The organism is Botryobacter ruber (assembly GCF_003347595.2).
Classification (GTDB): Bacteria; Bacteroidota; Bacteroidia; order Cytophagales; family Hymenobacteraceae; genus Pontibacter; species Pontibacter ruber_A.
On record NZ_QCZK02000058.1, the window covers coordinates 57,672 to 102,945 of the forward strand.

The following is a 45,274-nucleotide window of genomic DNA, read 5'->3' on the forward strand; positions in this document are numbered from 1 at the left end:
TACAGGTTAACCAACAACGGGACACCTACCGGTGCTTCGGTAATCGGAACAGGCGGAGCTATCACGCTTACTTCGGATCTGCTTACAGCTTCTACTACCACGCTTTCGGTAAGAGCTACGGATGTAGGTAGCGACTGTGTGACTACAGGTATTGGCGGAAATAAAACCATAACAGTTGCCGCTGCCCCTGCACAACCCACTTCGCTTGTTGCCAGTTTTACCTCGGGCTGCTCTTCGGTTACGACGACTATTACACTGAACGGACCTGCGGCCAACACCACCTACCAACTGATCAACTACAGCACCAGGGCGACTATCGGTTCACCGCAGGTAATAGGAGCGTCGGCACCGGCTTCTGTTACTATGGCAACTAACCTGACACGCTACACCAGCACCACCTTCGGTGTGCTGATTACCCCCACCAGCGGCTGTACCTCCGTAAGCGACAGAACAGCTACTGTGACGGTAACAGAGGGTCCATCGCTCACGCAGGCTGTTACCATCGACAAGCCTGCGCCTTGCGCCGGTGAGCAGGTTACCATCAGTGTGGCTACCCAGTACAACAGCGGCTACACCTATGTGATCAAAGATGACCTGAACAATATCATCGGCGCCTCCTTCACCGGAACAGGTGCGGTGGTTTCGAGAACAACTGCGTATGCGGGTGGCGTGACAGCAATGCGTACTTTCCGGGTAGAAGTAACAGGCGGCTGTGCTACCAATGCAGTACTGGCAACTACTGTAACAGCTACTCCGGGTACAGCGGCCCCTGCTGCCAATGCCGGCACTGCGCAGGAAGTTTGCTGCACCGTTACGCTGAATGCCAACTATGCTTCCCCGGGCGTAGGCACCTGGTCTATGACGGGCGGAATACCAATGGGTGTGACGTTCTCCAATATCAACGATCCGAAAGCTACTGTCAGCGGCCTTGGCTCCGGAACCTACACCCTTACCTGGACCATCAACAATACCTGCGGCGGCAGTAACACCACCTCTTTCAGCAGTGTGCAGATAACCATTAACTGCCCGGCTGCTTATGTAGTCACAGCGCCAAAATATGCTTCGCAGTACAAAAGCGGCGATGTGCTGGCCTCAGCTTCTGACGCAGACGGTGGGGTGACAGGTGCAGTACTACTTTCCGGTTCGCTGCCGGCCTGGGCAGAATTGCTGTCCAACGGAAATGTGGTCGTGAAGTCAGGCGCGACAGTGGTAGCAGGTACTTACAGCTTCACAGTCAGAACAACGGATGCTTATAGCAAGACAACAGATTCTCCTGTGACCCTGACCATTTATGGTGACATGCCTTTGCTGGCCCCGCTGCCGGTGGAACTGGCTTACTTTACGGCCGTGGTTGCAGATGGCGCTGTAGCACTGCAGTGGCTGACTGCAACAGAAAAAGACAACGATAAATTTATAATAGAACGCAGCAGCAACGGGCGCGACTTCAAAGCCATAGGCGAGGTAAAAGGTCAGGGCAACAGTAGTACCGCCATCCGCTACAGCTTCACCGACAAAATGCCGCTTGCAGGTAGCGCATACTACCGCCTGAAGCAGCTCGATTATGACGGCAAGCACAGCTACAGCAACGTGATAGCAGTGGAAGCAAAAGGTGTTGCGGCCAATCTGCAACTGCAGGCTTACCCGAACCCGTTCAGCGACAAGGTAACGATAGCGGTAACTTCTCCTGTAGCAGAAAAAGCGCAGCTGCATCTGCTGGACGTGCAGGGCCGGGTGCTGCTGACAAAAACGGTTGAGCTGCGCAGCGGCCTGACAGAGGTGGAACTGGGTATGCAGGCAGTGGCAGGTGGGGTGTACATCCTGAAGCTAACCGGTAATGGCATCGACGCTAAAACCAGGATCATGAAGTCGAATTAATTTTAAACTATAGAAGCCAACAAAAAAGCCGGTAGCAGTACCGGCTTTTTTGTTGTGGTCATTTTTTTGCATCAGCAACGCTGGTTGTACAGGATCAGGCAGGAGCAGAGGCTGTGGTGGCAGCTGCAGCAAAGTTTTTAGCCCCAAAACTGCCACCCGGTAGTATGAACAGGCTGCTTATTCCGGCTGCTCCTTGTATACAGGCTGCTCTTTCACACGTTCGGCCTTCCGGACTATTTCCCGGATAATCTCATCCAGTTCATGGGCAGAGGATGAAATCATGGGCAGGAAGTCTTTGTTTCGTACTTTTTCCGGTGGATAATTATCCAGTAGATCAACTATACCCATAATCCGGGCTAAGGGTGCTCGTACGATGTGCGACTGCATCCAGGCTATTTCCCGTAATTTTTTGTTCTGCTCCTCAACAGCTTTTATGTGCTTTAACTGGTCGGTAATATCTGTAGCGAGTACCAATCGGGCTATTCGATCGCCTAAATTTACCGTGTCACTTTTAATGTCTACATCAATCACTTCTCCGTTTTTCTTTACATGTATGAATACATCATGAAAGAATCTATTGCTCCTGCTATTAGTAAGTACTGCTTCTAATTTTTCGAGCTCTTCCACCGGTCTGATGTCTTTTATGGTCATGCCAAGAAATTCATCTTTGCTGTAGCCGTAGAGCCTGACCGCCGCCTCATTTACATCGATAAACTGTAAGTTGTTAACATCAAATACCCACATCGGGCTTGGGTTTAAATCAAACAGGTTGCGGTACTTCTCTTCACTCTTTTCGAGTTCTATTTCTGCTAATTTTCGTTCTGTTATGTCCCTGAAATTTAAAACAATGGCGCCTACGGCAGGTTCGAGCTGCTGGTTGTGCAGGGTTACATCCAGCCATTTGTAAGAGTTGTCTGGCATCCGGAACCGCCCTTCTGCCTGACGAATGCTGTTCGGGTTTTGCATTACATGAGCAAGGGTATCATTAAAGACTTCCAGATCATCCGGATGAATAAGATCTAATCTTGATCTACTGTTGATTTTACTTTCATCCAGTTCCAGTATCCTGATGGCAGAGGCGCTTCTTTCTTTTACTGTTCCGTCGGCAGCTATCAGAATAAATCCATCCGTGCTGTTCTGTAGAAGTGTTCTGAACCGTTTCTCATTGGTTTTTATTTTTTCTTCTGCCTTTTTTATATCCGTAATATCGCGGGCCGTGAAGTAGCCAATCTGATCGGCCGGGTGCCACCGTCCGGACCAAAGCATGGTGACCGGCTCCCCATTTTTACGAATAATCCGGTTCTCGAAATTGTGCATATCAATTCCATCCTTTAAACCAGCCAGGGCAACAAAAGACTTCTCCTTATCTTCTTCGTAAATATATTCGAAGGGGGTTGTGCCTATCATTTCTTCCGGTGAATAGCCCCAGACCACTTCCGATGCAGCACTTACCGTTTCTATCTTTCCTTCGTTGTTTATGGTTCCGATAACATCGAGCGAGAGGTCCATAATTTTCTGGAGCTGCTCCTCCCTTTGTTTCAGCTGTAACTCTGCCGTTTCTTTTTGTTTCCGGTCTGCCGCCTCTTTTAACGCCCGTTCTATTTTTGGACCGACCTGGTACAGTTTCTCTTTCAGGACATAATCCGTTACACCTAATTTAATTAACTCTACTGCTTTTTCTTCGCCTATTGTACCGGATACAATTATAAAGGGGGTATGTGGCAGGGTGCGTTGTTTTAGATGAAATGCAGAAAGCCCGTCGAAGGAGGGGAGGGAGTAATCGGATAAAATGACATCAGGAGAGTCGTTGAGTAATGCGGTTTCATACGCTTCCCTGGTCTGAACAACTTTTGAACGATGCTTTAAACCTGCCTTTTTTATTTGATATTGCAGTAGTTCCAGGTCGTGCTGGTCATGCTCCAGCAATAAAATCTTAATTGTTGTTTCCATTTTGGTGTAGCGGAGAAAAGGAGAGTGGCACTATAATTTTGCAGGAGACTGATTCAGCTCCAGCCAGTACTTCGTTAAACTGGAAATAGCATCTATAAATCCTTCAAAATCGACGGGTTTTACAAAATAACTGTTTGCGCCAAGTTTATAGGTTTCCAGGATATCTTTCTCTTCTTTGGAAGAAGTTAGCACAACCGTAGGAATTACTTTTGTCCGTTCATCCCACTTTATGCGTCGCAGAATTTCAATGCCGTCGACCCGGGGCATTTTCAGGTCAAGTAAAATAAGTTTGGGTAGGTTCCGGCTGTTCCGGACTTCGTAGGCGCCCTGGCAAAAAAGAAAATCCAAAGCCTCTTCACCGCTGTTCAGGTGTACTAACGATTGCACGGATTTGTTTTTCTTCAGGGCCCTGATGGTAAGTTCTGCGTCATCTGCATTATCTTCCACCAGCAAAATATCAACTTTGTTATTCATAACTTAAATGGTTACAGGTTTGGGTAACGAAAAATAAAATGTTGCTCCTTTGTTAACTTCTCCCTCTGCCCACACCCTGCCGCCGTGTTTTACCACCACCCGTTGCACAATGGCCAGGCCCACGCCCGTACCCTCAAACTCTTCGTCGGAGTGCAACCGTTGAAAAACACCAAACAGCTTGTGGGCATAGTCCATGTTAAAGCCGGTGCCATTGTCGCGCACGAAATAGATAATTTCGTCATCTTTTTCAAAAGAACCGATTTCTACCTGCGGCTCGGGCTTTTTAGAAGAGTATTTTATAGCGTTGGAAATTAAGTTGATAAACACCTGGTAGAGCAGCGTCGGATCGCCTTCGATTGGCAGCAGGTTATTTACCTTTGTAGTTACCTGGTGTCCGTTGCCGTTCTCCAACTCCTGCAATGCCTTGTTAACCATTTCGGTTGTGTCTATACAACGCTTTACCACCTGTTTCCTGCCCAGTTTCGAAAAAGCCAGCAGGTCGTCGATCAGCGTGCCCATTTTTTTTGCATTGTTCTGGATGATCTGCAGCAGGCGAAGGAGTTCCTGGTCCATCTGTTCATGGTACTCCTCGTAAATGATGTTGGCATACCCGTTGATGGCCCGGAGCGGGGCGCGTAAATCGTGCGAGACGGAATAAGAAAAGGATTCCAGTTCCTTGTTGGTTACTTCCAGCTGCGACACATTCCGTCTCAGGTCGGTATTAAGCTGCTTTATTTCCTGTTCCGATTTTTTTTGCAGTGTGATGTTCCGTTCGGTAATGGCAATGGATTTCAGGTTGTTTTCAGAATCGGTAAGCACAGAAGCCGAAAACGCCACATCTATTATTTTACCGAACTTGGTTATCCGTTTCGTTTCGAGGGAATGAATCTGGTGCCCCTGCAGGATACGCTCGATCATGTCGTGCGATTCGTTGAGCAGAAAATCCGGTACGATGTTCCAGATTTTCATATTCAATGCTTCCGATTCGGAAAAGCCATAGATTTTTTCGGCGCCATTGTTCCAGGAGATAATCCTGCCATCGGGGCTGTGCAGGTAAATGGCGTCGTTGGACTGTTTAACTACCGTAGCCAGGTAGTTTTTTATTTCCTCAACTTCTTTTACCTCCGTTATATCCCGTGCATTGGCAAACCAGAGCCCGTTTTTGTTTACAATGTTCCACTCAAACCACTTAATGTTCCGGCTCTTGTTGTAGAGTTGGGTCTCGAACGACAGGTTTTCTGCGGTTTGCCTGCTCAGTTTCTGTACGCTGTGGCGGTATTCTTCGGTCAGGTAAAGCAGCAGCGACGAATTTTTTACTTCCTCAATGGTGTAGCCGAGCAGGTTGGTTACGGCCTGGTTTACTTCCTCAAACGTTAGCGTTTCCGGATTGATGATGCAGATAATGTCTGCTGAATTGTTTATCAGCAGTGCGAACTTCTCGAGGGCTAAGTTGTTTTCGATGAGTTTTTTCTTCTGCAAATGCAGTTTAAGCAGCACCGAAACCTTCGCTTCTGTAATTTCCTTGTTCAGGGGCTTGTACAGGTAGTCGATCGCTCCTTCTTCAAAACCCTTGATCATGAATTGGTGTTCTTTCTTTTCTGCGGAGGCAAAGATGATGGGGATATCCTTCGTCCTTTTGTTGGATTTCAGGATCTGGGCCACCTCAAAGCCATCCATTTCAGGCATCTGCACATCCAGGATAATCAGATCGATGTCCCGGTTTAAAACAGTTTTGAGGGCCTCTTTTCCATTGGTCGCACTTAAAAACCGCCTGCCTGATTTGTCAAGCATCTGTTCAAGGGCAAAGATGTTGTTTTCTTTGTCGTCTACTATTAAGATATTTACTTCCTCTCGCCTATACATTTTATTAAGACAGCTACTAATCGCTCACACGGTTTTCATAGTTTTAGTTGGAACGAGCTAACCTGTTGCGTTACAGGTTCAGCATAAAGAAGGCAATGGAGCGAACGACTTGTCTGACTATAATGATAGTTTTATAAATGTCTATCCAATTTACGGTAAATACGGATAAATCAAAACGCTCCGGCAAAGAAAAATATTCAATAAATTTTTATAGTTAACCAAGTTTGATCAAAAATGCCTTTATTTCTTCCAGTTTAAGTATTTTTTGGATACAACCGGTATCTATGGCCGCTTTTGGCATAACAGGATACTGCGCTTCTGCCGGGTTTTGTGCAATGGTGGTGCCTCCTGCTTTTCGTGCTCGCTTTATCCCTGCTGCTCCATCGTGATTGGCCCCTGTGAGAATAATGGCCAATAACCGGCTTTTGTACACATAAGCCGCCGTTTCAAATAATACGTCGATGGAGGGCCTGCTGTAATTTACCCGCTCATCGCTGGTTAAGGAGAAGGTGCGGTCCTGTTCAATTAGCAGGTGGTAATCGGGCGGAGCAAAATAAACGGTCCCGGGCGTGATCTTCTCCTTTTCGTCGGCCTGTTTGATCCTGATCTCACACTTCTGCGAGAGCACATCCTCCAGCAAGGTTCTTTCCTCTTTTGAGCGGTGCTGCACCACCACAATGGGTAAAGTGAATGTGGCCGGCAAGGCTTCTAAAATAGTTGAAAGAGCAAACAGGCCTCCTGCCGATGTGCCTATAACAACGGCTTCGTAATTCATGTTTTTGCCACCCGCTTTTTACTTTCTTTCCTGTAAATTCTTTCCCTTTTGTCTACATCGGCAAAATCATTTTGCTTATCAGAAAAAAGCAGCGATTCCTTGTTGCCCAACGCCAGAAAGCCAAAAGGGCTGAGGCTGTCATAAAACAAGTTGATGACCTTGTTCTGCAGGCTCTGGTTAAAATAGATCAGCACGTTGCGGCACAGGATCAGCTGAAACTCATTGAAAGATTTGTCGACAGCCAGGTTATGGATGGAAAAAACAATATTTTGTTTCAACGCCTTGTCTATCAGGGCCGAATCGTATTTTGCAGTATAATAATCAGAAAAAGTGCTTTTCCCGCCTGCCTTCTGGTAGTTGCTGGTGTAGGTTTTCATTAAGCTCATGCGGTAAACACCTTCCCGGGCAGTTTGCAGGGCCCGTTGGTTAATGTCGGTGGCGTAAATAACGGAACGGTCGAGCAAACCCTCTTCCTTCAGCAAAATAGCCATCGAATACACCTCTTCTCCGGTAGAACAACCGGCAATCCAGATTTTGATGACCGGGTAGGTCGCCAGCCGTTTTATTACATTTTCGCGAAGGCTTTTGTAAAACGGCGGGTCGCGGAACATCTCCGTGACGTTAACAGTAAATTCAAGGATAAAACGGGCAAAGGTTTCCTCGTCCCGCAACAGGATTTTTTCCAGCTCGGGTACGGTACCGATCCGGTTGGTTTTCATAAACTGAGCGATTCGCCGGGTAGCGGACGCTTCGGCGTAATCTGTAAAATCATACCCGTACTTAAAACGGATGGATTCCAGCAGGTTCTTTATATCGGCACTAGTTATCATCCCTGTTTTCGTTGCGCCCTCGGTGCCATTGATTGGTTAAGTTAATTTTTTATCGGTTTGATTGGACTAAGCACCTTTACGTGCAGGTGTTGTTTGGGTTACAGGTAAATCTTTTAATATTACTATTTTGTCGGCTGCTCAATTTTTGCAGCAGTTCCTGCAGATTGATGGATGTAGAAAACGCCGGAAATATTTTTTTTGCGCAACATCCATTATTTATACAGCCACACGCGCATCAGCGAAAGCAGCTGCTCCATGTTTACCGGTTTTGGAATGTAATCGGACATACCGGCTTCCAGGCATTTTTCCCGGTCGCCTTTCATGGCTTTGGCAGTCAGGGCAATGATGGGAAGCTTGCCGTTCTGTGGCATTTTCCGGATTTCCCGTGTGGCTTCGTAACCGTCCATTTCAGGCATCATCACATCCATCAGGATCATGTCTGTATCGGGTTGTTCTTTTAACATAGTAATGGCTTCTTTCCCGTTTTCGGCGGTAATGCAGCGGAGGCCTTCTTCTTCCAGGGCATTGGTGAGGGAGTAGATGTTGCGCATATCATCATCCACAATCAGCACCTTTTTGTTCTTCAGCACCTCATCAGTCCGGTGGAGCTTCCGGATGATCTGCTGTTTTTCCTTCGGTAGTTTTGCCTCCACGCTGTGCAGGAACAAGATCGTTTCGTCCAGCAGGCGCTCCGTGGAATCGGCGGTTTTCAGCACGACCGTATTGGCCAGTTTATTCAGGCGGCTTGCTTCTTCTTTGCTCAGTTCTTTCCCGGTATAAACGATAACCGGTATTTTGTTCAGGGTGCTGTTGGCTTTCACTTTTTCGAGCAAATCTATGCCGCCCATATCAGGTAAGCCAAGGTCAATGATGATACAGTCGAACTTTTCCTTCTGCATCAGGGCAATGGCTTCTTCTCCTGTATAAGCCGAAAAGGACTTCACATCGCCGTTGCTCACCAGTTCCCTGATGGCGAGGTTCTGCTGCTTGTTGTCCTCTACAATCAGGAGCTTTTTCAGTTTCCGGCTGATAAACTCTTCCACGCGGCCAAATGCTGCGTTTAACTCCTCCTGTGTGATTGGCTTTTTTATGTAATCAAAAGCTCCCAGGTCAAAACCTTCGTTTCGGCGGTCGAAACCGGAAATTACCTGCACCGGAATGTGACGCAGGTCCGGATCGCTTTTCAGGTGTTTCAGCACTTCCGCGCCGTCCATCACCGGCAGCTTCATGTCCAGGATGATGGCATCGGGGTGGTAATGCCTGGCCAGGCTCAGTCCCATATTGCCCTGGTGCGCCATAATGCCCCGGTACCCTTTTTCCCGGATAAAATTGAGCAGGATATGGGCAAAGGGCACATCGTCTTCCACGATCAGGATTACTTTATCATTTTCCTGGATGGCATACCTGTCATCCGAAACTTCTTCCTGTTGCGTAAAGTGTTCCGTTACCTCCGGTGGCGGAAGCAGTTTTTCCGGTTTTACTTTTACGGCTACTTCTTTTTCGAACGATACAGCGCTGGAAGGGTCAAATTTAAACGGCAGGTAAAGCGTGAAGGTACTTCCTTTCCCTTCTTCACTCTCCAGCACCAGTTCGCCTCCTAAGGCACTGGCCAGTTCGCGGCTGATAGAAAGCCCGAGCCCGGTGCCGCCGTATTTTCGTTTTGTGGAGCCGTCGGCTTGCTGGAATGCCTCAAATACGACGGCCTGCTTGCTTTCCGGAATGCCAATGCCTGTGTCGGATACCGAAAAAGCCAGGACCTTGTCTGATGTACGCAGGCTCCTGTTGCGCAACCTGTGCGGCGGCACCACGGTGGTAATGTCCAGCGTTACTTGTCCGCCTTTGTCGGTAAACTTGAAAGCGTTGGACAGCAGGTTTCTCAGGATTTGTTCCAGCCGCTGTTTGTCGGTGGTTAACGTTGCGGTTATTTCTTCCTTCCTGAAATTTATCTTAAAGTCAATCTCTTTGTTAACAGCTATTTCCCGGAACATGGCCTGCAGGTTGTCCTTGACCTCCGGAAGTTCGGTTTCTTCAATGTCCAGCTCGATTTTGCCTGATTCCACTTTCGAAAGATCCAGGATTTCGTTGATGAGGTTTAGCAGATCGGTGCCCGAACTGTAGATGTTTTTGGCAAACTCCACTTCTTTTGCACCCAGCACTTTATTTTTGTTTTCGCCGAGCAGCTGCGCCAGGATCAGGATGCTGTTGAGCGGGGTACGCAGCTCGTGCGACATGTTGGCCAGGAACTCCGACTTGTATTTGTTGGTAATTTCCAGTTCGCGGGCTTTGGTCTCGATATCCATTTTGGCCACTTCCAGCTTGTTTTTCTGCTCTTCGAGTAAGTTGGCCTGTTCTTCCAGCTCTTCGTTTGTCTGCTGCAGTTCTTCCTGCTGAGCTTTTAGCTCTGCTTCCGATTCTTCGAGCAGGTTGGTTTTTTCCTGCAGTTCTTCATTTATCTGCCGTAGCTCTTCCTGCTGCGCTTCCAGTTCTTCGGCCTGCTTTTGCGTTTCTTCGAGCAGCTCCTTCAATATGGTCCTGGACTGGGACGAGTTAAAGGCTATGCCGATGTTCTCCGTTACCGTTTCCAGGAACTTCAGGTCATGTTCCGAAAACGCATGGGCAGCGCCAATTTCAATGACGCCTTTCAGCTGGCCATCGTACAGGAAGGGGTAAACAACTATATTTTTTGGAGGTGTATTGCCCAGCCCGGATTTGATTTTGATGTAATCTTCCGGAACCTGCGTAAAAATGATCGGCTTCTTTTCCAGGGCGGCCTGCCCCACCAGGCCTTCGCCTAACTTAATCGTATTGTTATTTTCCTTCCGGAATTGAAAGGCATAACTGCCGGCCAGTTTCAGGTGATCGTTTTCGGCAAGATAAATGGCGCCAACAAGGGCATCCAGGTACACCGTCAGCTTCCGGACAACTTCCTGCGCAAGTGCCCCGATCTCCTGTTCCCCACGCATCAGGTCGTTCAGTTCGCTGCTTCCGGTCAGGAGCCAGTGGCGGATCTCATTTTCGTGTGAAAGCTCCTGCAGGTTGGCTTTCATGTTATTGAGGGAGGTACCCAGTTTGTCTGATTCTCCCCGAACCGGCACCACAGGCGAATAGTCGCCTTTGCCAATAATATCGGCCGCCTGCGCGTATTCCTTCGACACCTGGATCAACTGGTTAAAAGAAACGGCCAGTTTCCCGATCTCATCGCTGGAGTTTACCGGGATCGAGAGATCCAGGTCGCCCCGGGCGATGCAGTCGGCGGCATGCCTGATATCTTTAACCGATGTAAGCAGGTAATTGATGGTGTAATACAGCAGCAGCGTGAGCAGCAGCACAATTACCAGCGCAATTACAATGTTCCGGACCAGCACACCGGATATTTTAGCTACCTGATCTTCGGCTGTTTGCCGGATGGCGATGGAAGAAAGGTCTTCTACTTCTTTGAGGGTGTTGAGGTAGGCAACGCCATTAATCCACCAGTCATCGCTGGAGTAGGGGAACTGGTTGAAAGCAGGATTTTGATAGGCTGTCTGTATGATGTCGCGTACCCGTTGGATGGCAGGTGTTCCCATCTTTTTATGGTGATAAGCTGCCAGCTCATCGGAGGCATTCTTACGGAAGTTTTCCAGGTTTACTTCGTGCTTTCCCGTGAGTGAGGAAAATTCGGCAAAACCATTTCCAGCGAATCCTTCTTCCAGGATGGCTTGTTTTAAGCTGGCGCGGAGCCGGCCAAAATATTCTTTCCCCTGCAACAGGAACATGTGGGCATTCAGCTGGTTTTTTACTTCCGGATTCCTGGAGTAAAGGGCTGTCCGGTTTACCTCGTCAATCAAGGCGCTGTTTATTTCGCCAAAAGCATCCCGTATGCTGTCAGGGGTGGCGGAAAAGGTATTGATCCGGCTTCGCAGGTCCGGAATGTTTTCCAGCAGGCTTTCCGCATGCAGGTGCGTGTGCTGGTTTAACAGGAGCTGGCTTAGCGCAAACAGGGCTTTGTCAGTCTGCTCCCGTTGGTCGAACAACTCGCTTTTTTCTTCTTTTCCTGCACTGATCAGGTACCCAAGCGAATAGCCGCGCTCCTGCTGCATTTCGTGTATCACATTCGAGATAGCTTCGGCTTTGAGCACATCGTCATAAACCTGCTGAATTATGTTTCTGCTTTCAACTTTATTAACAATGTCAACTGCCAGGAAATAAAACAAGGTGAGCAACGGGATAAGCGAAATTAGCAGCAGCTTGTTTTTTATGGAGAGGTTGCGGATAAACTTCATAAAGGTACGGGTGCTTTATTTACGTCTTTGTGTAGTTTAATGGGAGCTATTATTTGGTTGTCAGGTGGGAACTGAAATTTTGGAGGCGAAGAAACAGCTGTAGCTCCTTTGTTTGCCTGCTATTTTAACTCAAAATGTGCGCTGCACCTGCCACCACAGCCTCTGCACTTCCTCAACTAAGTTCACATGGTAAAGCAGGCGCGTTAACCGGGCATCTGATTAACTGAAGTCAAAGTACTGTGCCAGTTCGGCATTATCCTTCAGCTCGTTCACACGCTCAATGGTTAAAGGCTTGTTGATAAAGCCGATTACATTGTGATAGATGGTGGAGGTGGTGATATCCAGTGGGTCGACGGAGGAGCTAAGGATACATATCTTCACTTCCGGGAAACTTGCTGCACACCTGTTGGAAAAATGTTCTAGAAACTCCCACCCGTTCATAACAGGCATGTTTAAGTCCAGCAGGACAAGTTCAGGAACCTTATCCGGATGCCCTTCCTTTAGTTCGATCTCTAGCTTTTCAAAATAATCTATCCCCTCCCGGCCGTTTTTAAACATTAATACTTCAGAGGCAAATTTTTCGGCCTTGATAACAAGCTCACATATCATCAATGTAATTTCATCATCATCGATAAGCACTATTTTGTCTATCATAATATTTCTAAGTATAAAGCCAGATTATTAAGCCAGGAAAGGTTATGCTTTAAATATTACTATCTTTCGAGTTTTATACGTATGCTATCAAAAATGTACTGGAATGAACCTGAAATAGTTGAATTTCTAATCGCGTCTCAACTATTTAATAAGAATATTGTTAGTTTAATAAAAGTGGTTATATTGAAAATAGTTTTCCAGTGTAAGAATAATAATATGCAAACATTGTGATTTATGCAGATAAAATCAACCTGAAATTGCAAAAAATAAATTTTCTCTTCTAAATTTTTTTATGTTACAAGTTCATCTAATAAAAGAAAGGCCCGGCATAAAAACACGGGCCAAAAGAAGCGGGATACTTTTATGCGGATTATGCCTGCTAAATCGTTGGGTTTGTACAGAATAGTGGGCAATTTTTGCTACTTTTGCACCTGAATACATTAATCACATTTTCATAGCTAACTAAATGAAAATTTTAAAGTTTGGAGGTACCTCAGTAGGTTCTGCCGAGAGAATGAAGGCTGTGTCTGGCCTGATCAATGATGGCGAACCTAAAATTGTAGTGCTATCGGCCATGTCGGGCACTACGAACAACCTGGTACAGATCGGCGAGAAGCTGTACCAGAATGCCTATGACGAAGCTAATGCGCTGATCGATGCGCTGCATGATAAATATAAACAGGTAGTGGATTCGCTCTACCAGACAGACGAAAAGAAGAAACAGGCGCTGGAGCTGATCACGACGCATTTTGATTATATCCGGGGTTTTACAACAGACCTGTTTACCGTACACGAGGAGCGCGCCATCCTGGCGCAGGGCGAGCTGCTGTCTACAGCGCTTTTCCAGTTCTTCCTGGAAGAACAGCCGATCCCGTCGGTGCTGCTGCCGGCGCTTAACTTTATGCGTATCGACGAGAACGAAGAGCCTGACCTGGACTTTATCTCCAAAAACCTGAAAGCTGAGCTGGAGAAATACCCGGATACAAACCTGTTCATTACGCAGGGCTACATCTGCCGCAACACCTTCGGCGAAATAGACAACCTGAAGCGTGGCGGCTCCGACTATTCTGCCTCGCTGATTGGCGCTGCCATCGATGCTTCTGAAATCCAGATATGGACCGACATCGACGGCATGCACAACAACGACCCGCGTATTGTGAAAAACACGCATCCGATTGCCGAACTTTCGTTTGACGAGGCCGCTGAACTGGCTTATTTCGGGGCTAAAATTCTGCACCCATCCAGCGTGCTTCCTGCCAAACTGAAAAACATTCCGGTGCGCCTGTTAAATACCATGCAGCCGGAAGCCAAAGGCACCACCATCACGTCCGAAAGAGCAGGAGGGGGGATCAAAGCAGTAGCTGCCAAAGATGATATCACGGCTATTAAAATCAAGTCCGGGCGCATGCTGCTGGCGTATGGTTTCCTGCGAAGCGTGTTCGAAGTGTTCGAGCGTTACAAAACGCCTATCGACATGATCACTACTTCGGAAGTGGCTGTATCCCTGACAATCGATAATCCGAAGCACCTGGAAGAAATTGTGGCGGAGCTGAAGGAGTTTGGCCAGGTAGAGGTAGACACGAACCAGACAATTATCTGCGTGGTGGGCGACTTTATTGCCGAGAAAAGCGAAACCAGCTTTAAAGTATTCGAAGCGCTGAAGGATGTTCCGTTGCGCATGATTTCGTTTGGCGGAAGCAAAAGCAACGTGAGCGTGCTCGTAAACACTACGGATAAAGTGAAAGCGCTGACTTTGCTGAACGAGCATATTTTTGAAAGGAGCATGGCTAATGCTTAAAGATTATCTGCAGGAGCTAGAGCAGCATCCTACTCCTTTTTTTGCGTACGATCTCAAACTCTTGCGCCAGACCCTGCAACAGGTAAAAAAGGAAGCAGACAAGTATAATTTCCAGGTGCATTATGCCCTGAAAGCCAATACTAACAGTCCTATTCTTACCGAAATGGTGGCAGCCGGCCTGGGTGCTGACTGTGTGAGCGGAAACGAGATCAGGCGTGCCATCGAAAGCGGCTTTAGCCCGGACCATGTGGTGTTTGCCGGGGTGGGTAAGTCGGATGCCGAGATAAACTTTGCGCTGGAGCAGGATATCTTCTGCTTCAACTGCGAGTCATCGCATGAGCTGGCAGTGCTGAACGAGCTGGCAGCAGAGAAGAATACGGTTGCACGTATTGCGCTGCGCATCAACCCGAATGTGAATGCCAACACGCACAAGTACATAACCACAGGCCTGGAGGAAAACAAGTTCGGTATTAATTCCTGGGAACTGCCGGATGTGCTGAAGCAGCTACAGCAACTGCAGCACCTGCGGTTGATTGGCATCCACTTCCATATTGGCTCCCAGATTACTGACCTGTCGGCGTTCCGGAACCTGTGCACGCGGGTAAACGAGTTCCAGGAGTGGTTCCTGTCGCATAATGTGGCGCTGGAGCATATCAATGTTGGCGGTGGCTTAGGCGTGGATTACTACCACCCGGAGGAGCACCCGATTCCTGACTTCGAGGCCTATTTCAGTTTGTTCAACCAGTTCCTGGAGCTGAGGCCCGGGCAGCAGGTGCATTTTGAGCTGGGCAGGGCGCTGGTGGCGCAGTGTGGGTCGCTTATCTCGAAGGTGCTTTACATTAAGAAAGGCATGACCACCAATTTTGCCATCCTGGATGCCGGCATGACCGAACTGATTCGTCCGGCGCTCTACCAGTCTTACCACAAGATTGAGAACATGAGCAGCCAACTATCGGAAGATAAGTACGATGTGGTAGGTCCTATCTGCGAATCTTCTGACTGCTTCGGGAAAGCCGTCATGTTACCGGAAACCAACCGTGGCGACCTGATTGCCATACGCACAGCAGGCGCTTATGGCGAGGTGATGGCGTCGCAGTACAACCTGCGCGATAAAGCCCAGGCGGTTTACCTGAACTAGTTCAGTTGCTATATCAAAAAAGAGGCTGTCCCGGATTGTCAGGACAGCCTCTTTTTTTGTTGATACTATTCAGCTACAAGGCAGAAGTCAGGAAGGTTGGTTCTGCCGTGGCAATAGTGTGCTGCGTGCTCAGGAAATTGGCGAGTGCCAATGCGTTGCCTTTTGAGTTTTTGTCTACCTGTACTACAAAGGTTTGTTCATCCAGCTGCTGCTGTACAGTGGCATTTACCGAGTGGAGCAACTGCTCAAATTCCTTCCGCTGCTCTTTGTTGTTCAGCTGCACTTTCAGTTCGTTACTCACCCCCATCAGTTGCTTGCCTGCCAGGAAATATGGAGCCGCATAGGTAATTTCCGGTCTTTTCTGTAGCTCCAGCAATGCCTGCTCTACCTGTACCGGGTTTAAACCATCCATCAGTTCCAGCGCGTAAACAATTTCTGAACCGGAACCGGCTGGTCTGACGAGTGCTTTTACAAAGCCCAGGTTGTTCAGTACTTCCTGTTGTGCTGCAGCGTTTAGATCAGATCTGAAAGTTACCAGTACTTGTTTGGTATAAACGGCTCCAAGAAGTTTTTTCTTGTTGTTTTGTGTGAAGTAGTAATTGCCTGCAGTGTTAGCGATGGTAAGTTGTGACCTGTTCAGCAACTCGGGGGCAAAACGCACATTACGTACAGGCGAAGCGCTGTTATCCATACAAGAGTAAAGAAAAAGTGCAATTATAGCATAGAATAATGAAGATAAATATTGTCTCATTTGTTTATGGAAATTAATCGTTCTGGGATACTTTTTTAGCAATTATGCCTATTTTCTTCTACGGCGGGCACCGTGAAAGGGGTGTGTTATTGTTGATAAAAAAGCAAATATTTTTTATCTAAATTTTGGTTGCCTTTATTTTGTTCTATTTATATAGTTTTTGGAATATTCTTTCCCGGCTGGCTAAAGGCTGCATTTCCCTCTGCTTCTGCAGCTATTGCGTTTGAAAAGGTATCCGGGAATGCTTCGGGTGTAGCGCTAAAAAGTGTTTTTGCGCTGTAGGAACCAGTAATGCGTGTGCATGCGCTGGTGCACCTGTAAGCGGTTGGTTGGGAGCAGTGGGAGTGGTGGCTGGGGCAGCAGAATTTTTTGGATGAGCCGGTGCAGGAGAGGGTTGTCTCCTCGTTACAGGAGAATGCAGGTTGCTACTACTTTGCCCGCAAACATAAAACTGCCACCTGACCGGTTCCGGAAACCAGGCAGGTGGCAGTTTTTTTCTTTCAGGTGATTGCCTGGTTAGGTTTTATCGTTCCCTGTTCTCGAATACCAGGGGTTCGTGTGTGTTTTCTTCTTCGTAAAATTTTTGAATAGCATGCGCCAGCTGTGCCGTTTCTACCAGGAAACCGTCGTGCCCGTAGTCCGAATGGATAACGCTTAGCACAGAGCCAGGCACGTGTTCGTGCAGGTGCTGCTGCTCGGTGAGCGGGAAAAGCAGATCGGAATCAACGCCCACAAACAGGGTTCTTGCTTTCAGCAAATGCAGTGCCTGGTGCAGCCCGCCCCGGTGCCGCCCCACATGGTGCGAATCCATTGCCTTGGATAAAAGCCAGTAGGTATAGGCATTGAATCGTTTGGCCAGTTTCTCGCCCTGGTAAAGCTGGTAAGAGGTGGCGCGATAGCCGTCCTTGATGTTGTAGTCGGTATCGGTTTGTGACTTTTCGTATGAATTGTAATGCCTGTACGAAAGCATGGCAATCGACCGGGCGGTTTTAAGCCCCTCCAGGCCGGCTGTTTCGGAGTTGGTGGCCCAGGTCGAGTCGAGGCGGATAGCCATGCGCTGGCTTTCGTTGAAGGCAATGCCCCAGGCCGAGTGGCGTGCGTTGGAGGCAACGTGAATCAGTCGCTCAAACACTTCCGGGCTTTTGATGGCCCACTCCATTGCCTGTTGCCCGCCCAGCGAGCCGCCAATCAGGGTATGTACTTTCTCCAGCCCCAGTTCCTTTCGGAGCAGATCAAAAGCATCTACAATGTCGCGGTTGGTTAACTCGGGGAAAGCGTGGTAATAAGGTTCCTGCGTTGCCGGGTTTACCGACAAGGGGCCGGTGGAACCGTAACAGCCGCCAAGGGTGTTGGCGCACACAATAAACCAGTCAGCAGGATCGTATACTTTGCCTTCGCCGAAGAGGCCGGGCCACCATTCGGTAAAGTCGGAATTGCCGGTAAGGGCGTGGCAAACCCACACCACGTTGTCGCGCTGGGGGCTCAGTTTTCCGTAAGTAGTATAAGCAAGCTGGAAGCCCGGTAAAGATTCACCGGACTCCAGTTTAAAAGGTTGTTGGTACTGGTACAGATGCTGCTCTGGCATTCGTAATAAGTTATTTTAGGATAGGCTCATCCTGTGCCGTCAGCACCTTGGAAAACGCCTGTTCAAAATCAGCTTTAATATCCTGTATGTGTTCGATACCTGCCGACACACGCAGTAAGGTAGGTTCTACACCTGCACTCAGTTGTTCCGCATCGGAAAGCTGCTGGTGGGTGGTAGAAGCCGGGTGTATAATCAATGTTTTGGCGTCGCCTACGTTGGCCAGGTGGCTTACCAGTTGCAGGCTGTTTACAAACTTCTCGGCCTGTGCCTTGCCTCCTTTTATACGGAAAGAAAGCACACCGCCAAAGCCGCGCTTCAGGTATTTCTTGGCCAGGTTGTGGTATTGGCTGCTTTCCAGTCCCGGGTAATTTACCGATTCTACCTGCTCGTGCTGCTCCAGCCATTGCGCCAGTTCCAGTGCGTTCTGTACTGTACGGTCTACGCGCAGCGAAAGTGTTTCCAGGCCCTGCAGCAACAGGAAGGAGTTGAACGGGCTCAGGGCCGGACCGAAGTCGCGCAGGCCTTCCACGCGGGCGCGGATGGCAAAGGCAATGTTGCCAAACGGACCATCTGTTCCGAATACTTCCCAGAAGTTAAGACCGTGGTAGCCTTCGGCAGGTTCCGAGAATTGCGGGTATTTGCCGTTGCCCCAGTTAAAGTTACCGCCGTCTACAATCACGCCGCCAATACTGGTGCCATGACCGCCAATCCACTTGGTAGCCGATTCCACCACCACATTGGCGCCATGCTCCAGCGGACGGAACAGGTAACCGCCGGCGCCAAAGGTATTGTCCACGATCAGCGGGAGGTCGTGTTTTTTAGCAAGCGCAGCAATGGCTTCGAAATCCGGAATATTGAAACGCGGGTTCCCGATTGTTTCCAGGTAAATGGCCTTGGTGTTCTCGTCGATCAGTTTCTCGTATTCTTCCACGGCATCGCCGGCTGTGAAGCGCGCCTCGATACCCAGGCGTTTGAAAGAAACTTTAAACTGGTTGTACGTGCCGCCATACAGGTTGCTGGTGGTTACAAAGTTATCGCCGGCCTGCATGATGTTGTTAATGGCAATAAACTGTGCCGCCTGCCCGGATGCTACAGCCAGTGCCGCCACACCACCTTCCAAAGCTGCCACGCGTTTTTCAAACACGTCGGTAGTCGGGTTCATGATGCGGGTATAAATATTGCCAAACTCTTTCAGGGCAAACAGGTTGGCTCCGTGTTCGGCATTTTTAAACGTATACGAGGTGGTCTGGTAAATAGGCACCGCACGTGACTGGGTGGTGGGATCTACTTCCTGGCCGGCATGTAGTTGTAGAGTTTCGAAATGTAAGGTTTCAGACATGTTCAATCAGCTTTAAAGGATTTAACAATAATGTTTTTTTAAAAGGTTCTTTGGGTACGTATATGCCTCTGAAGGGCTGCAGCAATTTTCCTGTAGCATTGTGCACGCCGCAGGATGCAGGCAGATTACCGGATTAACAACAGCAACAGGCACCCAGGGGCATGGGAGCAGATGTACAGGCATAGGAAAAAAGTGGCAGTACTGGTGCCGTAAGAATAGAATGTTGCTGCGTATGATTGATTCCCTTTTTCATCTTGTTATCAATTTATATTCTTCCGAACGTTTCGGAATCAGGAATTAGCACCTTAACCGTGGCAGTTAGGTTGCTAGAGTTTCTCAGAGCCTGTCTCTCCACTCTTCTTTATAAATCAAAATCCTTTAGGGATAATTGACTTGATGCTGCAATAATAGGGGGCGATTCTCTGATATCCAAGAAAAAATGCCTTTTTTTAGTTATTCGTTAGCTAAGATAGAAAGTTAAAGAGTTTAGGAGTTAGAGAGTTAGAAGTTTGTAGGGGTTGAAAATCTTCAACCCTTTTCTGTGCCTGCCACCATTGCCTCTGCTGTTTGTCTGAACCGTTGATGGCAGGATGGCATGATGGGTGTGATTTTATGTTTGTCTGAATTTGGATTCGTCAGATTTTGGGATTAACTGGATTTTTTGTCTGAACACGATTAAGAAGATTTAAGGAACAGCAGGATTGATTCGATTTGTTTGTGGTTTGTGCAGGAGACACGGGCACCGCGTCTCTACAGCCATACCCTTAACCTCTCTACCTCTTTGTTACAGGGTTGAAAATCTTCAACCCCTACAAAATAACTACCTTTCTACCCTTCTACCTTTCTAACTCCCAAACTCTCTAACTCTCTAACTTTCTAACTTTCTTTACTACCTTTGTGCATACATAAAACCTGAAAGATTAATGGAAGCCATCAAAGAGACAAACTTTTCCTTTAAAGGGCAAACCGGCTTTTACAAAGGCAAGGTACGTGATGTTTACTATTTCGAAGACAAGCTGGCAATTGTAGCCACAGATCGTATATCGGCTTTCGATGTGGTGCTGCCACGGGCTATACCATACAAAGGGCAGGTGCTGAACCAGATAGCCAGCCTGTTTCTGAAAGCTACCGCCGATATTGTTCCGAACTGGGTGCTGTCGTCACCCGACCCGAATGTAACCATTGGGTACAAGTGCGAGCCTTTTAAAGTAGAAATGGTGATCAGGGGCTACCTGGCTGGGCATGCCTGGCGCGAGTATAAAGCAGGCAAGCGCGTGCTGTGTGGCGTACCGTTACCGGAAGGCTTAAAAGAAAACGATAAACTGCCGCAGCCCATTATTACCCCCACCACCAAAGCCGACGAAGGGCACGACGAAGATATCTCCCGGGAAGAAATTTTAGCAAAAGGTCTTGCATCTGAAAAAGATTATTCTAACTTAGAGCTTTTTACGCGGTCGTTATTTGCTCGCGGAACCGAGCTGGCGGCGCAGCGTGGGCTGATTCTGGTAGATACGAAATATGAATTTGGTACCTACAACGGCCAGATTTACCTGATCGATGAGATTCATACGCCCGACTCGTCGCGCTACTTTTACAGCGAAGGGTACGAAGAAAGGCAAAAAAATAACGAACCGCAGAAACAATTATCGAAAGAGTTCGTAAGACAGTGGCTTATTGAGAATGGCTTTCAGGGGAAAGAAGGGCAGCAGGTGCCGGAGATGACAGACGAGGTGGTGAACAGGATATCAGAACGTTACATCGAACTTTTTGAAGTCGTAACCGGTCAGCAGTTTGCAAAACAGCCCTACGAAAATGCACTTGCCCGTATAGAGCAGCGCGTTGCGGAAAACATTTTTAAAGCCTAAGACTTACTATTTACACGATTTATTGGTACATTCGCATATATAATCCTTACTGATAGCTCTATGAAGTACACGATTGATAAAAAAGAAAACTACACTATAATTACAATCGATGAGAAGAAACTGGATGCTTCCATAGCACCGGATCTTAAGTCTGAATTTGTGAAGTTGAACGCAGAAGGAATAGTGAACCTGATCCTAGATCTGTCAAATGTAAAGTATACTGATTCCTCCGGCCTTAGCTCTATCCTGATCGCCAACAGGTTATGCAACTCCTCCAACGGCCTGCTTATCCTGACCGGCCTGCAGGACCATGTGATGAAACTCATCAGCATTTCCAAACTGGAATCTGTATTGCACATTCTGCCAACTGTTGAAGAAGCGATTGATCGTGTGTTTCTGCACGAGATTGAGCAGGACCTGACAAAGAAAGAAGACTAAGCTGCTGCCTGTAAGTGGAATTCGAACTCAGAATACTGGGAAGTTCGTCGGCCACGCCCTCGGCAAACAGGCATCCTACAGCACAATTACTAACCATCGGCAATCAGCACCACCTGATTGACTGTGGTGAAGGTACGCAAATGCAGCTGATGCGATACAAAATAAAGCATCAGCGCATTTGCAACATCTACATCAGCCACCTCCACGGCGACCACTACTTCGGCCTTCCCGGCCTGCTCTCTACCATGCACCTGCAGGGCCGCCACACACCACTCCACCTGTTCGGTCCGCCCGGCCTTTCGGAAATACTAAGTCTCCAGTTCAAATATTCCGGCACAAACCTGACCTTCGATCTTGTTTTCCACGAGCTGGATACCACCGTATACCAGCAGATTTTTGAAGACAAGGATATTACCGTACATACCATCCCGATGGAGCACCGGATACCCTGCTGCGGTTTCCTGTTCCGGGAAAAGCCCAGGCCACGTCCGCTGATAAAAGAAAAATTGCCCGCCTTTTTAACACATGCACAGCTGGTAGCTTTGAAACGGGGCGAAGATATAACCGATGCGGATGGGAGTTTACTTGTGCTCAATGCGGAAGTAACCCTGGAGCCAAAGAAAAGCCGCAGCTACGCCTTCTGCTCTGACAGCCGCTTTAAACCCGATCTGCTGCCTCACCTGCGCCACGTGGATCTGCTCTACCACGAGGCTACCTTTGCCGATGAGTTGCGTGAGCGTGCCAGCTACACCTATCACAGCACGGCCGCCCAGGCTGCCGAACTTGCTGCCGCCGCCCAGGTGCGCCACCTGTTGCTGGGCCACTTCTCGGTGCGTTACAAAGACCTCACGCCCCTGTTGCACGAAGCACTGGATGTTTTCCCACAGAGCAGCCTGGCTGTTGAGGGGAATATTTTCCAGGTGGAGGAGAAGGAGATTGTGCAGCTGCAGATGCAGAAAGCGGAATAGCGTGGAGCAGTGGCTGTGGAGGCAGGTGCAGAGAGGATTTTTGGGGCTCCTGTGGTGGAAATTTGGGGTAGGGCTATTGGGGGCTTGGGTGCTTTGAGTTGGGCACCCGCGAGGGGTGCCCGTACAGAGCGGATTTTATTTGCTGGTGGCTTGGGGGTGGGGGCTGCGAAATGGCAGCTGCTTTACTTCGCCATCTGGGCAATTTTATCCAAGGGAATGGTGCTGGCCAGTTTCAGCACGCTTTCTTCTTTGGCATCGTTGAGCTTGAATGAAATGAGCGTGTTCTGAAGCGGAATCTGTAGTTCGTAATCTGTTTTACCGGCTGCGGCGCCCTCCATTTTATTCAGGATGGCTTTATGCCCCTGTACCTTCACCACCTTCTGGTTCGGGTCGGAATTGGCGACGAAGGGTAACGAAAGCAGCGCCTGCAGCGAGTTGATGAGCGGCGAATTGTTGATAATGTCGATACTGGCCGAGTTCAGAGTATCGGTGCCGTAGGTACGATGCACCAGCAGGCCCATGCCAAACGAAGAAGCGCCGCTGGTAACGTTGTCGTCTTTGGTGTTGGCTGCGAGTGCTTCCATTTTCGGGGGGAGCAGCTTCAGGAGTTCCCTTCCTATCTCGATGTCAATGTCGTGCAGCATCTGTGCCATGGCAGCCCGGGAATCGGAGAGGTTGCCGGAAGTGTAGGATTTTCGGGCTTCGTCGAGGTTGCTGGTAAAGGCCTGTCCATTCGAAGCAAATGCCAGCAGGCAAAGGGAAACGGTGCTAACGAGTATTTTTTTCATAGCAAATGAATTTTCTGATTTAAGTTTCGCCGGCCCTTATTGCTCGCCCAGCATTTTTTTGATGTTATCGATATCTACAGCACCGGCCGCTGCCATTATTTCCTGCTCATTCTTAAAGTTCACGCCTTCATACACCAGCAGCGACGATTGCCCCAGCGGCACGGAAAGCTTGTAACCCGCGTCGGCATCGTATTCAATTACGGCACGGTGTCCTTTTACTTTGGTCTGTTTCCAGTTTTGCTCGCCGCCTGTGGTTTGGGCATAGCTGCCGTTGGCCAGGAAGTAGTTCATAGCGGTAAGCATGGCCGTGTTGTTTGCCACGGTTACCCGCAACTCCTTTTCCTGCTGGTCGGTGTATTGGCGCAGGATGGTAAGCCCGGCCCAGCCCCAGCCCATGCTGGTTACCTGGTCCGTTTTCTCGTCTTTTTTCAGATTGGCAATCACGTCGGGCAGCGACTTCAGTATTTTCTGGCCTATCTCCATTTCCACTCCCAGCATGGCCTGCTGCACGGCATAGCGGGCTTCGTTGTAGTTTTTGGATTTAAAGGCACCTTCGGCATCGCCCAGGTGCTGCTTTACATCCGGTGGCGTGGTTACCAGTCCCTCGCCGCCTTTGTTCCGGGCGCGGCCGCTGTTTGCCGCTGTTCCGGAACCTTCCGAAGAACCGGAGTAGCCGCTGTCGGCGGAGGAACTGCCATTGGCAGCTTTTTTACCACTGATGGCCCTGTCCAGGGCGCCTTCTGCTGCACTTTCGGCTTTTTGCTTCAGCCTGTTCAGCATGCCTGCCTGTGCTGTAGCCTGCTGATAGGCCAGGCACAGACCGGCAGCTAGGCCAATGATGAATGCTTTTCTCATAGTAAAATGTTTGTGTGTGAATAGTACTAAAATTAAGTAAAATAATTTAAATTAAAAAGTGCTAATATAGGCTTTTAACCAGGAGCTTTCGGAGAAAATAAATTTAGCTGTTATCTTTAGAAGTTAAGGGGAGGAGGAAGGCTCCTGAGGCAATAAAACCGACATTCTTCAGACAATGCATTACACGGCTACCCAACAGAAAAAGCGAACAAATTTATTTTTGGTGCTGAGCGGAATTTTTATTTCGAATGCGCTGCTGGCCGAACTCATCGGGGTGAAAATATTTTCGGGGGAGGCGGTGTTTGGCCTTCCCGGGGCGCAACTCAACATCCTGGGCAACAAACTGGATTTTAACCTGACGGCAGGCGTTATCATCTGGCCGGTGGTTTTTATCACGACCGACATCATAAACGAGTACTTTGGGAAAGAAGGCGTGAAGAAAGTAAGTCTCCTGACGGTGGCGCTCATCCTGTATGCTTTCCTGGTGATTACCATCGTAACCGGTCTGCCGCCTGCGCAGTTCTGGCTGGAAGTGAACAGCACCGACACACAGGGCAACCCCTTCAACATTGATTTTGCCTTTAACAGCATCTACCGCCAGGGCCTGGGCATCATCATCGGTTCCGTGACGGCCTTTCTTATCTCGCAGTTCCTGGACGCAACGGTTTTTCACTGGCTCCGCCGCTTTACCGGCAGCCGGAAAATCTGGCTTCGTGCCACCGGTTCCACGCTGGTGTCGCAGCTCATCGACAGCCTGGTGGTGCTTTTTATTGCATTCTACTTCTTTGGCAACTGGTCGCTGAAGCAGGTGCTGTCGGTGGCCGCCATCAATTACCTCTACAAGTTTTTTGTCGCCATTGTGCTTACGCCGTTGCTGTACCTGGCCCATTACCTGATCGATAACTACCTGGGGGCAAGAGAAGCCGAAAAGCTGGTAGAAGAGGCGGCAGTGGAGAGTGAAGTGTAAATTCCGGCAAACTTGAAGCCCGCTCCAAAACACCGGAAACAGGAGGAGCCGAAACAGAATAAAGGGTTGGATTTCCTTTCGAGCCCGATTTTCATTTAATTTGCGGGCATAACTAATTTAACACAAACTATGGCACGTTACCTTACAGGTATACAAAGCACCGGCAGACCGCACCTGGGCAACCTGCTGGGGGCAATTATTCCCGCCATCGAGCTTTCTGAGACATCAGGAGATGAAGCTTTGTTTTTTATTGCGGACCTGCACTCGCTTACCACCGTTCGCGACGCGGCAGAACTGCGCTACAACACCTATTCGGTAGCAGCAGCCTGGCTGGCCTTCGGGTTCGATACTGATAAACATATTTTCTACCGCCAGTCGGATGTGCCGATGGTGACGGAACTGGCCTGGTACCTGAACTGCTTCGCGCCGTTCCCGATGCTGGCCAACGCTCACTCGTTTAAAGATAAATCCAGCAGGCGCGGCTTGTCCGATGTAAACGCCGGTTTGTTTACCTACCCGGTTTTAATGGCGGCCGACATCCTGCTATACGATGCCAATTTTATTCCGGTAGGCAAAGACCAGATTCAGCACCTGGAAATTACCCGCGACATTGCCAGCTCATTTAACCACCAGTACGGCGAAACGTTTGTGCTGCCGGAAGCCAGAACAAACGAAGCCGTGATGACCGTACCGGGGCTGAACGGCGAGAAAATGAGCAAGTCGTATGGCAACATCATCGATATTTTTGTGCCGGAGAAGGAGCTGAAGAAAACGGTGAAAAGTATCATTACCGACAGCACACCCCTGGAAGAACCCAAAGACCCGGACAGCGATACCGTCTATAAACTCTTCTCGTTGCTGGCTACGCCCGAAGATACGGAAGTAATGCGCCAGAACTACCTGAGTGGCGGCTATGGCTACGGGCATGCCAAGCAGGCCCTGTTTGAACTGATCATCCGGAAGTATGCCAGAGAGCGCGAACTCTTTAATTACTACATGAACAACCTGCCGGAAATCGACAAAAAGTTACACGAAGGCGCAGAAAAAGCAAAAGCCATTGCAGGTCCTGTGCTGCAGCGGGTACGGCAGAAACTGGGGTATTAATTCTCCTCCTATAAAAATCCGGAAAGGCAGAAAACACAGCAGTTTGTTGTGGGTTCTGCCTTTCTTGTTTTGTATCCTTTTTCCAGTTTAGCAGTCTGAAAAAGTCTGCTGCTGCAGTCACCACTCCCGCTGCTCCTTCCAAGGAACAAGCTCCTTATTCTTCACAACCAAAAACGCAAAAATCAGTTTTAGTCTATAAAATACAATGGTTGGTAGAATAGTCCGGAAACGACCGCCACAGCGTTGAACTTTGCGTAATTTTTTTGCTTATTATTGCATAAGCCGCTAACACAACGGCAAATTTAATACAGCTAAAACACAGACAACATATGTTAAATTTTCTCAAATATGTACTGGCAACCCTGCTGGGCCTGTTCATATTCTTTTTTATAGGTATTCTGATCCTGTTCGGCATCATTGCCAGTACCGCCTCGAAAGGTGAAATAGAGATTGCCGAAAATTCGGTGCTGGAACTGAAGCTCAATAAACCTATAGCCGAGCGGGATCCGCAGGGACCTTTTAATGAACTTGGGTTTTCGTTTGCCGGCTTTTCCGGTACCGATGGCCTGGACCAGATAAAAGCATCTATCCGCAAAGCTGCCAAAGACGATAACATCAAGGGTATTTTTCTGAACATGACCGTAGTGGATGCCGGTATGGCCAAACTCGAAGAAATCCGGAACGAGCTGATCGAATTCAAAAAGTCCGGTAAGTTCATTGTTTCGTATGGCGACATAACTTCCGAGAAAGCCTATTACCTGGCTTCGGTAGCAGATAAAATCTACCTGAACCCGATGGGCACGCTGGAGTTTAACGGCATCAGCTCCGAAGTTTTCTTCTTTAAAGGCACCCTGGAAAAGCTCGATATTAAACCTCAGATCTTTAAAGTAGGTGAATTTAAAAGCGCCGTAGAGCCTTTTATCCTCGAAGAAATGAGCGAGGCCAACCGTACCCAAATGACATCCTTCCTGAATTCCATCAATGATTTCCAGCTGCAGAACATTGCCAAGGCGAGGGGGAAAACATACGAAGAGCTGAAAAACATTTCGGAAAACATGCTCGTGCACAATGCCGAAGACGCTAAAAAGTTTGGCCTGATTACCGATGTAGCCTATTATTCGGATGCCATCGCTTACCTGAAGGAGCAGGCCGGTGTGGAGGAAAAAGAAAAACTTGGACTCGTGAAGCTGAGCGAATATAAAAATGCGGTTCTCGAAGAAGACGAGGAAGATGAAGGAAGCTCTAAAAACAGGATTGCCATCATTTATGCAGATGGTGACATCGTGGACGGCGAGGGCAAAGACGACAACGTAGGCAGCCTTCGTTTTGCCGATGCCCTCCGGCAGGCCCGCACCGACGAGCGTATCAAAGCCGTTGTGCTCCGGATCAACTCACCGGGCGGAAGCGCCCTGGCTTCGGATGTGATGTGGAACGAGATTCAGCTGACCAAAAAAGAAAAGCCTGTCATTGCTTCCATGTCGGATGTAGCGGCGTCAGGAGGCTATTACCTGGCCATGGGCTGTGATACGATTGTGGCGCACCCCAACACCATTACCGGCAGCATTGGGGTGTTTGGCATTGTGCCGAACCTGCAAGGCTTTTTCAATAACAAGCTCGGCATTACCGTAGACCGCGTAACCACCGGTAAGTATTCGGATGTGCCTACCGTCAGCCGCCCAATGACTGATTTTGAAAAGCAGGTGGTGCAGCGCGAGATCGATAAAATTTACGAAGAGTTTACCCGCAAAGCGGCAGAGGGCCGGGGCATGACGCAGGAGCAGCTCAAGCAGTTTGCATCCGGACGCGTGTGGTCGGGCATAGAAGCGCAGAAGCGCAACCTGGTGGATGTATACGGCGGCATGGAGAAAGCCATTGAAATAGCGGCTGCCAAAGCCGGCATAGCAGACGATTACAAGTTACGTGAACTGCCACGCAGAAAATCTTTCTTCGAAGAGCTGTTCGGCGATATGGGTTCGCAGGTAAGAGAACGTGCCGTGAAAGCAGAACTGGGCGAGCTTTACCCCATGTACAAAATGTATAAAAAAGTCCAAAGCCTGCAGGGCATACAGGCACGTTTGCCATACGAGATCAGCATTCAATAATAAGTTGAAAAATCAGTTGTGTAATTGGATTGAGTAGTAGCAGCACTGCCCGCGGTATTTCACCCGCGGGCAGTGCTGTTTTCCGTCGAAAGCCATCCTTTTGTCATCCTGTTAAGGATCTTGTGGGCGAGCTGCACTCAGGCCTGCTAAAGGCTTTTTTGTAGCGTATGGACCTTTTTACTCCTTGGTATTACGCATTAATTTACCCCTTCCATACTCGGCGATATACCACTCTGTTGCTTAAGTTCTTCAGCTGCTTCGGGAGCACAACCACCAGCGGTTTGGGAAAAAGAAACGGCAGAAAGGGTGGTGCCTGTGGTAGAATGAGTTGGTTCGTCCGCTGCATCTTTTTAATTTGCGCACCAGCATGCGCTTCATCAGCACATCAGCACATCAAACAATTAGCACATTAACAACATGATCGAGCAACTAAAAGAAACTACCGCTTTCCTCAAACAACACACTGCAGACTTTGTACCTGAATTCGGGATTATCCTGGGGACAGGCCTGGGGGACCTGGTAAACGAGTTGGAGGTGCAGTTTACCCTTTCTTACGACACTATTCCGAACTTTCCCATAGCCACTGTAGAAAGCCACAACGGCCGGTTAATTTTTGGAATGCTTGCCGACCGGAAGGTTGTCGTGATGCAGGGGCGCTTTCATTATTACGAAGGTTACACGATGGAGCAAGTGGTGTTCCCGGTGCGGGTGATGGAGCGGATCGGCATAAAAAAACTGTTTGTATCGAACGCGGCTGGCGGCCTGAACCCCCGGTTCAACACAGGCGACCTGATGGTGTTAACCGACCACATCAACCTGCAGCCTTCCAACCCGCTTATCGGTAAAAACTACGACGAGTTGGGGCCACGCTTCCCGGATATGAGCGAGGTGTACGACGAAACCCTGGTGCGCCAGGCTATGGTGATAGCCGAAGACGAAGGATTTGAGCTGCAGGAAGGCGTGTATGTGAGTGTGCCGGGACCAATGCTCGAAACAAAGGCCGAATACCGTTACCTCACCATTATCGGAGCAGACGCGGTGGGCATGTCTACCGTGCCGGAAGTGATTGTAGCCCGCCACATGGAGCTGCCTGTTTTTGCCGTTTCCGTTATCACCGATATGTGCACACCCGACAAAATTAAAAAAGTTCTGCTGGCCGATATCCTGGATGCAGCCGCCCAGGCCGAACCCAAAATGGCCCTTCTTATCCGGGAACTCATCCGCCGGCAATAGCAGGTACAACTCTAAATTCAAAATCCCTCAGCTTGTGTTATTTTTCAACAACAGGCTGAGGGGTTTTCGTTTTCTGGTTTTTATAATGTTTTGTAGCAGGAGCAGAGGCTGTGGTGACAGCAGCAGAAAAGGAAAAAACAGCCTGCTAATCAATGATTACCGTCTTCCGGTCATACACCAGGGTAGTAAATATGCCAAACCCGCCCGTTACAGCAGACTTGACTTTGGAAGGCTGGCCAAACGGATTGCCATTTGAGTTACGGGCATTGGAAACGGAGTTGAGGAAGTCGTGATATTTCTTTTCGATGTGGTAGAGCGTCACGGTCAGGGTGTCGCCTTTTTCAAATTCGTACCCGCTGCCAAACGTAATCTGCTGCCCCTTTACCAGTGCATCATCGGTCACGATGTCCCGGTTGGTTCCCTCCTGTAGGCTGTCGCTGTGCACCAGGTAACGGTAATAGTTGGTCGTATTCGTATCGTCCTGGAACGAGGTGAGCAGGATGGCTTCGTCTTTGCTGTTGTAGCGCCACTCGATTGTGTCGATTGGCACCTGCTGGAGGAGGCTGGTGGTGCCCGTTACCCGGCGTCCCGTGCCGTCCCAGACTTCCAGCGTGTACACATCGCCCGGTTTCCCGCTCACGATTTCCGTGGAGCTGTGGGTGTAGTACTTCTGGTACTGCTCGTCAAAGGAAATTTTGAAGGGAAGTTCAATCTGCCGTCCGTTGTGCGTAATAAAAACTTTGGCATCGGGCACGACAGGTATTTGTGGCGTATCAAAATAGCTGACCGTTTCCAGCACCGACAGGCGGTAGGGCTGGCCCGGCTCCAGGTAACACTCCACTACCAGCTGCGGCTCATGCGCTGGCAACACAACTTCAATGTCCTTCTGCAGGTTACAGGCGCCCAGCAGGAGCACACTCAGCAGCTGTATGCAAAGGTATAGCTTCTTTTTCATTAGAATTTAAAGTTATAGGTAACCGAAGGAATGACAGGAAACAACGACACCTGCTTTGCCTTAAACGAAACAGGAACCTGCTGTTGCTCATCCTCTACCTCGTCGAAATACACAAAGTACGGGTTGCGCCGGTTGTAGGCATTGTACACGCTGAACGTCAGGTCCGATTCGCCCCGCTTTGGCTGCAGCTTCCAGACCAGCCCAAGGTCCAGGCGGTGGTAAGCGGCCATCCTAAAGCTGTTGCGGTCGGAGTAAACCGGCACCACTTCCAGGTCGCGCCCCTCCACATCCTGAAACGGAAACCGGGCCAGGGGCAGCGAAAAAGCATTGCCGCTGCCGTACACAAAGGCGCCCGTCAGGCTGATGCGTTCTTTTAGTTTGTGCAGCAGCACTATGCTGAGGTCGTGGCGGCGGTCGTAGCGTGTCGGGAACCAGTTGCCATCGTTGATGTCTTCCTGTCCGTTGCGCCCGTCGAATTTCCGGAAGGTCCAGGAGAGGGTGTAGCCAATCCAGCCGGTGGTGCGTCCTTTTATTTTCTCGAAGTAAATCTCGTTTCCGTAGCTGCGGCCTTTGCCAAACAGGAAGTCCTGCTCCAGGTTATCGTTTACAAACAGGTTGGCGCCATCACGGAAGTCGATCTGGTTGTGCATCCATTTGTAGTACAGCTCGTTGGTGAGCAGGAACTTGCCATCCGCCAGCAGCTTGCTGATGCCCAACGCTGCCTGCTGCGACCGCTGCGGCGCTACAAACTGGTTGGAAGGGTACCAGACATCGGTGGGGAGGGTGGCGCCAGAGTTGGTAGCCAGGTGGATGTACTGGCGCATGCCGGCGTAGCTGCCTTTGAGCGAGAGGCTTTCGGAGAGCTTATATTTTGCCGAAAACCGTGGTTCCAACCCGGTATACGTTTTGCCGCCGCTGCTGAAGCCGGAAAACCGCAAGCCGTAGTTAACCGACAGCTGCGGGTTTACTTCAAAATCGTCGCCGGCATAAAGCCCGAATTCGGTTGCTTCATAGTCGGAGCCGGCTTCGATGGCCAGGCTGTTGTCCTGGCTGTTGAAGTTGAGGTTGCCGATGGTAAACTGGTGGCGTGTGCCCATGGCCCCGAACTTTACGCTGTGCCCGCCGTCCAGCAGCAGGTCGAAATCCGTTTTCAGACCGACATCGTTTATTTCGGAGGTAAGTTTAAAAGTAAATACATCGATGTTGTTGGAGATGGTATACTGGTAGCCGGTGCCGGAGAGCGTGGTGGTGGCAAAAAGGTTGGGACTCAGTTTGCGCCGCCAGCTCAGGGCGCCCATTTTATTTCCCCAGTTAAAGCCTGCGCTGAAACCTGCATCTTTAAAGGTAAAGAAATCGCGGCCGAAATAGCCGCTGAAAGAAAGCTCGTCGGTATTGGAAAGCCTGTAATTCAGCTTGGCGTTGAGGTCGTAGAAATAATAATCCGGAATGGGACTGTAGTCTTTGTTGTCTTCATTCAGGCGGTTGATCTGCCTTGTAAACACATCGAAGTAGGTGCGGCGGCCCGAAACCAGGAAGGTGGCTTTGTCTTTTACGATGGGGCCATCCAGGGTTAAGCGCGACGAAATGAGGCCCAGGCCACCGGTAGCCTGGATTTTCTCGTTGTTTCCTTCGCGCTGCGTTACATCTACCACCGACGAAAGCTTTCCGCCAAACTGGGCAGGGAATCCGCCTTTGTACAGCTCCACCTGGTGCACCGCATCGGGGTTGAACACACTGAAAAAACCGAACAGGTGCGACGCATTGTAAATAATGGCATCGTCTAACAGGACCAGGTTCTGGTCGGGGCCGCCACCGCGCACGTACAGGCCCGAGGAGCCTTCGCCACCCGACTGCACCCCCGGCTTCAGTTGCAGCGTTTTGATCAGGTCTACCTCACCGAACAGGGCGGGCAGTAACTTGGCCTCACGCGAAGTCAGCACATCCACGCTCATCTGGGTGGAGTTGAATTTTTGCTTCAGCGTATTTGCTTCCACCACCACCTCCTGCAACTGACTGCTGGCAGGCTCCAGGCTGAAACTGACCGTCTGGCTGTTCTCTGTAACCCTGATCGAGCGGGTGGCTGTCTGGTAGCCGACAAAGGTAACCTGCACGGTATGGCTGCCAACCGGCAGGGGCAGCGTGTAAAAGCCTTTGCTGTCGGTGTTGGCGCCAAGGCCCAGGGCCGGTACAGCCACTGTTGCACCAGGCAACACACCGTTACCGTCAGCAGCACGTACGTAACCACTGATTTTCCCGGTTTGCTGTGCAAAAAGGGGCGGGGAGGCAGTCAGTGAAAAAAACAGGAGTAGCAGCGTTAGCTGTAAAAAAGAGGGGCGCATGTAGCTTGAGTTGAAAATATGTTGGTTGGGATAAGTTGTGTTAAATTAACTGGTAAACTGTACACATAACTAACAGCAACGGCTGATTGTTTTGAAAGACAGCCAATAAATTTTGATAGCCCAATGGCTTGATTCATAGTTAACTGGAGGCGGAACCAAAACGAAATTGTATCCGGAGAATCAGGGTTCTGAAATAAGCGTTGCATCGCGGTTTAACCAGGCGGCACGTAAGCGGAGTTGTTGCTCCGTTGCATCGGGTGCCAGTTCGAGTAAATGGACAGACTGGCGGGGAACAGCAGTTACTTTTCCGCGGAGCTTTAGCTCTTTTAGCTTTCCTGATTTGTTTTTGCGCCCGACGGTAAACTCGATTTTGCTGCCCGGCGTTAACGCCTGCAGGTCTTCTCCGATTATTTCACGAATGTTTCCGGGGGTTATTTCTTTTCCGTTCATAGCCAGCAGCTGGTCGCCGGGCTGGAAACCGATTTGCTCACCGAATTCATCCAGTTCGCCCATATCTGACACCGTGATGTGATCTGTCTCCTTATCGTAACCGGGAATAAAACCGCCGTAGGAGTTTACCATTTGCGTAGATACGGGCTCGTACACGATACCCACTTTATGAAACGTTTCCTCCAGGGGCAGCGGCTCAGAGCCTTCAACATAGCGTGCAAAGAACTCACGGATTTCAGGAAAGGTGAGGTCGGTAATTTTATCAAACAGCTCCTCATCCCGGAAAGGCACATCTTTGCCATAGGTTCTGGCCAGGTCCTGCATCAGGTTCCGAAGACCGTATTTCCCGTCCGACAATTCCCGGAGCCGGATATCAAGTGTCAACCCGATTAAGGCGCCTTTCTGGTACACGTTGCCGTACTCGTCTTTGTACTCCTCGAGCACGCGGGCACTCATTTCGGTAAAGGGGAGGGTGTCGTTAAAGTTTTGGGAAGCGTAGATATACTGGCGCACCTTATCCAGGTACTCCTCCACCGATATCAGCTTTTCGTACACCTGCACATGCGAGGCAAAATATTCCGTTACGCCCTCGTACAGCCAGAGATGCTTCGACATTTTAGGGTTAATGTAATCGAAGTTGCCGATCTCTTCGGAATGGATGGAAAGCGGCGTCACGATGTGAAAAAATTCATGGGCCGCCACATCGCGGATGGTGGAGCTGAACATGGCCGCCGGCATTTCGGGCAGGTAATAAACCGAGGAGTAGGAGTGCTCCAAAGCACCGAATGAACCTGATTTTCCGGGCCGCTCGGGCACATAAATCAGGAAAGCGTACTTCTCGACAGGCAGTGTGCCGCCCAGGTAGCTGCGCTGTGCCTCCAGGATGTCCTTCACGTTTGTGGCGATGGGTTTGGATGTAACACGCCCGGATGGTGAATACACCGATACCAGCACCTCGGTATTGCCCAGGTTGAGTACAGTGGTGTCGGGTTTGTTGTACATGAGCGGGTTATCTGCCAGTTCCATATAGCTGTCGAGCCGGTAGGTATCGGCAGTGGCTGTGGTGGCTGTAGCTTTGAGGGGCGTAGAGCCGTAAAAGCCGTCGGGTTTGGTAACGTTGAGCACATACGGCACCTGCTTCAGGTTATCGAAGTAGCCGACAAACCCGAATGTGTTGAGCAGGAAATTCTTGCTGGCTTCGATGTTGGTGCCGCCGGGTTCAAACAGCACGTCTTCCCGCTTCGGGGTATCAAAGGTATCATCCACCCAATAGGTGATTTTGTGCAGGGCTGTGGCTTTTTTTATCTTCCAGCGGTTGGTGTCGAGTTTCTGTACTTCCAGCAGCTTTCCGCTTTTATCATAGGCCTTCAGTTCCGTAACAAATTTGCCGAAGTCGGAGATGGAGTAGGTGCCCGGCACAATCTTGGGCATGTTATAGATAATTTCGTTTTGCTGGATCGGGGGCGGCAGCAGCGTTACCATAACCTTGTCGTTTTTTACCTGCGTCAGGTCGATGGTGACATTATAGGGAAGTGCTGTGCCGGGTTGTTCCTGCTGGTCCTGCGCCAAACCCGTGTAACCAAGGAGCAGGCAAAGGCCAAACAGGAGGAACGTATTTTTTAGCATCATGTACATGAAGTTAAGCGATGATGCTAAGTTAACGTAGCGCGGCTTTATTTAGATTAACAAGTGCAGTGTTTTAGACCAAAACGCCAATAACATCTACCAACGCCCGGGCCTGAAACCTTGCTGCACCTGCCACCACAGCCACTGCTCCGGATTTTGAAGGACTGTGCTGGCTGGCTCGTATTATTTTGTCAGCTAATCTGATTTGCGATTTAGCATTTTCATCTACAGCAGCGACACCCGTTTCACCACCTTCCCCCGCTCTGTCTGGACGATCACCGTATAAACACCCGCTTCTTTCTCCCGCAGGTCCACCTCCAGCTTTTCTGCCTGTCCTGCGCTTAGCTGCTGCTGGTGTACCAGCCTGCCGGTAGCATCGAATACCTGCACCCCCTGCACCTCAAAGTCAGCTTTGATAAAGTCCACCGTAAACCTGCCGGGGCTTGGGTTGGGATAGAGTTCGATGGCCTGCTGTGGTGTGAGCGCTTCTACGGTAAACGCTGCTTCGGCACGACCGCCACTGCCTGCTACCACTATCTTGCCTGTTGCGGCTCCTTTCGGCACCCGCACCTTCAGCAATTTATCTGTTGCACCTGTCACCACAGCCACTGTACCTGCAAAACTCACCGTATCCTGCTTGCCCAGCACCAGGAAATATTCCCCACGAAGTTCTACTACGGTGCCCACACTGGCGCTGGGCGGATGCACAGCTGTTAGAAGGGGCGCAGGGATGATTTCAAAAGTTTTGGAGGCAGTGCCGCCGGGTGTAGTGACGCTTACTATGCCTGTTCTGGCGCCCTCCGGTACCCGTACCTGCAGTGCCTGCTCACTTGCCTGCAGCACCTCTGCCTGCAGGTTACCAAAGCGAACTTTGTTTCGGATTACTTCCGGTGCAAAGTTCTGCCCGTGCAGCATTACCTTTCCGCCCACGCGCTCCATCTCTTTATCGAAAGAAGTGATAGCAGGATTATTCCAGACCCTGTAATTGCTATTGCTCTCCGTGCTGCCGCCTTTGCTCTGAACGGTGAAGACACCTGTAGTCGCTCCGGCTGGCACTTTGACTGTTACTGAGCCTGCACTGCTGCTGATGACCTGGCATTCTTCATTCCCCAGCAGTACCTTTTCCAGCAGCGCAGATTCCAGGTGTTCTCCCTGCAGCGTCACCTCGCTGCCGGCGATACCTTCTATCGGGCTGAAGCTGCTAACCAGCGGGGGCTGGTAAACCGTGAAGCTGGCACTGCTGCTGGTGCCGCCATGGGTGGTCACGACTTTTAGTGTTCCGGTTGTGGCGCCTGCAGGTACCCTTACTGTGAGCTTGTCTGCACCTGCCTCCACAACTTCTGCTGCCACGCCGTTGAAGTAGACCTTGTTTTCCTGCAGCTCATCAGAGAATTTAGCGCCTGTTACCACTACCTCTGCTCCAAACTTCCCTGATTCCGGCACGAAGGCTGCAATGGCAGGTGTCATGAGAATCTCGTCTATTACGATCCTATTCTCCTCCTGTATTTCCTGCGGCAGATCGTAGATGCGGTTGACCGTCACATTGGTGCGGACGGGGGAGTTGTAGTCGAAGAAGATGTCGGCAAAGTTTTCGATGGCTGTTTTCTCGGGCAGCTCTGCTTTCGGCCTGATGCTGAACTGGATGTAGCCGTGGCTGCCGGGCTCGTTGCTGGTGGAGTCGGGCAGCAGGATGTTGTTAAAAGTCCAGGTGAGCACGGGCTGTCCTTTGCCGCTCACCGAAAAGGTGTAGTTGTGGGAGGAAGTGCCCATTTGCAGTGTGCTCAGGTCCAGGTGCTCAGATAAAGTGTCAACCACCACCACCCGGTAAGCCACGTCTGTTCCGGTATTCTGGAAGCGGATCTTGTACTTGAGCGGTGTGTTGGTAGGGGTGTAGTTTTCCTCTGTCAGTCCCACAGGCGTCACCAGCTTATCATTCGGGTCGTAGGAATCGATGATGGGGAGGCATTCCTCGGCTACCTCAGCTTCTTCGTCATCGGCAGGCAGGGCGTTGACAAAGCCGGTGCTGAAGGCAATGCGGGTGGCAATAACGCGGCAGCCTTCCACGGTGGCGCTAGCCAGGAGGTTATCGCTGTTTCCATCGGGTTGGTCTGCTTCCAGGCGCAGGGTCTTGCCTTCGGCGGGAATGAGCAGCACCAGGCTGTCGCCGGCAGCCAGCTGGTAGTTTTCTTTGGCCGAAAGCTGTGCGTCCTTAAAAATGCGGTACTGTTTAGGTGTCTGCATCGCTGCCTGGCCGGTGTTCTTAATCACAAAGCGTACCTCGCCTGATCCGTAGTAGCACCTGCCGGTAACGGTGGTGGTGGCTTTGCCGGTAGCAGGCTGGTTGCCGGGCGTGATCCAGGCTTTAGTGCAGACAGTGAGGCCGCGGATGGCTTCGTTTCCGCAGATGACGGAGTCCTGGATGGTGATAGTGCCATTGGCCCCTGCTGCGAGCGTTCCTGCTTCAAAGACATAGGTACCGTCGGAGCGGCGGGTGTAGGGTTTGTCTGCTGATTTCAGGACCACATGCTCGGGCAGATGCAGGTGTACTTTAGCATTTTCGGCTGGGGCGAAGCCGGTGTTGGAGTAGCTGACGGTGGTGGTGCCGGGAAAGCAGCGGCGGCGGCTATTGGAAGAGACACTGATGGAGAGGTAGGGGACGAGCGGAGCCTTATTGGCAAAATTTATATTGCCCGTTGTACTACCCGTTGAATTAAAGAACACAGTATGTTCTCCATCCGCTGCAGGGCAAAGCTGCTCTATACTCCTTAATTTAGTTTGTTGCGTTAACACCTGCTTAACGGTAAACTTGCCTTCGCCAACCGCAATCGAATATTTCCCTGCCTTATCTGTCAGTCCATAGAAAGGGCCCGGTGACGCCTCAACCACTATTCCCTCCATTCCCTGGTTATCATCATGGAGGCAATTAGAATTAATATCATTGAAAACGGAGCCAGCAATAAGGTTTGGACTTGAAAGACCTTCTTCTTCCGAATCATCTTTAAAGCAGCTTATACTAAGCTCTGAACTAGTATGAAGACTGCCTGTCACCAAAATGCTTGAACCCGAAGCATTAACAGAAATTTTGCTTCCGATGTAAATCATGTAAGGGTGGAATGCACTTTTGGCTAACAAAGCTCCTGTAACAGGATCATACTTTTTCAGATAACCTTCCTCTGCAGTATACAGGTTATTGGCTTCATCAAAATCAATATTACTCAGATTGGCATAAGCAGGGAAATCTAATGACGTAAAATCGGAAATAAAGACTCCTGACGCATCAAACCTCTTAATCCTGATACTGTTGTTTTCCTTTACAGTTATATAAATTTGCCCCTCGCTTGAAACAGTAAAATCTATTGCCTTATTAGATTCAGGCTGGTGCAAACCATCAAATTGAAAGGCTATTCCACTATTGGTTCTAAGAGAAATATTGGCGACAAGCTTGCCTTCGGGATCGTACTTAAAGATATGGTATTTGTCTGATATATAAACATTACCGTCAAAATCCAGCGCAATACCATAAGGAGTGTTAAGTGAGGTATATGAATAAAATCCTGTATTGGAAACGGGCGCAAATTTAAACATGAATTCGCCGCGGGAATTAAATTTATGCACTGAACCCTTCGTGTTTGCCGCCAACACATACAGATTTCCATCCCGGTCGGTTTTCATATCGCGGATTCTAACAGGAATTTGCCCATCATTTTCACCACTGCCTCCGAAAACAAAAAGTGGAGTACCATTTTTATCAATTTTCTGGATAAAGTCGGATTTGCCGGCAACAAAAAAGTTACCGACAGCATCTGATTCTACCAGATAGGGAGCATCTATAAAGTCCGTATCGGCAGCTGTGTTATCGGGCCTGTTATATCCGAAGCCTGATACGAACTCGCCAGCCGGCGAAAACTTCTGCACACGGGGTTTATTACCCTCCCCCACATAAATGTTCCCGTTTGCATCTACCGCTACACTTAACCGACTACTGTCAAACTGGCCATTGCCACTTCCTTCAGTTCCAAACCTTCTTACCAGGTTTCCTTCCGCATTGTACACCCTAATTGTCTGTGCCTGTACATCCGGCACATAAACATTGCCCTGGGCATCTACAGCAATTTCGGAGTGTAAAAAAAATCCGGGAATGCTGGTTGGGACTGTAATCTGTTTTAAGAATACGCCATCTTTTGTAAACACCTGAATTCTACCGTTCATGGTGTCATTCACGTACAGGTTTCCTGCGGCATCAAGGGCGAGATCCATTGGCCGGTTAAATTCACCAATCTTAGAACCAAACTTTCCAATTACCCCGAGCAGCTTCCCCTGCTGATCGAACTTCTGAATTTGGCTTCCCCAGGTATCTGCTACATATATGATTCCTTCCTTATCCACCACCAGGCCCATAGGGCTGTAATCCAGGTTCCTGTAAATCGGATTATCAAGTTTAAATTCCAGGACAGTCTGGCCGGCAGGATTAATTTTCTGAATTTTTCCATTGGCTTCCGTTAGAACATAAATATTTCCTTCCACATCCCGACTGACACGAAATGGTCTGAGCCAGCTAATATTATCAGGTTTGATATTGTACTCATGTTTAAAGTTTCCGAATGTGTCGAATGCGCGAACGGAGAGGTTATCGGCAATGTAAAGCAAGCCATCATCTCCGACAACAATATCCTGCGCGTTGTTCAGACTTGTTCCTAAAATATAAGCAGGTTTATAGACTGGTGTCTGCGCGAATGATGCTGCTGCAAATGCGAAGCAAAATATAAAAAAGGCTATAACAGCTCTCACAGAAAACAGGTGTCTGAAAATGGTGTCTGGTGCCTGCATTGTTATTTTTCGGATATAACTTTTTGAATATTTAAATATACCTGTTAAAATGAGATATTTTTTAATTGTTCTTGCTATTTTTTTAGCTCCATTACTTTTAACAGCTAATTCGCAACAACCTAAAAGAATTATCTAAACTTTGAGAGGCATAATAATACCAAATAGTTCAAAAATTACCTTTCTTTCTATAAACTATGGTAGCTGGCCTGCGTGAGGCTCGCCCACAGGATCTTTCCAAGATGACAAGGAGTAAATGTATTTATGGAAGGCGACGAATATGATTTGGTATAAATGCTTGGCTTGTTTCGAAAAACAGGAGTGCAGCAGGTTTGGTGGCTGCTGCAGAGATTAAAAAAAACAGCCTGTACCGCACAATTAGCGATACAGGCTGCTGTTAAAATGTACTGAAGCTGTTACTTTAGCTTCAGGTCACTCATAATCTGCTGAATCTTCTCGCTCAGCTTCTGATTTACTTTATCAAAATCATCAGCCGAGGCAAGCGGCTCTTTTACGCTGAAGTAGAACTTGATCTTGGGCTCGGTGCCGGACGGACGGGCCGATACTTTGCTGCCGTCTTCGGTGAGGTACTGCAGCACGTTGGAGCTTTCCAGGTCTAGCTTGGTTTCTTCGCCGGTTTGCTGGTTTTTGCGGGTGCCGGATTTGTAGTCGCTTACCTGTACGATCTTGGAGCCGGCCAGTGTTTGCGGCGGGTTGGCGCGCATGTCCTGCATCATCTGCTGGATTTCTTCGGCGCCGCGCATGCCTTTTTTCGTGATCGATACCAGCTCTTCTTTGTAGAAATTGTACTTGGTGTACATCTCCAGCATCATGTCGAAGAGGCTCTGGCCGTTGTCTTTGGCTACGGCTGCCATTTCGGCTATCAGGGCGCAGGACGAGATGGCGTCTTTGTCGCGCACGAAGTCGCCGGCCAGGTAGCCGTAGCTTTCTTCGCCGCCGCCAATGTACTGCTCCTTGCCTTCGAGTTGCTTGATGAGTTCGGCAATGTACTTGAAGCCGGTGAGGGTTTCGTACATTTTTACGCCGTAGCTTTCGGCAATCTCTTTGATAAGGTCGGTGGTTACGATGGTTTTTACCACGAACTCTTTGCCTGTGAGTTTACCGGATTTTTGCCAGGCCAGCAGCAGGTAGTTGATGAGCAGACTGCCGGTCTGGTTACCGTTCAGCAGCACGAATTCGCCTTGGTTGTTTTTAACGGCAATGCCCACGCGGTCGGAATCGGGGTCGGTGGCGAGTACCAGGTCGGCGTCGAGTTCGGCGGCTTTTTTCAGGGCCAGCGACATGGCTTCTTTTTCTTCCGGGTTCGGGTACACCACCGTCGGGAAGTTGCCGTCCGAAATGGCCTGCTCTTCCACGATGTGCACATTCGTGAAGCCGAAGCGTTTCAGGATTTCGGGAACCAGCGTGATGCCGGTGCCGTGCAGCGGGGTGAACACGATCTTCATGTCGTGCTGGCGCTTGATGGCATCCTGCGAAATGGACAGTCCTTCTACCGCCTTCAGGTACGCTTCGTCTACTTCTTCACCAATCAGTTCGATGTTCTCTGGCTTTGCCTCAAACTTCACCTCGTCGATCGACTTGATTTTGTTTACTTCGGCAATGATGTTTTTATCGTGCGGGGCCGTTACCTGGCCGCCGTCGTTCCAGTAGGCTTTGTAGCCGTTGTATTCTTTGGGGTTGTGCGAAGCCGTAATCACAACACCGCTCTGGCAGCCCAGGTGGCGGATGGCAAATGAAAGCTCCGGCGTAGGGCGCAGCTCCTTGAAGAGGTAAACTTTGATGCCGTTGGCCGAGAAGATGTCAGCGGCTATGCGGGCGAAAACATCGGAGTTGTTGCGGCTGTCGTGGGCAATGGCCACTTTCACCTGCTGGTCCGGGAAGTTCTGCTTCAGGTAATTGCTCAGGCCCTGGGTTGCCATGCCCAGCGTGTAGCGGTTCATGCGGTTGCTGCCAACGCCCATAATGCCACGCAGACCGCCCGTTCCAAATTCCAGGTCCTGGTAAAAAGCATCGGCCAGGGCATCATGCTGGTTGTTGTCGAGCAGTTGCTGTATTTCTTTTTTAGTGGCTTCGTCGTAATTGCCGTTAAGCCAGGCATCTACTTTCTGGCGGATAGCTGTTTCCATACGTTAATTTTTATATCTTGAATTGTAAATTAGTTGCCGGTCACTGCGCTTCAGGCAGCACTTCTTCTGGCTTACATTATGCCGGAAGAGCGGGAATAGCAGTTTTATGGGGTCAAATTAATTAAATTCTGTAGTAAATATATAGCGGATAGCATTTATTTTAACTAAAGATTGCCGCGTAGTGCCTGCTCCCGCTCAATGGCTTCGAAAAGCGCTTTAAAATTCCCTTTGCCAAACGACCTGGCACCTTTCCGCTGGATGATCTCAAAAAACAGGGTAGGACGGTCTTCTACGGGTTTGGTAAAGATCTGGAGCAGGTATCCTTCGTCGTCGCGGTCTACGAGGATGTTCTGCTCCTTCAGGGCCGGCATATCCTCGTCAATCCTGCCTACGCGGTCGAAGAGGTCGTCGTAGTAGGTGTCGGGAACGTACAGGAATTCGACACCCCGCCTGCGCAGTTCAGCCACCGTGTGCAGGATGTCGTCAGTGGCTACGGCAATATGCTGAACGCCTGCACCGCGGTAAAACTCCAGGTACTCGTCTATCTGCGACTTCTTCCGCCCCTGTGCCGGTTCGTTTATCGGGAATTTGATGTAGCCGTTGCCGTTGGAAACTACTTTCGACATAAGGGCGGTGTACTCGGTACTGATGTCTTTGTCGTCGAAGGTAACCATGAGGCAGAAGCCCATCACTTTTTCATAGAATTCCACCCATTCGTTCATCTTGCCCAACTCCACGTTGCCTACGCAATGGTCTACGTACTTCAGTCCCACGGGCGCTGTTTGAAAACCGGATTTCCGCGCCACATAGCCCGGCATAAAAGGGCCGGTGTAGTTGTGGCGCTCCACGAAGGTGTGGATGGTATCGCCGTAGGTATGGATGGAGGCGAGTTTAACTTCGCCGTGTTCGTCGGTCAGCGTAACGGGTTCCTTTGCCGGTCTGGCGCCGCGTGCCACGGTGTCGTGGAAGGATTTATAGGCATCGTCTACCCAGAGCGCCAGCACCTTTACCCCGTCGCCGTGCAGGTGCACGTGCTGTTCGATGTCGGTGTCGGGTTGGAGGGAGGTAGTGAAGACCAGTCGAACCTTGCCCTGGCTGAGCACGTAGGAGGCCCTGTCGCGGAGGCCGGTTTCGGGACCGGCGTAGGCCACCAGTTCAAAACCGAAAGCCGATTGGTAGAAATGGGCAGCCTGTTTGGCGTTGCCTACATAAAACTCGATGTGGTCGGTGCCGTTGAGCGGGAGGATATCTGCAGCCATAGCGTTGGTGGTTAGTGGTGCTGAACTAAGTAAAAATACATTTTTTCTGCTTTTGTTAAAATGAATAACGGATAAAGCAAATTATCGATTACAGAATTTGCAATTGCTGGTACATGTTCTCAACTTTGTAAAAAATCGCACAAACCATGAACGCAACAGACCTGAACAACTCCCTTATCGCCATTATCCAGAAAAAAGAAGAACTGGAGTCGCTGAACTACAACGATGAGCGCTACGACGACATTGAAGAGGAGCTGCACGACCTGGAAGACGACTTTAATGATGATTACGGTGATTACCTGGAGGAGGTGCTGGAAGATGTACATGATAAGCTGAAATCGGATACCGATGTGCTGGTGCCGTCTGCTTACCTGGCCAGCTCGCTGAACGGCGAGGGTACGAAGCCCGATGGCGAGAAGGACGGCGTTTGGGTAGAGTCGGATGAGTTCCCGGGGGTAGAGATGCGCCTGGTACTGGTCCCGAACCCGGCCCGTTTTGTGGTGGTGATCGGAAACCAGGTACGCGAGCTCTGGAAAGCTGAGTAAGAACTAACAACATTCAAGCCCTTTCCGGGCAGCTATATTACGGACGCACCCGCTTATGCTTTGGCATGGGCGGGTGCGTTTTTTATGTTCAATAGGTATTTGCAGCAGCAGCTGTGGCTGTGGTGGCAGGTGCAGCAGATTTTTTTCTTAGCTTTTGCCGTCCATGTAGGGCTGTTGGTTGACGATGAGGATTTTGTGGTGGTCAAGGAGCAGGTAAACGTTTTGTAGCAGAGGTAGTTTTTTTGTCTTCGCCCATAGCCGTTAATTAAACGTTTGTAAACAGGTATAAACGTTTAAAACGGATATGTAGGCTAACCGACTTCTGGTGATGTATTTCCACGGCTTTTTAGGCCTAACATGTGTGCAGCAGCGCCAGGTATTGTTCAGCAGCACCTGTGGTGGCAGGCGCTGTAGTATGATTTCGGGTAATGTTTAGGCAGGGAAAGGGGCTTGCAGAAAAAAGTACTGGGGAAAAAATAAGTACGGGATAAAACTGATTTTTGAATTATTTCCTTATCTTGCTGTACGGATACCACTTCGGCAAACGAGCCGGATTCCGCTGTTCCGGGGCCAAAAAAGCTACATCCGGAGCAGAAAGGAACCTACTCCGCATATAGTGCAGATAAGCGTATGTTTGTAAACCGTAGGTTTGTGGGTATTACGTTTATACTATAGTTGTACATAATTGAAAACAAATGTGGTTCAACCAGAAAATAAAACCAGAAGAAATTAAATCAAGGAATACAAAGCTCTTGCGTTCGAATGGAATTGACGTGATTGAACATCTTCCTTATCTGGATAGCCCAAGCTTTAGAGACCCCGAACAAATAGCTAAGAGAATGATGGTTCATTTAGCTATTTTTCAACTTTATCTTGAAGCTCCAAATCAAATCATAAAAAAGTGGATTGAAGACAATGAACTCTCAGACTACTTGACGAGTGATGAGAAGAGGTATCTGCAATCGAACTATCAGGATTTGCCAGAGCAGGACCAAATAGATATTTATTGGTATGTGGAAGCTATTTGGACATTTGCTTGGATAGGCGGGCTTCATAATAAATTGACTTTCAATACAGGTGTTGAAGATTCTCTTGCATCTATGACACCTAAAATCGAGAAAAATGAATCAGCAGAATCATTTATTAAGAAATTCAAGCTAAGAGGTCGCTTAGAGATTTTTGAAATGCTAGATAAATTTTACCGTGCCCATTGGTTCGCAAGAGCCAATGATTTGACGGGCAAAGAATCTGATAAAATTGATTTAGATATAATAATGGAAAGAAGAAAGGCACTTGAATATACTTGCTACAATGAGTATGAGTGGGACAGCATTTCTTTGGACACATAAAGAACAACTGTGTACAACAAGGTTCAACCTTTATGCTCGGCAATGCCTCGCCCATCGGCTGCACGAGTACCGTTGTGGCAAATTTGAAATAAGAATTTAAAAAATGAGCTACTGCAAGCGAAGGTTCAAAGCCAGTAGCAGCAGTAGCTGCTTGAGCCGAGGTTAA

Annotated in this window: 30 protein-coding genes and 1 riboswitch (1 of these 31 running past the window's edge); of the genes, 12 read left to right on the forward strand and 18 right to left on the reverse strand. The window is 49.3% G+C overall.

Translation table 11 applies throughout. From position 1 onward, the window contains the following. Positions 1 to 1,875 carry the end of a T9SS type A sorting domain-containing protein gene (locus tag DCW36_RS20395; RefSeq protein WP_114782655.1) on the forward strand. 2,583 nt of this gene lie to the left of the window's left edge, so only the last 1,875 of its 4,458 coding nucleotides appear in the window; the start codon falls outside the window, past its left edge; its stop codon occupies positions 1,873 to 1,875. Positions 1,876 to 2,052: 177 nt separating this feature from the next. Here the strand turns inward: DCW36_RS20395 and DCW36_RS20400 are convergent, their stop codons facing one another. From DCW36_RS20400 to DCW36_RS20430, 7 genes are all read right to left on the reverse strand, one after another. Beyond that, positions 2,053 to 3,825, reverse strand: coding sequence for a PAS domain S-box protein (locus DCW36_RS20400; protein ID WP_114782656.1), 1,773 nt, complete (start codon positions 3,823 to 3,825; stop codon positions 2,053 to 2,055). A 30-nt stretch (positions 3,826 to 3,855) separates the two neighbouring features. After that, positions 3,856 to 4,299: a response regulator gene (locus DCW36_RS20405; protein ID WP_114782657.1), complete on the reverse strand. Its 444-nt coding sequence runs from the start codon at positions 4,297 to 4,299 to the stop codon at positions 3,856 to 3,858. Between the two features lie 3 nt (positions 4,300 to 4,302). Next, entirely contained in the window at positions 4,303 to 6,162 is a 1,860-nt protein-coding gene (locus DCW36_RS20410; RefSeq protein WP_114782658.1) for a PAS domain S-box protein, read from the reverse strand. 214 nt (positions 6,163 to 6,376) lie between these two features. Next, entirely contained in the window at positions 6,377 to 6,937 is a 561-nt protein-coding gene (locus DCW36_RS20415; RefSeq protein WP_114782659.1) for a chemotaxis protein CheB, read from the reverse strand. Then, entirely contained in the window at positions 6,934 to 7,767 is an 834-nt protein-coding gene (locus tag DCW36_RS20420) for a CheR family methyltransferase (protein WP_114782660.1), read from the reverse strand. The genes DCW36_RS20415 and DCW36_RS20420 overlap by 4 nt, the downstream gene beginning before the upstream one ends. A gap of 212 nt (positions 7,768 to 7,979) precedes the next feature. After that, the gene (locus tag DCW36_RS20425) at positions 7,980 to 12,029 is read right to left on the reverse strand and encodes a response regulator (RefSeq protein ID WP_114782661.1); all 4,050 of its coding nucleotides are present in this window, start codon (positions 12,027 to 12,029) and stop codon (positions 7,980 to 7,982) included. Between the two features lie 219 nt (positions 12,030 to 12,248). Beyond that, positions 12,249 to 12,683 (reverse strand): response regulator, encoded by a 435-nt coding sequence (locus tag DCW36_RS20430; RefSeq protein ID WP_114782662.1) that lies wholly within the window; start codon positions 12,681 to 12,683, stop codon positions 12,249 to 12,251. Between the two features lie 466 nt (positions 12,684 to 13,149). On the opposite strand from DCW36_RS20430, the gene DCW36_RS20435 reads away from it, so the two are divergent. Then, positions 13,150 to 14,481: an aspartate kinase gene (locus tag DCW36_RS20435; protein WP_114782663.1), complete on the forward strand. Its 1,332-nt coding sequence runs from the start codon at positions 13,150 to 13,152 to the stop codon at positions 14,479 to 14,481. After that, positions 14,474 to 15,619 carry a diaminopimelate decarboxylase gene (gene lysA / locus DCW36_RS20440; RefSeq protein ID WP_114782664.1) on the forward strand — a complete coding sequence of 382 codons (1,146 nt, stop codon included), beginning with the start codon at positions 14,474 to 14,476 and terminating at the stop codon, positions 15,617 to 15,619. The genes DCW36_RS20435 and lysA overlap by 8 nt, the downstream gene beginning before the upstream one ends. 73 nt (positions 15,620 to 15,692) lie before the next feature. On the opposite strand, the gene DCW36_RS20445 is transcribed toward lysA, so the two are convergent. From DCW36_RS20445 to DCW36_RS20455, 3 genes are all read right to left on the reverse strand, one after another. Further along, the gene (locus DCW36_RS20445) at positions 15,693 to 16,310 is read right to left on the reverse strand and encodes a hypothetical protein (protein WP_128397001.1); all 618 of its coding nucleotides are present in this window, start codon (positions 16,308 to 16,310) and stop codon (positions 15,693 to 15,695) included. Positions 16,311 to 16,893: 583 nt separating this feature from the next. Then, complete coding sequence (locus DCW36_RS20450; RefSeq protein WP_114782666.1) at positions 16,894 to 17,955, reverse strand: homoserine O-acetyltransferase family protein; 1,062 nt, start codon at positions 17,953 to 17,955, stop codon at positions 16,894 to 16,896. A 10-nt stretch (positions 17,956 to 17,965) separates the two neighbouring features. Continuing rightward, a complete protein-coding gene (locus DCW36_RS20455; RefSeq protein WP_114782667.1) occupies positions 17,966 to 19,294 on the reverse strand; it encodes an O-acetylhomoserine aminocarboxypropyltransferase/cysteine synthase family protein in 1,329 nt (442 codons plus the stop codon). A gap of 262 nt (positions 19,295 to 19,556) precedes the next feature. Further along, positions 19,557 to 19,664: riboswitch (SAM riboswitch) on the reverse strand. 553 nt (positions 19,665 to 20,217) lie between these two features. Between DCW36_RS20455 and DCW36_RS20460 the strand changes: the two genes are divergently transcribed. From DCW36_RS20460 to DCW36_RS20470, 3 genes are read left to right on the forward strand one after another with little or no spacing between them, the layout of a single operon-like run. Beyond that, on the forward strand, positions 20,218 to 21,159 hold the full coding sequence (locus DCW36_RS20460) for a phosphoribosylaminoimidazolesuccinocarboxamide synthase (RefSeq protein ID WP_114782668.1): 942 nt from the start codon (positions 20,218 to 20,220) through the stop codon (positions 21,157 to 21,159). Between the two features lie 60 nt (positions 21,160 to 21,219). After that, positions 21,220 to 21,597, forward strand: a complete 378-nt coding sequence (locus DCW36_RS20465; protein ID WP_114782669.1) for an STAS domain-containing protein — start codon at positions 21,220 to 21,222, stop codon at positions 21,595 to 21,597. A 14-nt stretch (positions 21,598 to 21,611) separates the two neighbouring features. Then, on the forward strand, positions 21,612 to 22,565 hold the full coding sequence (locus DCW36_RS20470; RefSeq protein WP_114782670.1) for a ribonuclease Z: 954 nt from the start codon (positions 21,612 to 21,614) through the stop codon (positions 22,563 to 22,565). A 182-nt stretch (positions 22,566 to 22,747) separates the two neighbouring features. On the opposite strand, the gene DCW36_RS20475 is transcribed toward DCW36_RS20470, so the two are convergent. Beyond that, a complete protein-coding gene (locus tag DCW36_RS20475; RefSeq protein ID WP_240676257.1) occupies positions 22,748 to 23,353 on the reverse strand; it encodes a hypothetical protein in 606 nt (201 codons plus the stop codon). Positions 23,354 to 23,389: 36 nt separating this feature from the next. Beyond that, the gene (locus DCW36_RS20480) at positions 23,390 to 24,208 is read right to left on the reverse strand and encodes a hypothetical protein (protein ID WP_125185416.1); all 819 of its coding nucleotides are present in this window, start codon (positions 24,206 to 24,208) and stop codon (positions 23,390 to 23,392) included. Positions 24,209 to 24,383: 175 nt separating this feature from the next. On the opposite strand from DCW36_RS20480, the gene DCW36_RS20485 reads away from it, so the two are divergent. From DCW36_RS20485 to DCW36_RS20500, 4 genes are all read left to right on the forward strand, one after another. Continuing rightward, positions 24,384 to 25,175 (forward strand): queuosine precursor transporter, encoded by a 792-nt coding sequence (locus DCW36_RS20485; protein WP_114782672.1) that lies wholly within the window; start codon positions 24,384 to 24,386, stop codon positions 25,173 to 25,175. Positions 25,176 to 25,304: 129 nt separating this feature from the next. Then, on the forward strand, positions 25,305 to 26,279 hold the full coding sequence (trpS, locus tag DCW36_RS20490) for a tryptophan--tRNA ligase (RefSeq protein ID WP_114782673.1): 975 nt from the start codon (positions 25,305 to 25,307) through the stop codon (positions 26,277 to 26,279). A gap of 329 nt (positions 26,280 to 26,608) precedes the next feature. Continuing rightward, positions 26,609 to 28,381 (forward strand): signal peptide peptidase SppA, encoded by a 1,773-nt coding sequence (gene sppA / locus DCW36_RS20495; protein ID WP_114782674.1) that lies wholly within the window; start codon positions 26,609 to 26,611, stop codon positions 28,379 to 28,381. 417 nt (positions 28,382 to 28,798) lie between these two features. After that, positions 28,799 to 29,614, forward strand: a complete 816-nt coding sequence (locus DCW36_RS20500) for a purine-nucleoside phosphorylase (protein ID WP_114782675.1) — start codon at positions 28,799 to 28,801, stop codon at positions 29,612 to 29,614. 145 nt (positions 29,615 to 29,759) lie between these two features. On the opposite strand, the gene DCW36_RS20505 is transcribed toward DCW36_RS20500, so the two are convergent. The 6 genes from DCW36_RS20505 to hppD form a co-directional block, all read right to left on the reverse strand. After that, positions 29,760 to 30,569: a DUF4249 domain-containing protein gene (locus DCW36_RS20505; protein ID WP_114782676.1), complete on the reverse strand. Its 810-nt coding sequence runs from the start codon at positions 30,567 to 30,569 to the stop codon at positions 29,760 to 29,762. After that, complete coding sequence (locus DCW36_RS20510) at positions 30,569 to 32,908, reverse strand: TonB-dependent receptor (RefSeq protein WP_114782677.1); 2,340 nt, start codon at positions 32,906 to 32,908, stop codon at positions 30,569 to 30,571. Before DCW36_RS20510 ends, DCW36_RS20505 begins: the two co-directional genes overlap by 1 nt. A 180-nt stretch (positions 32,909 to 33,088) precedes the next feature. Next, positions 33,089 to 34,987 carry a M61 family metallopeptidase gene (locus DCW36_RS20515; protein WP_114782685.1) on the reverse strand — a complete coding sequence of 633 codons (1,899 nt, stop codon included), beginning with the start codon at positions 34,985 to 34,987 and terminating at the stop codon, positions 33,089 to 33,091. Positions 34,988 to 35,209: 222 nt separating this feature from the next. Continuing rightward, complete coding sequence (locus DCW36_RS20520) at positions 35,210 to 39,772, reverse strand: DUF7619 domain-containing protein (protein ID WP_164891203.1); 4,563 nt, start codon at positions 39,770 to 39,772, stop codon at positions 35,210 to 35,212. A 452-nt stretch (positions 39,773 to 40,224) separates the two neighbouring features. After that, on the reverse strand, positions 40,225 to 41,955 hold the full coding sequence (locus DCW36_RS20525) for a phospho-sugar mutase (RefSeq protein ID WP_114782679.1): 1,731 nt from the start codon (positions 41,953 to 41,955) through the stop codon (positions 40,225 to 40,227). 164 nt (positions 41,956 to 42,119) lie between these two features. Then, the gene (hppD, locus tag DCW36_RS20530) at positions 42,120 to 43,214 is read right to left on the reverse strand and encodes a 4-hydroxyphenylpyruvate dioxygenase (RefSeq protein WP_114782680.1); all 1,095 of its coding nucleotides are present in this window, start codon (positions 43,212 to 43,214) and stop codon (positions 42,120 to 42,122) included. 146 nt (positions 43,215 to 43,360) lie between these two features. Here hppD and DCW36_RS20535 point away from each other — a divergent pair, with 146 nt between their 5' ends. Together DCW36_RS20535 and DCW36_RS20540 are read left to right on the forward strand one after the other, a co-directional pair. After that, on the forward strand, positions 43,361 to 43,759 hold the full coding sequence (locus DCW36_RS20535; protein WP_114782681.1) for a hypothetical protein: 399 nt from the start codon (positions 43,361 to 43,363) through the stop codon (positions 43,757 to 43,759). A 695-nt stretch (positions 43,760 to 44,454) separates the two neighbouring features. After that, entirely contained in the window at positions 44,455 to 45,108 is a 654-nt protein-coding gene (locus tag DCW36_RS20540; RefSeq protein ID WP_114782682.1) for a DUF4272 domain-containing protein, read from the forward strand. Positions 45,109 to 45,274: the final 166 nt, after the last annotated feature.

Excerpts from the sequence above, each read along its gene's own strand:
- DCW36_RS20400 (WP_114782656.1), bottom strand. The coding sequence starts at position 3,825 with ATGGAAACAACAATTAAGATTTTATTGCTGGAGCATGACCAGCACGAC.
- DCW36_RS20405 (WP_114782657.1), bottom strand. The coding sequence starts at position 4,299 with ATGAATAACAAAGTTGATATTTTGCTGGTGGAAGATAATGCAGATGAC.
- DCW36_RS20410 (WP_114782658.1), bottom strand. The coding sequence starts at position 6,162 with ATGTATAGGCGAGAGGAAGTAAATATCTTAATAGTAGACGACAAAGAA.
- DCW36_RS20415 (WP_114782659.1), bottom strand. The coding sequence starts at position 6,937 with ATGAATTACGAAGCCGTTGTTATAGGCACATCGGCAGGAGGCCTGTTT.
- DCW36_RS20420 (WP_114782660.1), bottom strand. The coding sequence starts at position 7,767 with ATGATAACTAGTGCCGATATAAAGAACCTGCTGGAATCCATCCGTTTT.
- DCW36_RS20425 (WP_114782661.1), bottom strand. The coding sequence starts at position 12,029 with ATGAAGTTTATCCGCAACCTCTCCATAAAAAACAAGCTGCTGCTAATT.
- DCW36_RS20430 (WP_114782662.1), bottom strand. The coding sequence starts at position 12,683 with ATGATAGACAAAATAGTGCTTATCGATGATGATGAAATTACATTGATG.
- DCW36_RS20435 (WP_114782663.1), top strand. The coding sequence starts at position 13,150 with ATGAAAATTTTAAAGTTTGGAGGTACCTCAGTAGGTTCTGCCGAGAGA.
- lysA (WP_114782664.1), top strand. The coding sequence starts at position 14,474 with ATGCTTAAAGATTATCTGCAGGAGCTAGAGCAGCATCCTACTCCTTTT.
- DCW36_RS20445 (WP_128397001.1), bottom strand. The coding sequence starts at position 16,310 with ATGGATAACAGCGCTTCGCCTGTACGTAATGTGCGTTTTGCCCCCGAG.
- DCW36_RS20450 (WP_114782666.1), bottom strand. The coding sequence starts at position 17,955 with ATGCCAGAGCAGCATCTGTACCAGTACCAACAACCTTTTAAACTGGAG.
- DCW36_RS20455 (WP_114782667.1), bottom strand. The coding sequence starts at position 19,294 with ATGTCTGAAACCTTACATTTCGAAACTCTACAACTACATGCCGGCCAG.
- DCW36_RS20460 (WP_114782668.1), top strand. The coding sequence starts at position 20,218 with ATGGAAGCCATCAAAGAGACAAACTTTTCCTTTAAAGGGCAAACCGGC.
- DCW36_RS20465 (WP_114782669.1), top strand. The coding sequence starts at position 21,220 with ATGAAGTACACGATTGATAAAAAAGAAAACTACACTATAATTACAATC.
- DCW36_RS20475 (WP_240676257.1), bottom strand. The coding sequence starts at position 23,353 with ATGAAAAAAATACTCGTTAGCACCGTTTCCCTTTGCCTGCTGGCATTT.
- DCW36_RS20480 (WP_125185416.1), bottom strand. The coding sequence starts at position 24,208 with ATGAGAAAAGCATTCATCATTGGCCTAGCTGCCGGTCTGTGCCTGGCC.
- DCW36_RS20485 (WP_114782672.1), top strand. The coding sequence starts at position 24,384 with ATGCATTACACGGCTACCCAACAGAAAAAGCGAACAAATTTATTTTTG.
- trpS (WP_114782673.1), top strand. The coding sequence starts at position 25,305 with ATGGCACGTTACCTTACAGGTATACAAAGCACCGGCAGACCGCACCTG.
- sppA (WP_114782674.1), top strand. The coding sequence starts at position 26,609 with ATGTTAAATTTTCTCAAATATGTACTGGCAACCCTGCTGGGCCTGTTC.
- DCW36_RS20500 (WP_114782675.1), top strand. The coding sequence starts at position 28,799 with ATGATCGAGCAACTAAAAGAAACTACCGCTTTCCTCAAACAACACACT.
- DCW36_RS20505 (WP_114782676.1), bottom strand. The coding sequence starts at position 30,569 with ATGAAAAAGAAGCTATACCTTTGCATACAGCTGCTGAGTGTGCTCCTG.
- DCW36_RS20510 (WP_114782677.1), bottom strand. The coding sequence starts at position 32,908 with ATGCGCCCCTCTTTTTTACAGCTAACGCTGCTACTCCTGTTTTTTTCA.
- DCW36_RS20515 (WP_114782685.1), bottom strand. The coding sequence starts at position 34,987 with ATGATGCTAAAAAATACGTTCCTCCTGTTTGGCCTTTGCCTGCTCCTT.
- DCW36_RS20525 (WP_114782679.1), bottom strand. The coding sequence starts at position 41,955 with ATGGAAACAGCTATCCGCCAGAAAGTAGATGCCTGGCTTAACGGCAAT.
- hppD (WP_114782680.1), bottom strand. The coding sequence starts at position 43,214 with ATGGCTGCAGATATCCTCCCGCTCAACGGCACCGACCACATCGAGTTT.
- DCW36_RS20535 (WP_114782681.1), top strand. The coding sequence starts at position 43,361 with ATGAACGCAACAGACCTGAACAACTCCCTTATCGCCATTATCCAGAAA.
- DCW36_RS20540 (WP_114782682.1), top strand. The coding sequence starts at position 44,455 with ATGTGGTTCAACCAGAAAATAAAACCAGAAGAAATTAAATCAAGGAAT.